50 protein-coding genes, 1 tRNA gene and 4 pseudogenes (2 of these 55 running past the window's edge) are annotated in these 56,742 nt (G+C 70.1%); 29 read left to right on the forward strand and 26 right to left on the reverse strand.

Going from position 1 to position 56,742, the window contains the following annotated elements:
- Positions 1 to 497, reverse strand: the 5' portion of a protein-coding gene (locus ID554_RS21385) for a transposase family protein (protein WP_223884173.1). The gene continues 85 nt to the left of window position 1, outside the view; the window shows 497 of its 582 coding nt (coding positions 1-497); its start codon is at positions 495 to 497; the stop codon falls past the left edge of the window.
- Between the two features lie 739 nt (positions 498 to 1,236).
- On the opposite strand from ID554_RS21385, the gene ltrA (ID554_RS21390) reads away from it, so the two are divergent.
- Complete coding sequence (gene ltrA, locus ID554_RS21390; protein ID WP_223884174.1) at positions 1,237 to 2,487, forward strand: group II intron reverse transcriptase/maturase; 1,251 nt, start codon at positions 1,237 to 1,239, stop codon at positions 2,485 to 2,487.
- 359 nt (positions 2,488 to 2,846) lie between these two features.
- On the opposite strand, the gene ID554_RS21395 is transcribed toward ltrA (ID554_RS21390), so the two are convergent.
- Positions 2,847 to 3,341, reverse strand: coding sequence for an SAM-dependent methyltransferase (locus tag ID554_RS21395; RefSeq protein ID WP_117231236.1), 495 nt, complete (start codon positions 3,339 to 3,341; stop codon positions 2,847 to 2,849).
- Positions 3,342 to 3,369: 28 nt separating this feature from the next.
- A complete protein-coding gene (locus tag ID554_RS21400) occupies positions 3,370 to 4,707 on the reverse strand; it encodes a tetratricopeptide repeat protein (protein ID WP_191088597.1) in 1,338 nt (445 codons plus the stop codon).
- A gap of 1,056 nt (positions 4,708 to 5,763) precedes the next feature.
- On the opposite strand from ID554_RS21400, the gene ID554_RS21405 reads away from it, so the two are divergent.
- Complete coding sequence (locus ID554_RS21405; protein WP_223884175.1) at positions 5,764 to 7,113, forward strand: UDP-N-acetylmuramate--L-alanine ligase; 1,350 nt, start codon at positions 5,764 to 5,766, stop codon at positions 7,111 to 7,113.
- A 3-nt stretch (positions 7,114 to 7,116) separates the two neighbouring features.
- On the opposite strand, the gene ID554_RS21410 is transcribed toward ID554_RS21405, so the two are convergent.
- Positions 7,117 to 7,593, reverse strand: a complete 477-nt coding sequence (locus ID554_RS21410) for a glutamate ligase domain-containing protein (protein ID WP_223884176.1) — start codon at positions 7,591 to 7,593, stop codon at positions 7,117 to 7,119.
- Positions 7,594 to 7,833: 240 nt separating this feature from the next.
- On the opposite strand from ID554_RS21410, the gene ID554_RS21415 reads away from it, so the two are divergent.
- The 4 genes from ID554_RS21415 to ID554_RS21430 all read left to right on the forward strand — a co-directional run bounded on the left by ID554_RS21415 (position 7,834) and on the right by ID554_RS21430 (position 9,543).
- Positions 7,834 to 8,577: a site-specific integrase gene (locus ID554_RS21415; protein ID WP_223884177.1), complete on the forward strand. Its 744-nt coding sequence runs from the start codon at positions 7,834 to 7,836 to the stop codon at positions 8,575 to 8,577.
- Positions 8,578 to 8,744: 167 nt separating this feature from the next.
- Positions 8,745 to 9,008 (forward strand): NUDIX hydrolase, encoded by a 264-nt coding sequence (locus ID554_RS21420; RefSeq protein ID WP_117231234.1) that lies wholly within the window; start codon positions 8,745 to 8,747, stop codon positions 9,006 to 9,008.
- On the forward strand, positions 9,008 to 9,304 hold the full coding sequence (locus tag ID554_RS21425) for a hypothetical protein (RefSeq protein ID WP_117231233.1): 297 nt from the start codon (positions 9,008 to 9,010) through the stop codon (positions 9,302 to 9,304). Before ID554_RS21420 ends, ID554_RS21425 begins: the two co-directional genes overlap by 1 nt.
- Positions 9,301 to 9,543 (forward strand): hypothetical protein, encoded by a 243-nt coding sequence (locus tag ID554_RS21430; RefSeq protein WP_117231232.1) that lies wholly within the window; start codon positions 9,301 to 9,303, stop codon positions 9,541 to 9,543. The genes ID554_RS21425 and ID554_RS21430 overlap by 4 nt, the downstream gene beginning before the upstream one ends.
- Positions 9,544 to 10,365: 822 nt before the next feature.
- Here ID554_RS21430 and ID554_RS21435 read toward each other — a convergent pair.
- The 3 genes and pseudogenes from ID554_RS21435 to ID554_RS21445 form a co-directional block, all read right to left on the reverse strand.
- The gene (locus tag ID554_RS21435; protein WP_117231231.1) at positions 10,366 to 11,553 is read right to left on the reverse strand and encodes a hypothetical protein; all 1,188 of its coding nucleotides are present in this window, start codon (positions 11,551 to 11,553) and stop codon (positions 10,366 to 10,368) included.
- A pseudogene (locus ID554_RS33170) lies at positions 11,550 to 11,960 on the reverse strand (DUF4365 domain-containing protein); the annotation flags it as partial. The gene ID554_RS21435 and the pseudogene ID554_RS33170, both read right to left, overlap by 4 nt.
- 51 nt (positions 11,961 to 12,011) lie before the next feature.
- Positions 12,012 to 12,836 carry a transposase family protein gene (locus ID554_RS21445; protein ID WP_191088867.1) on the reverse strand — a complete coding sequence of 275 codons (825 nt, stop codon included), beginning with the start codon at positions 12,834 to 12,836 and terminating at the stop codon, positions 12,012 to 12,014.
- A gap of 757 nt (positions 12,837 to 13,593) precedes the next feature.
- Here ID554_RS21445 and ltrA (ID554_RS21450) point away from each other — a divergent pair.
- The gene (gene ltrA, locus ID554_RS21450) at positions 13,594 to 14,844 is read left to right on the forward strand and encodes a group II intron reverse transcriptase/maturase (RefSeq protein ID WP_223884174.1); all 1,251 of its coding nucleotides are present in this window, start codon (positions 13,594 to 13,596) and stop codon (positions 14,842 to 14,844) included.
- A 112-nt stretch (positions 14,845 to 14,956) separates the two neighbouring features.
- On the opposite strand, the gene ID554_RS21455 is transcribed toward ltrA (ID554_RS21450), so the two are convergent.
- The 3 genes from ID554_RS21455 to ID554_RS21465 all read right to left on the reverse strand — a co-directional run bounded on the left by ID554_RS21455 (position 14,957) and on the right by ID554_RS21465 (position 16,999).
- Entirely contained in the window at positions 14,957 to 15,973 is a 1,017-nt protein-coding gene (locus tag ID554_RS21455; protein WP_113974893.1) for an IS3 family transposase, read from the reverse strand.
- Positions 15,974 to 15,978: 5 nt separating this feature from the next.
- Positions 15,979 to 16,410, reverse strand: coding sequence for a transposase (locus ID554_RS21460; protein ID WP_113974894.1), 432 nt, complete (start codon positions 16,408 to 16,410; stop codon positions 15,979 to 15,981).
- Positions 16,411 to 16,774: 364 nt separating this feature from the next.
- A complete protein-coding gene (locus ID554_RS21465; protein ID WP_117230943.1) occupies positions 16,775 to 16,999 on the reverse strand; it encodes a GntR family transcriptional regulator in 225 nt (74 codons plus the stop codon).
- 220 nt (positions 17,000 to 17,219) lie between these two features.
- On the opposite strand from ID554_RS21465, the gene ID554_RS21470 reads away from it, so the two are divergent.
- Together ID554_RS21470 and ID554_RS21475 are read left to right on the forward strand one after the other, a co-directional pair.
- Entirely contained in the window at positions 17,220 to 17,402 is a 183-nt protein-coding gene (locus ID554_RS21470; protein ID WP_117230956.1) for a hypothetical protein, read from the forward strand.
- A 160-nt stretch (positions 17,403 to 17,562) separates the two neighbouring features.
- Positions 17,563 to 17,916, forward strand: coding sequence for a hypothetical protein (locus ID554_RS21475; protein ID WP_082377268.1), 354 nt, complete (start codon positions 17,563 to 17,565; stop codon positions 17,914 to 17,916).
- A gap of 74 nt (positions 17,917 to 17,990) precedes the next feature.
- Here ID554_RS21475 and ID554_RS21480 read toward each other — a convergent pair.
- From ID554_RS21480 to ID554_RS21495, 4 genes are all read right to left on the reverse strand, one after another.
- A tRNA-Arg gene (locus ID554_RS21480) sits at positions 17,991 to 18,063 on the reverse strand.
- A gap of 215 nt (positions 18,064 to 18,278) precedes the next feature.
- Positions 18,279 to 19,298 carry an alpha/beta hydrolase gene (locus ID554_RS21485; protein WP_117230944.1) on the reverse strand — a complete coding sequence of 340 codons (1,020 nt, stop codon included), beginning with the start codon at positions 19,296 to 19,298 and terminating at the stop codon, positions 18,279 to 18,281.
- Between the two features lie 81 nt (positions 19,299 to 19,379).
- Positions 19,380 to 19,586, reverse strand: coding sequence for a hypothetical protein (locus ID554_RS21490; protein ID WP_147333598.1), 207 nt, complete (start codon positions 19,584 to 19,586; stop codon positions 19,380 to 19,382).
- A gap of 60 nt (positions 19,587 to 19,646) precedes the next feature.
- Complete coding sequence (locus ID554_RS21495) at positions 19,647 to 20,072, reverse strand: HPF/RaiA family ribosome-associated protein (RefSeq protein ID WP_117230946.1); 426 nt, start codon at positions 20,070 to 20,072, stop codon at positions 19,647 to 19,649.
- Between the two features lie 333 nt (positions 20,073 to 20,405).
- On the opposite strand from ID554_RS21495, the gene ssb reads away from it, so the two are divergent.
- The 3 genes and pseudogenes from ssb to ID554_RS21510 all read left to right on the forward strand — a co-directional run.
- Entirely contained in the window at positions 20,406 to 21,209 is an 804-nt protein-coding gene (gene ssb / locus ID554_RS21500; protein WP_117230947.1) for a single-stranded DNA-binding protein, read from the forward strand.
- A gap of 73 nt (positions 21,210 to 21,282) precedes the next feature.
- A pseudogene (locus tag ID554_RS21505) lies at positions 21,283 to 22,266 on the forward strand (cobalamin biosynthesis protein); the annotation flags it as partial.
- Between the two features lie 107 nt (positions 22,267 to 22,373).
- Positions 22,374 to 24,055 (forward strand): annotated as a pseudogene (locus tag ID554_RS21510) (cobyric acid synthase); the annotation flags it as partial.
- On the opposite strand, the gene ID554_RS21515 reads toward ID554_RS21510, so the two are convergent.
- Positions 23,951 to 24,352: a rhodanese-like domain-containing protein gene (locus ID554_RS21515; protein ID WP_117230949.1), complete on the reverse strand. Its 402-nt coding sequence runs from the start codon at positions 24,350 to 24,352 to the stop codon at positions 23,951 to 23,953. The pseudogene ID554_RS21510 and the gene ID554_RS21515 overlap by 105 nt on opposite strands.
- A 6-nt stretch (positions 24,353 to 24,358) precedes the next feature.
- On the opposite strand from ID554_RS21515, the pseudogene ID554_RS21520 reads away from it, so the two are divergent.
- The 4 genes and pseudogenes from ID554_RS21520 to ID554_RS21535 all read left to right on the forward strand — a co-directional run.
- Positions 24,359 to 25,124, forward strand: a pseudogene (locus ID554_RS21520) (uridine kinase family protein); the annotation flags it as partial.
- Positions 25,114 to 26,469, forward strand: coding sequence for a dipeptidase (locus ID554_RS21525; RefSeq protein WP_191088914.1), 1,356 nt, complete (start codon positions 25,114 to 25,116; stop codon positions 26,467 to 26,469). The pseudogene ID554_RS21520 and the gene ID554_RS21525, both read left to right, overlap by 11 nt.
- A 62-nt stretch (positions 26,470 to 26,531) precedes the next feature.
- Positions 26,532 to 26,738, forward strand: a complete 207-nt coding sequence (locus tag ID554_RS21530; protein WP_117230950.1) for a hypothetical protein — start codon at positions 26,532 to 26,534, stop codon at positions 26,736 to 26,738.
- 64 nt (positions 26,739 to 26,802) lie between these two features.
- Positions 26,803 to 27,963 (forward strand): ATP-dependent DNA ligase, encoded by a 1,161-nt coding sequence (locus ID554_RS21535; RefSeq protein ID WP_223884179.1) that lies wholly within the window; start codon positions 26,803 to 26,805, stop codon positions 27,961 to 27,963.
- 100 nt (positions 27,964 to 28,063) lie between these two features.
- Here the strand turns inward: ID554_RS21535 and ID554_RS21540 are convergent, their stop codons facing one another.
- Positions 28,064 to 28,885 carry an SURF1 family cytochrome oxidase biogenesis protein gene (locus tag ID554_RS21540; protein WP_223884180.1) on the reverse strand — a complete coding sequence of 274 codons (822 nt, stop codon included), beginning with the start codon at positions 28,883 to 28,885 and terminating at the stop codon, positions 28,064 to 28,066.
- A gap of 235 nt (positions 28,886 to 29,120) precedes the next feature.
- On the opposite strand from ID554_RS21540, the gene ID554_RS21545 reads away from it, so the two are divergent.
- Positions 29,121 to 30,575, forward strand: coding sequence for a cobyrinate a,c-diamide synthase (locus ID554_RS21545; protein ID WP_117230951.1), 1,455 nt, complete (start codon positions 29,121 to 29,123; stop codon positions 30,573 to 30,575).
- Positions 30,576 to 30,599: 24 nt separating this feature from the next.
- On the opposite strand, the gene ID554_RS21550 is transcribed toward ID554_RS21545, so the two are convergent.
- A complete protein-coding gene (locus tag ID554_RS21550; protein ID WP_117230952.1) occupies positions 30,600 to 32,732 on the reverse strand; it encodes a transglycosylase domain-containing protein in 2,133 nt (710 codons plus the stop codon).
- Between the two features lie 121 nt (positions 32,733 to 32,853).
- Between ID554_RS21550 and cobC the strand changes: the two genes are divergently transcribed.
- The 3 genes from cobC to cobA are packed head-to-tail and all read left to right on the forward strand — an operon-like array spanning position 32,854 to position 36,247.
- On the forward strand, positions 32,854 to 33,927 hold the full coding sequence (cobC, locus tag ID554_RS21555; protein WP_117230953.1) for an Rv2231c family pyridoxal phosphate-dependent protein CobC: 1,074 nt from the start codon (positions 32,854 to 32,856) through the stop codon (positions 33,925 to 33,927).
- The gene (gene cobT, locus ID554_RS21560) at positions 33,927 to 35,009 is read left to right on the forward strand and encodes a nicotinate-nucleotide--dimethylbenzimidazole phosphoribosyltransferase (RefSeq protein ID WP_117230960.1); all 1,083 of its coding nucleotides are present in this window, start codon (positions 33,927 to 33,929) and stop codon (positions 35,007 to 35,009) included. Before cobC ends, cobT begins: the two co-directional genes overlap by 1 nt.
- Positions 35,006 to 36,247, forward strand: a complete 1,242-nt coding sequence (cobA, locus tag ID554_RS21565; protein WP_117230954.1) for a uroporphyrinogen-III C-methyltransferase — start codon at positions 35,006 to 35,008, stop codon at positions 36,245 to 36,247. The genes cobT and cobA overlap by 4 nt, the downstream gene beginning before the upstream one ends.
- A 388-nt stretch (positions 36,248 to 36,635) precedes the next feature.
- Here cobA and ID554_RS21570 read toward each other — a convergent pair whose 3' ends face one another.
- Complete coding sequence (locus ID554_RS21570; RefSeq protein ID WP_117230955.1) at positions 36,636 to 37,205, reverse strand: hypothetical protein; 570 nt, start codon at positions 37,203 to 37,205, stop codon at positions 36,636 to 36,638.
- Between the two features lie 153 nt (positions 37,206 to 37,358).
- On the opposite strand from ID554_RS21570, the gene ID554_RS21575 reads away from it, so the two are divergent.
- On the forward strand, positions 37,359 to 38,516 hold the full coding sequence (locus tag ID554_RS21575) for an ISAs1 family transposase (protein WP_117230052.1): 1,158 nt from the start codon (positions 37,359 to 37,361) through the stop codon (positions 38,514 to 38,516).
- A gap of 812 nt (positions 38,517 to 39,328) precedes the next feature.
- Here ID554_RS21575 and otsB read toward each other — a convergent pair.
- Both otsB and ID554_RS21585 read right to left on the reverse strand, forming a co-directional pair.
- Complete coding sequence (gene otsB / locus ID554_RS21580) at positions 39,329 to 41,890, reverse strand: trehalose-phosphatase (protein WP_117230472.1); 2,562 nt, start codon at positions 41,888 to 41,890, stop codon at positions 39,329 to 39,331.
- 41 nt (positions 41,891 to 41,931) lie between these two features.
- A complete protein-coding gene (locus tag ID554_RS21585; protein ID WP_117230465.1) occupies positions 41,932 to 43,332 on the reverse strand; it encodes an alpha,alpha-trehalose-phosphate synthase (UDP-forming) in 1,401 nt (466 codons plus the stop codon).
- Between the two features lie 354 nt (positions 43,333 to 43,686).
- Here ID554_RS21585 and ettA point away from each other — a divergent pair, with 354 nt between their 5' ends.
- The 4 genes from ettA to ID554_RS21605 all read left to right on the forward strand — a co-directional run bounded on the left by ettA (position 43,687) and on the right by ID554_RS21605 (position 47,236).
- A complete protein-coding gene (gene ettA, locus ID554_RS21590; RefSeq protein ID WP_117230471.1) occupies positions 43,687 to 45,363 on the forward strand; it encodes an energy-dependent translational throttle protein EttA in 1,677 nt (558 codons plus the stop codon).
- 15 nt (positions 45,364 to 45,378) lie between these two features.
- A complete protein-coding gene (locus ID554_RS21595; protein WP_117230464.1) occupies positions 45,379 to 45,825 on the forward strand; it encodes an acyl-CoA thioesterase in 447 nt (148 codons plus the stop codon).
- Positions 45,822 to 46,520 (forward strand): serine/threonine-protein kinase, encoded by a 699-nt coding sequence (locus ID554_RS21600; RefSeq protein WP_117230463.1) that lies wholly within the window; start codon positions 45,822 to 45,824, stop codon positions 46,518 to 46,520. Before ID554_RS21595 ends, ID554_RS21600 begins: the two co-directional genes overlap by 4 nt.
- 131 nt (positions 46,521 to 46,651) lie before the next feature.
- The gene (locus ID554_RS21605) at positions 46,652 to 47,236 is read left to right on the forward strand and encodes a type III secretion system chaperone family protein (RefSeq protein WP_117230462.1); all 585 of its coding nucleotides are present in this window, start codon (positions 46,652 to 46,654) and stop codon (positions 47,234 to 47,236) included.
- A 60-nt stretch (positions 47,237 to 47,296) separates the two neighbouring features.
- On the opposite strand, the gene ID554_RS21610 is transcribed toward ID554_RS21605, so the two are convergent.
- The 3 genes from ID554_RS21610 to ID554_RS21620 all read right to left on the reverse strand — a co-directional run bounded on the left by ID554_RS21610 (position 47,297) and on the right by ID554_RS21620 (position 50,424).
- A complete protein-coding gene (locus ID554_RS21610; RefSeq protein ID WP_117230461.1) occupies positions 47,297 to 47,722 on the reverse strand; it encodes a globin in 426 nt (141 codons plus the stop codon).
- 62 nt (positions 47,723 to 47,784) lie between these two features.
- Entirely contained in the window at positions 47,785 to 49,140 is a 1,356-nt protein-coding gene (locus ID554_RS21615; protein ID WP_117230460.1) for an MFS transporter, read from the reverse strand.
- A 222-nt stretch (positions 49,141 to 49,362) separates the two neighbouring features.
- The gene (locus tag ID554_RS21620; protein WP_223884182.1) at positions 49,363 to 50,424 is read right to left on the reverse strand and encodes a mechanosensitive ion channel family protein; all 1,062 of its coding nucleotides are present in this window, start codon (positions 50,422 to 50,424) and stop codon (positions 49,363 to 49,365) included.
- A 245-nt stretch (positions 50,425 to 50,669) separates the two neighbouring features.
- On the opposite strand from ID554_RS21620, the gene ID554_RS21625 reads away from it, so the two are divergent.
- Positions 50,670 to 51,203, forward strand: a complete 534-nt coding sequence (locus ID554_RS21625; RefSeq protein ID WP_117230470.1) for an HNH endonuclease — start codon at positions 50,670 to 50,672, stop codon at positions 51,201 to 51,203.
- A 54-nt stretch (positions 51,204 to 51,257) separates the two neighbouring features.
- Here the strand turns inward: ID554_RS21625 and ID554_RS21630 are convergent, their stop codons facing one another.
- The 3 genes from ID554_RS21630 to ID554_RS21640 form a co-directional block, all read right to left on the reverse strand.
- Complete coding sequence (locus tag ID554_RS21630) at positions 51,258 to 52,091, reverse strand: class F sortase (RefSeq protein ID WP_117230458.1); 834 nt, start codon at positions 52,089 to 52,091, stop codon at positions 51,258 to 51,260.
- 12 nt (positions 52,092 to 52,103) lie between these two features.
- Positions 52,104 to 52,616: a hypothetical protein gene (locus tag ID554_RS21635; protein ID WP_117230457.1), complete on the reverse strand. Its 513-nt coding sequence runs from the start codon at positions 52,614 to 52,616 to the stop codon at positions 52,104 to 52,106.
- A gap of 72 nt (positions 52,617 to 52,688) precedes the next feature.
- On the reverse strand, positions 52,689 to 53,129 hold the full coding sequence (locus tag ID554_RS21640) for an Lrp/AsnC family transcriptional regulator (protein WP_117230456.1): 441 nt from the start codon (positions 53,127 to 53,129) through the stop codon (positions 52,689 to 52,691).
- A gap of 146 nt (positions 53,130 to 53,275) precedes the next feature.
- Here ID554_RS21640 and ID554_RS21645 point away from each other — a divergent pair, with 146 nt between their 5' ends.
- The 3 genes in view from ID554_RS21645 to ID554_RS21655 are tightly spaced (at most 10 nt apart) and all read left to right on the forward strand, a layout consistent with a single transcriptional unit that may run on beyond the window.
- Positions 53,276 to 54,175, forward strand: coding sequence for a tryptophan 2,3-dioxygenase (locus ID554_RS21645; RefSeq protein ID WP_117230455.1), 900 nt, complete (start codon positions 53,276 to 53,278; stop codon positions 54,173 to 54,175).
- Between the two features lie 10 nt (positions 54,176 to 54,185).
- Entirely contained in the window at positions 54,186 to 55,493 is a 1,308-nt protein-coding gene (kynU, locus tag ID554_RS21650) for a kynureninase (RefSeq protein WP_117230454.1), read from the forward strand.
- Positions 55,490 to 56,742, forward strand: partial view of an FAD-dependent oxidoreductase gene (locus ID554_RS21655; RefSeq protein ID WP_117230453.1) — the 5' portion only. The gene runs 85 nt beyond the window's last position; the window shows 1,253 of its 1,338 coding nt (coding positions 1-1,253); its start codon is at positions 55,490 to 55,492; its stop codon lies beyond the right edge, outside the window. Before kynU ends, ID554_RS21655 begins: the two co-directional genes overlap by 4 nt.

Genomic DNA, 56,742 nt, shown 5'->3' on the forward strand with positions numbered 1-56,742 from the left:
TCATGCAGATGCCCGGGCATCGCCGCCGATGTCCAGATCGGTAGCCCATCCGGGCGCATGACGGCTTGGATGTTCGCGCCGAAGTCGCGGTGCTTTCCCGAATACCAGGCGTCGATGGTCTCGCCCTTGACGGACAGGGTGGTCTCGGTGAGCCGGTCGCAGTCGAACAGTTTGCCGTCGAGGATCACGTGGGACCAGCCGTCGGCGGCGGCCCGACGCAGAGCGGTGTGCAGGTCGGTCGCCTGGGCGGCGAGTACGGCTACGCCCTCGTCGCGGTAGCGGTAGGCGGTGGCCCGGGAGATCCCGAATCCGGCGGCCAGCAGGGTCAGGTCCTCGGCTTTGCGGAACCAGATGAGCACGAGAAGTGCCTGGTGGAAGCAGGTCAGGGCGCGGGTGTCACGCCGGGTTCCGCGGGCTCGGCGTTCGGCGGCCAGCAGCCGGCCGAGGTACTGCACGAGTTCCCTGGGGACATCGATCATGGCACGATAGGCGATCACGCGGAGTCCTCATGGTGTAGGTGATCTTGTGGTGAGAACTACCTACCGAGGACTCCGCGTCCTCTTCCAGCACCGTCCGATCTCAACAGTTTCGCCCGTGTCGCACCAATCAACACATTCGCGTCGCTGAGATCAGCTCTTGTGAACACGAACGTGGAAAGCGAGGCAAAGATTGATGACGGTCTCGTGGACTGCGGTGCTGTATGGGAGATGGAGGTTGTTTGGCCCTCCGGAGCCGGCTTGCGGAAGCAGGCTTCAAACCACCACGAGGGGCGTTGGCTGAAGACCGTCGTCCTGAGCGTCGTTGGAGAAGGCGTGACTGTGATCGCGTCAGGTATGGACCGGGAAGATGAGCGATGAACGTCGAGTTCTCTGCCGTTGACGTGTCGAAACTCAGTCAGACGACATCAGAACCGAGGCCGGAGGTGAGTCTCGGGATGAGCCTGGGGGATATCCGCTTACTGCCCAGGTGGTGTCCGGCATATAGGCAGCATGAGCCCGGTCCAGGCTCTCATACGGAACGTGTGAAGGCGGACCCCGATACTGTCCGTCGGTTGACCGGCGGCGAGAGGGAGGACTCCAAGCGGAGGAGACCGCGAGGAGCAGAGTACCGATGCGGGGCCGCTGGCGGACTCGCCCGTAGTAGCTGTGAACCGCCTGCGTATCGCAGTGGGTCGGGGAGCGAAGGGGCGGGGTCGTTCAGGCTGGTTTGTGCGGTCAACCGTGAGGGAGGAACCGCGTGAGTCAGCCAGGGTTGACAGGCAAGTCGCACGATATCCCAAAGCGGCTGATCTGGGCCGCGTGGTTGAAGGTGAAAGGTAATGGCGGAGCGGCCGGGGCCGACGGAGTGACGATCGAACAGTTCGAAACGAGGTTGGCTGACAACCTCTACCGGCTGTGGAACCGTATGTCGTCGGGCAGCTATTTCCCCGGCCCGGTCCGGGCGGTGGAGATCCCGAAGAAGGGTGGGGTCAGGATTCTGGGCATTCCCAGCGTGGTTGACCGGGTGGCGCAGACCGCGGCGGTGCTGGTGCTGGAGCCGGAGGTGGAGAAAGTGTTCCACGACGACTCCTACGGCTACCGTCCCGGCCGGTCACCGGTGGACGCGGTGCGGGCGTGCCGGCAGCGGTGCTTCGAGAGGGACTGGGTCGTCGATCTGGACGTCAAGGCCTTCTTCGACTCGGTGCCGTGGGATTTGATGCTTAAGGCGGTGGCGCGGCATACGACCCAGTCGTGGGTCATGTTGTATGTGGAGCGCTGGCTCAAGGCGCCGATGCTGATGCCCGACGGAACTTTGGCTCATCGGGAAAAGGGAACCCCGCAGGGCGGGCCGATCTCTCCGTTGATCGCTAACGTCTTCCTGCACTACGGCTTCGATACCTGGATGGTCCGGGAGTTTCCCCGGATCGGGTTCGAGCGGTTCGCGGACGATGTGGTGGTCCATTGCGTGACCGAAAGTCAGGCACAGTATGTGCGCCGGGCGATCGGTCGTCGGTTTGCGGATATCGGGTTGCAGTTGCATCCTGATAAGACGCGCATTGTGTACTGCAAGGACGACCGCCGCCGGCTGAACTATGAGCTGGTGACGTTCGCGTTCTGCGGGTACGCGTTTCGTCCCCGTAAGGCCTGGGACAAGATACGGCAACGTCGGCGAACAGGGTTCCTGCCGGCGGTGGCCCCGGGGAAGCTGACCGATATGAGCCGCAAGGTAGCGTCCTGGCGGTTACATCGACACACGACCTGGAACCTGAACGATCTCGCGGAAGAAGTGAACCCAGCCCTACGTGGTTGGCTGAACTACTTCACCGCGTTCTATCCGAGCGCGGTCATCCCGATCGGCAAGCGCGTCGACCGTCATCTGATGCGCTGGGCAAGGTGGAAGTACAAGCGACTCAAACCCAGCCAAGCCCGTACGCGTGCATGGTTACAAGAGGTCCGAAAACGAAAACCCGGCCTGTTCGCGCACTGGACGCTGCGGTACACGACCTGACAACCGAACGGCACGAGCCGGATGAGTCGAGAGGTTCACGTCCGGATCTGTGGGGGACGGCGGGTGAGACTCCCGCCGTCTACCCGGCAGTAGCCCAATACATCGAGCAGAGATCAGCAAGTGTAGGATCCTCAGCTTCGGCCTCGACCTTGAACTCCGGTACGAGACCTCCCTGGCCGTTCGTTAACCCGCCCTGGGACTTACAAATGCTCGGCAGGTAGGTTGCGTTTCCATTTCAATTCGACGGCTGCGAGTCATGTCGACAGCCAGTCGAGTGCTGGCCCTAGCGATTAGCTTTCGGGTGAAGTGGCAGATCGAAGTGGTCTGCCCACCCGAATATGTCGTCCTTCAGATGTTCGCTATTTCTGATTCTCGATCGGCGGCGAAAAGTAGAGTCCCAACATCTGAGTTGTCCAGTCGGCTTGGCGAACTTCCCCTCGCGGGCCGAATTCCGAGAACCAAGGCTTGATGTCAAAGACGGGGGTGCCGCTTACCGCATCCAGATCCTCAACGTGAAGGTCAAGACCGTCAACTTTGATGAGGCGGCACCGGGATACGCCTAGCCAGTTGATGCGGCGCATGTTGCGGTGGCCGAAGATGCCTACCTCGGGCCACTCGGGGTTGTCTCTCGGGCGGCGAGCACCAAGATGCAGATCGGTAGGATCTGTGAGGTGGAAGCGGAAGACGATTTCTAGGTGAGAGAACTCATCAAGCCCTTTGGTGGCAGCCGGCGAGAAGCGTTCGCCATCGATTCGGACGATCGCTCGGCTGCCGCCCCAGTAGTCGTCGGTCGGCTCGGTTCGCCCGCCTACGACGTGCGCAATGGGTTCGACGGTGAATCTTTCGGCTGTCATCGCGGCCTCCGGTCTTCGGGGTTGCTGTTTAGGCGAACGTTGCCAGGTAGCTCTTCGCTCGCGTGTCGATGTCTCGGACTGCTCGGATGTTGCGGCGCGTGTAGGGGGCAAGGATGGCGCGCATGTCGACGGCAACTTGGCGTGTACGGCCCGAGCGGACGCCGTCCATCGCGTCCAGCGCGCGGGACCACGTCCCGCAGGCTTCCTCGATCTCGCCCTGTCGTGCCTGCACTGCTCCCATGTATCCGAGGGTGACTGCATGGGTGCGCGTGAAGGCCGAGGCTTTCCGGGTCCTCACGCTGCGGCGGAAGTGTCTCGCCGCGCCCGCCAAGTCGCCCGTATCGCGAAGTGCGCAGGCGGTCTCGTGAGCCAGGCTGGCTTCCGCGAAGAAGAAGACCCTCCCGGGTTCGTCGTCGCCTTGGCTGGCGGAGGAGAGGTCATCCTCAGCACGGAGTAGCGCGCGGGCGGAGCGTTGTTTCTCGCCGTTCACCGCGAGCGCGCGAGCGTAGACAACGCCGAGTAGTGCGCGCTCTCTTGGGGACGCGGACTCGTAGCGCTTACCGTCGACGGAAGCCGCCGCCAGGTCGAGAGCGTGCTTGTGGTGCCCGAGGTCGACGGCCTGGTGCGCCATGGCACGTAGGACGTGGCCTGCCATCGCCGGGTTATCGGCTTCGGCGGCCAGCTTCACTGCCACGTTGAAATAGTGCTGGCCGACGTTGTGTTCGCCGTTGTCGAATGCCATCCAACCCGCCAGGTAGGCCAGTTCGCTGGCAGCGGTGAACATGTCACGTCTGAGATTTTCGTCGGCGTACCGTCCGCGTAGGTAGGTCGCCACGTCGGAGGTGAGGTACTGGACGACTGCCGAGCGGGCGTGTCCGCCACCTCGCCGTTGGTCGACGCGTGAGAACAGCGAGACCATGTCGATCACTGCCTCGACGTCGCCCTTGCTGACGTGCCGGCCAGCTGCTGCGCCGCGTGTCTGGCCGCGCTCGGCCATGTGCGTCCACCAGCGATCGGACGGCAGCGCCAGCGCGGCGAGCGAGTAGGCGGCAGTGCTGAGAACGCGTCTGCGTTCAGCGTCCACGTCGACTCTCCCGAGTTCGGTTAGCGCTGACAGCGTATCGACCTGCCAACCGAGCATGTCCGCTGAGGACAGCGGTTGGCCGGGCAACCCGATCTCGTCAAGAGTGACAACCCGACCGAGCTTTCGAGACAGCGCTTCACAGAGCAGCACAGGTGCGCGGCCTGAGGGCTTGGAGCCAGCGATCCAGTGTGAGACGTGGGAGCGGCCCACTCCGACGAACTCGTTGGCGTTGCTCTCTTGGGCGACGCGGACCAGCGCTCGTGCAACCTCAGCATGGGACATGCCTGCTTCCGCGATGACGGCTGCGAGCTTGGCGTTGCCGGGTCCTGGTTGCGGCACAGCGCCCCCCGCCTTAGTCGATCTTTCACCACGTTCACCGCTTCGACGTGCGTCACAGCGTACCTACGGGCTGTGGTTTGCGATTCGCTATAGGTACGTAAGACAGCGGCCAACCTGGTGCACATTAGGCCATATCGCCTCCGTCTTGCATAACCGGAGACCGCAACGGGCTCCCCATTGCTACGAGCGGTGCGCGCCGTGGTGGTGGGCGATGGGCGGGGCACGCCGTGTGATCAGCGTGGATGGATCCACGCGGCGTGCCCCACCCCCTTGGAGGCAGATCACGTGACGACTTACCTCGGTGGTGGTCAGGTCGACATCGCGCAAGCCGAGCTGAACCGGCACGCGGTATCGAGTGCAGATGGGCGGTGCATCGGCTGCGGGTCGCTCGGGTCGTGCTCTGTCCGTGACAGCGCCGTGCGGGTGTTCCGCATCGCGCTGCGTCTACCGCGCCGGGTCCCGGGGCGACGCGTCCGGAGTTGATCGGCGCACGACGGGTGGGCGGACCGCACTACTTCGGCGCTGCGCCACGGACCGCTGCCGAGCCGGCCCCTTCTCATGGATGACGACGATGACCTGGTCCGTCCCAGGCACCGCCCGCACCGGTCGCGCCGCTTCCCTGGCGGTCGGCCATGTGCCTGCCCAACCTGCCGCACCGCGCGCAAGGGGCGCCGGCCTTCTCCTGCGCCAATGTGGCCTACCTACTCGGCTTCTGGCTTCGTTCTCCCGCCTTCCGAGGCCGAGCCAGCGAGCGGGCCGGCGCAGATCGATTGGACCCGCGCGGCCGAGGTGGTGACCCGAGGCCAGCTCGGCCGCGCGTAAGGAATCGCACGAGTGAAAGGAGCCAACTCCTCCAGCACGTCCGCTCATGGCACCAACTCGTCATCTGTTACACCGAAGGAGACACGGCACCATGACCGACACGATCACTGGTAACCCGACCATCGAGGCGTACACCGGCCCGCTGGACCTGTCCCGCCCGGCGTTGGCGGCTGCGCGATGTCCGGCCTGGCTCGACTGCTGGCCGAGCTGGGCCACCAGGTCAGCGGCAGCGACATCCACGACTCGGCCACCCTGGCGACTCTGCGCGCGGCCGGCGTCCGGGTGCAGGTGGGCCACGACGCGGCGCACATCGAGGGCGCGTCGTGCGTCGTCTACACGACCGTTGCGCAGAACGCGCCGGAGGTCGACGCGGCGCGTTCCGCCGGCATCCCGGTGGTGCACCGGGCGCAGGTTCTGGACAAGCTGGCCGCCGGGCGGCGGCTGGTGGCGGTGTCCGGGTCGCACGGCAAGTCCACGACGGCCGGCATGCTCGCGCACATCCTGCGCACCCTCGGGCAGGACCCGACGTACCTCATCGGGGCCGATCTGAACGGGCCAAGCTCGGGCGCCCACCTCGGCGCGTCCCGGCTGCTGGTCGTGGAGGCGGACGAGTCGGACCGGTCGTTCCACTTCCTGGCCCCGTCGATCGCGGTCATCACCAACGTGACCGACGACCACCCGGAGAACTTCACCGACCACGCCGACGTGCTGCGCGCCTACGTCGGGTTCGGGGCGCGGATCGCACCGCACGGGTTCCTGATCGTCAATGCCGATTGCGTGGGCGCGATCGTGGCCGCCGATGTCATCGCCGCCGAGCGGCCCGATCTGACGGTGCTGCGCTACGGCCGCGACCGGGCGGCGGACGTGCGGCTGCTGGACGTGCACGCCGAGGGGTGGAGCGTGTCGGGGTCGGTGCGGATGCCCAACGGCGTCGAGGTCGGGGTGACCCTGCCGCGACCGGCCACGCACCACCTGGACAACGCGGTGGCGGCCGTGGCGTGCGCGGTGGCGCTCGGGCTCGACCCCGCCGAAGTGGCCGGCGCGGCGTGCACGTTCGGCGGGGTGCGCCGCCGGTTCGAGCACATCGACACCCGCTCCGGGGTGACGCTGATCGACTCGTACGCCGACCACCCGAACGAGATCGCCGCCGACCTGGACGCCGCGCGGACCCTGGCGCGGGGTCGGGTGTTCGTGGTGTTCCAGCCCTCCGGACACGCCCGGGTCCTGGCCTTCGGGAACCGAATCGGTGGGGTCCTGGCGGAGAAGGCCGACTACGTGCTGCTGCTCGACGTGCACGGCACCGTGCCGGAGGGTCGACCGGTCGCGGACGGCACGGCCATCCTGGGGCGGTTGCGTGACGGTGACTACTGCCTGCCGCTCGGTCCCGACCACGCCGCCCGGATCCTCGGTCGGATGGCCGGCCGCGGTGATGTGGTGCTGACCATGGGAACCGGTGACGTCACCGGCTACGGCCCGGCGATCCTGGACGCCCTGAGCAGCCGGTCCGAGGTCGCGTTGTCCGCGTGACCTCTACGCCTGGGCGGTGACAGCGCCGGGTTCCTCGTTCAGCTTGTCCGCGAGCGCGAGGAGCCCGGCGCTGTCGGCTGCTTTGACCAACACCACGTCGCCCGGCCGCAAGCCGTCGCGTAGCAGCTCCCACGCCTCGGCTACGTTTGCCGCCCGGTCCACCGTCGTGCCGGTGCCGGCGGCGGCGTCCGCGTATTGCCCGGCGTCGGCTCCGCCGATGGCTACGAGCCACCCGGCCCCGAGTTCGGCCACCTGCTGCCCGATCTCGCGGTGTACCTGGGCGGCGTGCTCGCCCAGGTCGGCCATCTCCCCGAGCACCGCGACCGCCCGCCGGCCGTTTCCGGCCATCGCCTTCAAGGCGCGCAGCGCGGCCCGCATCGCGTCGGGCGCGGCGTTGTAGGCGTCGTTGATGACGGTCACCCCGTCGGCGCGGGTGCGGACCTGCATCCGTCCCGGCGACACTGCCTCGGCCTGTGACACCGCCTCGGCTACCGCCTCGATCGGGTGACCAACCCGAGGGCGACGGTGGCGGCGGCCAGCGCGTTGGACGCCTGGTGCAGCCCGTAGAGACGCAACCGCACCTCGGCGGCCTGGCCGTCGTGCGCCAGCCGGAACCCGGCGCGGCCCAGCCACGGTCACGTCTTCGGCGCGTACGTCCGCCGGGTTGTCGATGCCGTAGGTATCAAGAGTGGCTACCTGCGGGCCAACCCGGCGCGCGAGGTGACCAAGCCGAAGCTCCGCGCCAAGCGGGGGACGGTCGTTCTACAGCCGCCGGACGTGGAGCGCATCATCGCCGCGATGCCGGACGCGCGGGGGAGTCGGCCGGACCGCTGGCGGTTGCTGGTCGAACTTGCCGTGGAGAGCGGCTGCCGGGCGGGCGAGCTCGCGGGGCTGCGGGTGCGGTACCTGGACACGACCGGTCGCCGGCTGAAGGTGGAGGCCACCGCGCAGGAGGTCAACGGGGAGATGCGGATCGGTACGCCCAAGAGCAAGGCCGGGCTCCGCACCGTGGACGGACTGAACGCCGACCTGTGCCGCCGCCTCGCCGCCCACGTCGAAGGCATGAGGCCGGATGACTACGTGTTCGGTGACGGGGATACGCCGTACCGGCACAACGCATGGAATAACCGGGTATGGCGACCGACCGTGGACGGGCTCGGGCTCCTCGGCGTGCGGTTCCACGACCTGCGGCACTACCACGCCAGCGCGTACCTCCTGCTGACCGGGGACGCGGTCCGTACGGCCAAGCGGCTCGGGCACGCCGACCCGTCCGTCACGCTGAAGGTGTACGGGCACGTCCTCGACCACCAGGGCAGCGACGTGTCGGCCGCGTTCGCCGAGCTGAGGGCCACGGCTCGCCAGCAGGTAGCCGCAGCCACCCCGGCACCCCTTCAGCCCGCATCGTCGACTACAGCGGGCGGAGTCGTTGACCTGGCCGCGTACCGCAGGCGCAGGGCGGGCTAGCGCCCGAAGGGTTGGCATCGAGGCCGTCCGCCGCTGGTGGGCGGCCTTCTTGCTGCGCGGAAAAGATCGTTGGACGACCCTAGTTCATCCATCGCTTTCAATGCATGCCGCTACCTGCGGCCTCCACGCCCCGATGAGGGCACGTCCAACGAGACAGGAGATAGGCAATGCTCGGTGATGTCGTCCACTACACCTTCGACGCCACGCAGGCGCAGTACGTCCGGATGCGCGGGGCGTCGACCGGAGTGACCCAGTTCCCCGGCGTCCCCGACCCGGCTGCCGGCACGACCCTCCCGGCCGAAATCGTCCACGAGTACGGCGACGGGACCGTGGACCTGCGGGTGAGCCTGCGCGGTCCCGGCATCCACTTCGTCCAGAACGTGCCGCAGGGCACGGCCGGTCAGCAGGGCCGTTGGGCGGTGGCTGCCTAATGGACACCAACGAGATGATCCAGGAGTTCATCGCCGCCTTCCCGCAGATCGTCGGGGAGCACGTCCGGGCGCAGCTCGGGAAGCAGGTACAGCACACGCTGACCGCAGCGCAGGCGGAGCGGCTCAACCGCTGGCCCGGCCGCAGCTACTCGGCAGGCCAGGTCGTGACGGCCCAGATCTCCGGAATGAAGATCGGCGCCGACTCGGACAGAGCTGTTCGCGAGTACGTCGACCTGCGCCTGGCCGACGGCACTGAGCTCACCACCGTCCCGCGCCCGTGGACGGAGGAGCTGTGACACCCGCCGAACTGGAAGCCATCAGGACCAGCGACCCCGAGCGGTACGAGGCGCTGACCGGGCCGGAGCGTGACCGGCAGTTGGCGGCAGCCGCCGCGCGGCGGGGCGACCCGCTGTACAGCAGCGAGCACGATCCCTGCCGCCCCACGCCCTACGAGCGGCAAGCCAGGGCCGAATACGAAGCCGCACGGGCGATCGGTGAACCCGAACCGCCGGTTTATGGGTCGAGCGGCGGCTGAGGTCCGCTGGCGGAGGAGTTCGACTTCTCGGGTGAACCCGCAAGATCATCACTGCTATAGTCGTGGGAGCGATCCCAGTCCAGTCGGGTGAACGGGGAGTAAATTTGAAAAACTTTTCTTGATCGGCTCCAGTCTTGCAAAGTTACTCAGGGGTACGGGGCGACTCCATCGTGCGAGGCTGCGTCGGAGTCGCCTCCACAGTGGGCATTAGTGCTGGTCATGGCGCTGGCAAAAGAGTGCGGCCCGCGAAATGCATCCATGGGCATAGTTAGAACATGTGTCCAAAAGCTGGATGATCGATTCAGGGAAATCCTAAGATGTGGGCAGCGAGGGGGTCGGTCCACATTGCTCTACGTGACCTCAAGATCAGCGTCGTACGGTCGCCTAGACTCTGATCTCGGCACGTCAACGTGAGGTGCCTGCGCAAAAGACAGACCCCGAGCGCGGACGTTCCGTGACCGTAGGTCTGGACGTCGAGCCGGGGTCCGTTCTCATTGGCGTGAGGCGGCTACGGTAACAGGCTTCAGTCGTCCCGTGTGGGCGATTGGTCCTTCTCGGCGTTTGGCGCAAACGTTATGAGGAGGTGTTGCCGTGACGGCAGCAGTCGGAACGCGGGCGCGGACGGGTGAGCGTTGCCCGGAGAGCGGTGTCTGGAAGGTCGTGGGCACTCCGTCCACGACGGCCCCCATCGCGAAGGGCAACGTCATGCCGCCGTACAACGGTCAGGCCGTGACGTGGGAGCTCATCCGCCTCGCGTGATGAGCAGGTGACTCGGGGCCGCCCGCCGCTGGTGGGCGGCCCCGAGGGCTTGAACAGGGACGCCTAGAACAGAGGCTGATCGAGGTCGTCATCGCTGTCTTGCTCGGCAGGGTCGGGCTCCACCGCCGAGGGGACCTCAACGAGGTCGATCCCTCGTGGGTCGTACAGCCAGTACAGCCGCCCCTCCTTTTCCTGCCGGCCAGACAGGCGCATCGCAAGCCCCTCTCGGAAAGCCTGGATCGCTTGGTCGTACAGCTCTTCAGGTAGCCGGACCCGGAGCTTCTTGGCTTGCGAACCCTCGATGACGTTCAAGCGGATCACGCCCGCAGTGCCTGGCCTAGGCCGGTCGAGCAGGGTCACCGTCCCGAGTGCTGTGACGCCGACTGAAGGCTCAGTCCGGGCGAACCGGGTACTGGCGCTCTCAAGAGCAACGACATCCGATGGCTCGAACTGGACGTAGGTCGGACCGGGTGCATCTTCCCGCCAGTCCCGCCACTCCACGCCGACCTCGGCCCCGTCTGAGTTGGCGACAAGCCGAGCTAGGGCCTGCGTCAGCTCATATGAGACCCCGTACTGGACTGCTTCATCAAAGGCGGCACTGGATGATGTGCGGTTGAACTGGTCTGTTGCCTCCCGGGTGGCTTCCAAGCTCGATACCAACGTGCGCGTAACCTGACGGCCCGTCAGGGCCTCGCCGAAGCCCGGCAGCGGTACGTCTATACCAGCAATGTCGCCTACGGGAGTTAGCGCCGTAACGACATAGCTGCCTATCTCCGTCTGTCCCATGCGGACACTGTTCATGTACGCCTTGGCGGAGGTCCAATGCTTGTTTCCGAAATACTGGGTCTTCTCCCGTTGAGCCTTGGCAGCCGCTTCAAGCAATCGAGTAGACGAGGCGATCAATGATTGACCGGATGACCAGGGAATCGTTCCGTGTGGCGTAGGCATCTCCTTGCGGAATCGGACCAGATCGCCTATGCCCACGTCAAGCCTGGTGAGCATCCGCTCATAATCTAGACCGGAGATGTCCCCGACGGTCGCGACTGCGTCGGTCAGCAGATTCCGAAAGTCGGCATGCCCCACGTCCAACGGAACCACAACACTCTGACCGACGGTCGGTGGAGCTAGTCGCAGGTACAACCCTTCGCGCCCGCCACGGATCGTCCAGCCCTGGCGCTGTAGATACGCTACGGTCTGGCTCGGGCTGATCCACGAGCCATCCAGCGCCACGGCGTCCGTCGGGATGGTCATGCTCGACCACCGGCTCCGATGCGCCGCATGATGTCGCAGAGAGCGAACTCGTCAAAGACCTGAGATGTGGGAACCCTAACTACCGTCTCGTCCCTGCCGGTAATCGGGTGTCCTTCGAGGTTCCGCCAATAGCAACAGTGGCGGAGCATCATGTGGTTGGAACCTACCTCGATCCACTGTCCGATGTCGCGAGGCACCAGCATGGCTATCAAGATTGTTGAAGTGATGACGGGCGAGTGCGCCAGGCGAGCTAGCTGACTGTTCGGCAACGAGATCGGAATCGAATCCAGATCGCTTGCCGGCGCGACCTGATATGTGCTCTTCAGTTGGACCCGGAGATCCACCTCGAAGTCGTGAAGATGCTCGGTCGATTGATGGCTGATCTTCCAGTCAATCCCTCGATCCCGATTGGGCTTCGAGAGGGAGCAGCGGAACCTGTCAAGTCAACTGAAGTTATCTCAACAAGATTCGGATAGGTATTTGTATTCGAAGTGGGTCAGGTGTAATGCGGCGGCGACGATGTCGCCGATTCGGCGTGGGCTGATGTTCGTGTGGCGGAGCGTCTTCCAGCGTCCGATCAGGATGGCGAAGCCGCGTTCGCCTTGCCATCGCAGGCCGCGGAGCAGTCGGTTGTAGGCGCGGTTGTCGGGCGCGAGGCGGCTGCCGTCGGTGGGCTGCTTGATCGGGGTCTTGATGCCGTGGCCTGTGCTTTCGTAGCCGGAGTCGGCCAGGGCGGGCAGGTCGAGTTCGGCGGCGGACCAGTTCAGGGCGGCGGTGACGCCGAGTTCGCGGGCGCAGCTGGTGTCATGCAGATGCCCGGGCATCGCCGCCGATGTCCAGATCGGTAGCCCGTCCGGGCGCATGACGGCTTGGATGTTCGCGCCGAAGTCGCGGTGCTTTCCCGAATACCAGGCGTCGATGGTCTCGCCCTTGACGGACAGGGTGGTCTCGGTGAGCCGGTCGCAGTCGAACAGTTTGCCGTCGAGGATCACGTGGGACCAGCCGTCGGCGGCGGCCCGACGCAGAGCGGTGTGCAGGTCGGTCGCCTGGGCGGCGAGTACGGCTACGCCCTCGTCGCGGTAGCGGTAGGCGGTGGCCCGGGAGATCCCGAATCCGGCGGCCAGCAGGGTCAGGTCCTCGGCTTTGCGGAACCAGATGAGCACGAGAAGTGCCTGGTGGAAGCAGGTCAGGGCGCGGGTGTCACGCCGGGTTCCGCGGGCTCGGCGTTCGGCGGCCAGCAGCCGGCCGAGGTACTGCACGAGTTCCCTGGGGACATCGATCATGGCACGATAGGCGATCACGCGGAGTCCTCATGGTGTAGGTGATCTTGTGGTGAGAACTACCTACCGAGGACTCCGCGTCCTCTTCCAGCACCGTCCGATCTCAACAGTTTCGCCCGTGTCGCACCAATCAACACATTCGCGTCGCTGAGATCAGCTCTTGTGAACACGAACGTGGAAAGCGAGGCAAAGATTGATGACGGTCTCGTGGACTGCGGTGCTGTATGGGAGATGGAGGTTGTTTGGCCCTCCGGAGCCGGCTTGCGGAAGCAGGCTTCAAACCACCACGAGGGGCGTTGGCTGAAGACCGTCGTCCTGAGCGTCGTTGGAGAAGGCGTGACTGTGATCGCGTCAGGTATGGACCGGGAAGATGAGCGATGAACGTCGAGTTCTCTGCCGTTGACGTGTCGAAACTCAGTCAGACGACATCAGAACCGAGGCCGGAGGTGAGTCTCGGGATGAGCCTGGGGGATATCCGCTTACTGCCCAGGTGGTGTCCGGCATATAGGCAGCATGAGCCCGGTCCAGGCTCTCATACGGAACGTGTGAAGGCGGACCCCGATACTGTCCGTCGGTTGACCGGCGGCGAGAGGGAGGACTCCAAGCGGAGGAGACCGCGAGGAGCAGAGTACCGATGCGGGGCCGCTGGCGGACTCGCCCGTAGTAGCTGTGAACCGCCTGCGTATCGCAGTGGGTCGGGGAGCGAAGGGGCGGGGTCGTTCAGGCTGGTTTGTGCGGTCAACCGTGAGGGAGGAACCGCGTGAGTCAGCCAGGGTTGACAGGCAAGTCGCACGATATCCCAAAGCGGCTGATCTGGGCCGCGTGGTTGAAGGTGAAAGGTAATGGCGGAGCGGCCGGGGCCGACGGAGTGACGATCGAACAGTTCGAAACGAGGTTGGCTGACAACCTCTACCGGCTGTGGAACCGTATGTCGTCGGGCAGCTATTTCCCCGGCCCGGTCCGGGCGGTGGAGATCCCGAAGAAGGGTGGGGTCAGGATTCTGGGCATTCCCAGCGTGGTTGACCGGGTGGCGCAGACCGCGGCGGTGCTGGTGCTGGAGCCGGAGGTGGAGAAAGTGTTCCACGACGACTCCTACGGCTACCGTCCCGGCCGGTCACCGGTGGACGCGGTGCGGGCGTGCCGGCAGCGGTGCTTCGAGAGGGACTGGGTCGTCGATCTGGACGTCAAGGCCTTCTTCGACTCGGTGCCGTGGGATTTGATGCTTAAGGCGGTGGCGCGGCATACGACCCAGTCGTGGGTCATGTTGTATGTGGAGCGCTGGCTCAAGGCGCCGATGCTGATGCCCGACGGAACTTTGGCTCATCGGGAAAAGGGAACCCCGCAGGGCGGGCCGATCTCTCCGTTGATCGCTAACGTCTTCCTGCACTACGGCTTCGATACCTGGATGGTCCGGGAGTTTCCCCGGATCGGGTTCGAGCGGTTCGCGGACGATGTGGTGGTCCATTGCGTGACCGAAAGTCAGGCACAGTATGTGCGCCGGGCGATCGGTCGTCGGTTTGCGGATATCGGGTTGCAGTTGCATCCTGATAAGACGCGCATTGTGTACTGCAAGGACGACCGCCGCCGGCTGAACTATGAGCTGGTGACGTTCGCGTTCTGCGGGTACGCGTTTCGTCCCCGTAAGGCCTGGGACAAGATACGGCAACGTCGGCGAACAGGGTTCCTGCCGGCGGTGGCCCCGGGGAAGCTGACCGATATGAGCCGCAAGGTAGCGTCCTGGCGGTTACATCGACACACGACCTGGAACCTGAACGATCTCGCGGAAGAAGTGAACCCAGCCCTACGTGGTTGGCTGAACTACTTCACCGCGTTCTATCCGAGCGCGGTCATCCCGATCGGCAAGCGCGTCGACCGTCATCTGATGCGCTGGGCAAGGTGGAAGTACAAGCGACTCAAACCCAGCCAAGCCCGTACGCGTGCATGGTTACAAGAGGTCCGAAAACGAAAACCCGGCCTGTTCGCGCACTGGACGCTGCGGTACACGACCTGACAACCGAACGGCACGAGCCGGATGAGTCGAGAGGTTCACGTCCGGATCTGTGGGGGACGGCGGGTGAGACTCCCGCCGTCTACCCGGCACTGAGACAATTTCTTGATTTTGTTTAGCTTTGTGCTGGTGGAAGAGGGGCTCCGGCCGAGGTCACGGCCTGTTCCGGGTGGCTGTTGTCGGGTTTGTTGATCCATGCCCGGTCCGGTAGCCGGGGTGGTTGGGGACGGCGGCGTCCGAACCGTTCGGGATGTGCGGCCCAGGCGGCGTCGAGGGTGCGTTGCCGCTGTTCACGGATCTGTCCGGCGGTGCCGTGGTGGACCGATGCCGGGGTGTGCAGGCCGATCCCGGAGTGCCGGTGTTCGTGGTTGTAGTAGCTGTAGAACGCTTCGCAGTGCTGTCGGGCGTGCTGGATCGATCCGAACCGCTCTGGGAACGTGGGGTCGTACTTGAGTGTCTTGAAGCTGGCCTCGATGTACGGGTTGTCGTTGGAGGTCTTGGGCCGGCTGTGGCTGCGGCCGATTTTGAGATCGGTCAGCAGCTGGGTGACGGTCTTGCTGGTCATCGCGGCGCCGCGGTCGGCGTGCACGGTCAGCTGATCGGGGTTCACGCGTTCGCGGGCGGCGGCGTCGGCGATCAGCGCTTCGGCGAGTTGGCCGTCCTCGTGGGCGGCGACCATGTGCCCGACGACGTAGCGGGACCAGATGTCGATCACCGTGTAAAGGTGGAACCAGACGCCCTTGACCGGGCCGCGCAGCTTCGTGATGTCCCACGACCACACCTGATTCGCGGCGTCGGCGACCAGTTCGGGTTTGGTCCGGGCCGGATGGGTGGCCTGGCTGCGGCGTTCGCCGGTCTGCCCGGCGGCCCGCAGGATCCGGTACATCGTGGACTCCGAGCACCACCAGCGGCCCTCGTCGAGTTCGCGGGCCCACACCTGCGCCGGGGCCAGATCCACGTATGGCGGGCTGTTGAGCAGGTCCAGGACCTGCCGGCGTTCAGGCTCGGTCAGCGCGGACGGCGGCGGCTTACGCGGCGCCCGTGGCCGGGAGACCAGCGGCGGGGCACTACGGCGATACAGCGTCGCCCTCGACAGGCCGGTCAGCCGGCACGCGGGCGCGATGCCCCACAACGGCGTCAGCGCCGCCTGCGCCTCGGCGAGGACGAGTTCGGCATCGCCACGGCATCCGCGCTCTCGGAGAGCAGTTCCAAGAGCGCGTGAGCTTTTCCCATGATCGACAACGCGGTCTGGGTCTTGTTCAACTCGGCCTGCAGGCGGGCGTTCTCCCGCTGAAGACGGGAAAGTTCAGCGTTCTCGGCCTTCTTCGCCGCCCGCGCAGCCGATTGCCGCCGGTCCGTCAGGCCGGCCGCGGCTCCGGCATCCCGCGCCTTGCGCCAGTCGAGAAGGTGTGAACCGTACAGCCGTTCCCGGCGCAGAATCGCCCCGCGAGCCGCCGCATCCGGCGCCGACTCGTACTCGTCCAGAATCCTCGCCTTGAACTCCGCGGTGAATGTCCGCCGCTGGGGCCGGGCGTCCGGATCCAGACTCTCATGGGGCCTCGACGTCATGCTGATGTGCTCTCCTCAGGGCCGTCCAGGAAGAGTATCCCCTGGTAGACGGGCTGTCTCACATCAGCGTGACAGGGAGGGCAGCGGGCCGCCGCAGCTACGGCGTGTAGATATGCCTCTTGAAGGGTCTCCATGCACTGCTTCTGATCCAGGTCCCCACGCAGTGGAGTTGGGTCATCGACAGCGACAGACATGGTTCCCCCTGCAGTCCGGAGCGATCATTGTGACGCTCCGTCGCATGTAGATCTACCCACCGAAAGGTCGAGACTAAAACCCGACAGCAGTGGTGTCCATACTGGCTGACCGCGAACCGGAGGTATTGGGGCCGTCTGCCTGGTGGCGGGCGGCCCCGACCGCTGCCCGGCTACTCCTTGCCGGCCACGTAGACGCCTCTTCCCGGCTGCCCCACGACAAGGTCTCTGTCATGAAGGAGCGAGACGGCACGGTAGGCGGTGGCCACGCTGACGCCGAACTGGTCGGCAAGCTCGCTCGTGCTGGGCAGCTTCGTCCCAGGCGTGAGCTCACCGCTCTTGATCTTCGTGGTCAGTTCGTCGGCAATGCGTCGGTATTCAGCAGGTGCAGAGGGCATGGCTTCGTTCCCTTGGTTCGGCCCTGCCATCTGACCATGACCCAACCATCGTCAGCAAGTGATGCAAGACAATCACGCGCTGTGGCTTTACCTACGTCAGATAGTGACGTAGTTTGCTTCGTGGCTGCCCTTGGTTCGGCAAACGAAGGTCAGCCCCGTCAGGGCGGCGTGGATCCCGTCGCCCTGACGGTCCACCGTGGCCTGACCGCCGGGAGTGCTGATGAACCGGATCCGCTATGACGACTACCTGATAGCCACCGCGCTGACGCTGGCCCGCCGGCACCGACCGGTCTGGAGTTGGAAGCGCTGGCGCAGGGTGTGCCGCTGCGGCGGGGAACTGCCCTGCCGAGCCCGCCACCGCATCCCGATCAACCGAGGGCACTGGCCCGGCGGTGAGTCGTGATCGACGTACGCCAGGTGCCGTTCCTGATCAAGGTGGCTTGGTTCGTGATCGCTGACCACCGAGTAAAGCCCTGTCACCGCTGTTGCCCGGACGGCTGGTGCCCGCGCTACGCCGCAGCGCGTTGCCGGCTGCTGGCTTGGCGGCTGGCCGGTGATCCGCGATGAGCCCGCAGCTACCGAAGGCCGGCGACCTGGTGCACGTGACCCGCGCGGCCAGCGTGCAGTTCGTCAACCCGATCATGTGCCGAGTCATCCGGGTTCTCGACTGGATCACTTATGACGGGTGGTGCTGGCTCGACGTGTACCAACTGGACGCCAAGGGCGACGCGGTCGCCCGACGATCGATCTTCGTGCAGCCGGCCGGGCTACAGGTACAGCGCCCCGCCCCCACGCCCCGCAAGCCGACGCGGTCGGCTGCCATCCCGAACGTGCGCCAAGATCGCCGCCCCGCCGGGGTGCCGGCCACCCCGCAGCGCCGGGCGACGCAGGCTCGGCGTACGGCTGGCCACGGGTGACGCGGTGGGGCCGAGGTGGGTCCGGGACAGGTCGAAGATCAGCGGATAGGGGCGTTTCTCCTGGCAGATATAGGTGCGCCCGGCAGGATTCGAACCTGCGGCCTTGGGATTAGAAGTCCCCTGCTCTATCCGCTGAGCTACGGGCGCGCTGTGGTATCGCGCGAGAAGGGTACCGCCGCACCGGCCCGGCGCGACGGAACGGGTGCCCGGTCAGCGTCGCACGCGCCATGGACGCCGCGCACCTGCGAATCCACGGCATCGGCAGACCCGTGCGGACCGGTGGCCCAGGGGCCGGTGGCAGACCCAGGCGAGGCGGCGGGCCAGCGGGCCCGGACGCGGCAGCGGCCCAGGCGGCCCGTGGCTCAGGGGGCGGCGGGCGAGGAGGACTCGCTGTCGGCCGGGCGCCGTGGGGCCGGTGGCGCAGGGGGCGTCGGTCCGGCGTCGAGGAAGGCGTCTGCCCAGCGGCCTACCTCGGTGAGGACCTTGTCGCGGACGGCGGGGCCGGACAGCGTGAGGTCGTGCAGGCCGCCGTCGAAGCGGGCGAGCGTGACGTGCTGACCGAGGCGGGGCGCCCAGCGGACCATGTGTTCGACGTCGAGGACCGCGTCGGCGAGGGTCGCCGATTCGTGCCACTTGACGCCCCGGAACGAGCGGGTGGAGCAGGCCAGCAGCACCGGGACCGGGATGTCCAGTCCGGCGCGCAGGCGTCGTTGGCCGGTGCGGACGGCGTTCAGCCAGCCGGCCCGGACGGGGAATCCGGCGAGCGGTTTCCAGGCCAGGTCGTAGCTCCATTCGCCGCGATGGTCGGCGTGCAGGCTCTCGCCGTACACGGTGCCGAGGCCGAAGGGGAGGACGCGGTGGGGCGCCCGGCGGCCCAGGCGCGCGACGGCGGCTGCGAGGGGTCGACGCACGAACCAGGGGGCGTTGAGGTCGAAGAAGGGGCTGTTGAGGAAGATGCCGTCGACCAGCCCGGTGTCGCGGCGGGCGTGTGCCCAGAGCGAGACGATCAGCCCGCCGGTGGAGTGGCCCATGGCCAGCAGCGTGTCGTGTTCGTCCTCGGTGCGGATGATCTGGGCGGCGGCGTCCAGTTCCGGGAAGTAGTCGGCGAGGTCGCAGCAGAAGTTGGCGGTCTGGTGGGGGAGCAGGCTGCGGCCGTATTTACGCAGGTCGAGCGCGTAGAAGTCCCAGCCCCGGGCGGCGAAGTAGTCGGCCACGTGGGTCTGGAAGAAGTAGTCGACGAAGCCGTGCACGTAGAGCACCGCGCGCCCGGTGGGTCGCTCGGCCCGGCGGCGGACCAGGGTGGCGACCACCGGTCCCTCGTCGTCGCGGCCCAGGTCGATGGTGTGCCGCTCGTAGGGCGGGCCCAGCACGTCGGGTTCCACCGGACCGACGGTACGCCGGGAAGCTACCGCACGGTAGTAGCCCCCGCCCAGCGTGGGACGGGGGCCACTCGGTGCGGCAGGTCAGTCGCCGTGGGCGTCGCGGTCGGTCGGTTCGTGCGAGGTCGCGGCCCGCCCACGATCCGGACCGTACGGTGAGATCTGGTCCACCGGGACCGTCCGGTGCTCCTGCTTGGTCGCGGAGCCACCCCCCGGGACCGGTCCGTCGCTGTCCTGGACCAGCCGGGTCTCGCCGCTGCGGCGCATCTCCGGTTGCTGCACGTTGGGCATGCCGTTCACCTCTCTCTGTTCAGCGCCGCCGGCCGGACGGGTGTCCGGCCGGCGACACGGTCACCTCTCGTCGGTCTTCGTCCCGGCGGCGGCCAGTTCCTCGGCCAATTCGTCGATCGAGGCCGGCTCGCCGGGCGGGGTGGTGACCCGCAGGTGCTTGTTGTTGCGCGGCTCCTGGCGGGTCTTGGAGTCGTTGAGCTTGCGGCGCAGGTCGTCACGGGCGTCGTTGAGCGCTGCGCGCAGGTCCTCCTCGGCGGAGGTCGTGACGATCTTCTGCCGACCGGCGATCCAGCACTCCAGCGTGACCCGCTGGCCCTTGGCCTCCCGGTCCTTGACCGAGAGTTCGAGTTCGGTGGAGTCGGCGTGGAAACCGGCCAGTCGGGCGTCGAGCGTGGCGAACTGGGTCACGATCCAGTCCCGGTCGGCCTGCGAGAAGCCGGCGCCCATTCGCAGACACTTTTCCACGGTGGCCGGGTTCTCGCTCATCGCTGCACCTGACCAGGGACGCGGGTGGAACAAGCGATGGTCATCATCATGATCGCTGACCTTTCGTTCGACGTCGCAGGTGCGGTTGGCGATCTCCTACCCAGGCGGACCGGTCCGGAACCTGGCGGTTTCCTGTGCACCCCGATCGTCCGCCGCCGGGCGTGGGCCGGGCAGGGCCGGTCGGCCTAGCACACCGGGACCTTGATCAGGCGTTCGTCCACAGGCCGCCAGGTTGTCCACAGGTACGGCCGGCGGGGCTGCCCAAGCGGGCGCCGGGCCGGAGGCTGGGCGGCGAGTCGGCACCAGCCGACCCGGATCTCCGCTGGAGGAAAGATGTTTGACACCTACGTAACCGTCGTAGGGAACGTGCTCACTGCCCCCGAGTGGCGTCGTACCACGCAGAGCAACACGCTGGTGGCCAACTTCAAGGTCGCCTCCACCGCCCGCCGCCTCGACCGGGACAGCGGGCGCTGGGTGGACGGGAACAGCCTGCGCGTCCGCGTCAACTGCTGGCGGAGGCTCGCCGAGGGGGTGGCCTCCTCGGTGATGGTCGGTGACCCGGTGGTGGTGTGCGGACGCCTCTACACCCGGGACTGGACCGACGACTCCGGCAACCACCGCACGCTCTACGAGTTGGAGGCCGTGGCGGTGGGGCACGATCTGTCCCGGGGGCGCGGGCGCTTCCTGCGTAACAAGCCGAGCCTGGCGACCAGCACCGTTTCCGACGCCGAGGCCGAGCAGCGGGTGCAGGGCGAGCCGACCGAGGCCGTGTCGGACGACGATGCGCCCGCTCTGCCCGAGGACGGGCCGCTCGACGACTTCGAGCTGTCCGAGTACGTCCCGGCGGGCACCGGCTACCCGCAGCGCCTCAGCGAGACCGACCCCTTCGACGACCTGCCCGGCCCGGGCGACCTCCCCGGTGCGGGTGGTACTCGCGGCGCGGGCGGCTTCTCCGGTACCGGCGATCTTTCGGGCACGGGTGACCTCGCCGGCACTCCGGGCTTGTCCGGGTCGGCCGAGGTGGGCGGCGACGTCGAGGAACCCGACCCGACGGACCAGTTGGCGGAGCCCGCCACCGGCGTGACGGTGAGCGGGCGTGGCCGGCGCGGTCGGGGGCGCGCGCCGCAGCCCGCCTGACCCTGGGCGGCTCGGTCGAGCGGCGGCTCGGTTGGCCGGGCTCGGCTAGGCTGGCCGGCCGGAGGTGGTGCGGGTGCGGCATGCGGGTGCGGTAGCGGACGCGGCGGGACTCGTCGCCGGGTACGCGCTGGATGCGTACTTCGGTGACCCGCGTCGTGGCCATCCTGTCGCCGGCTTCGGCAGGGCCGCCGCCGCCCTGGAACGTCGCCTCTATCGGCCGGACCGGTTGGCCGGCGGCACCTACACCGCGCTCTGTGTCGGCGGGCCGGTGCTGGCGGGGGCCGCCGTCGCGTACGCGACCCGGCGGCAGCCACTGGCCCGTGCGGCAGTGGTCGCCGCCGGCACGTTCGCGGTGCTCGGCGGGCACAGCCTGCGGCACGAGGCGAAGACCATGGGACGTGCGCTACGTGGCGGCGACCTGCCGGCCGCCCGGCAGCGGCTCGGGCACCTGTGCGGCCGGGACCCGTCGATCCTCGACGAGTCGGAGTTGGCCCGGGCCACGGTCGAGTCGGTGGCCGAGAACACCGCGGACGCCGTGGTGGCCCCGCTGTTCTGGGGTGCGGTGGCTGGGCTGCCTGGCCTGCTCGGCTACCGGGCGGTGAACACCCTCGACGCCATGGTCGGCCACCGCAACGCGCGCTACGCCCGGTTCGGCACCCCGGCCGCCCGGCTGGACGACCTGCTGAACCTGGTGCCGGCCCGGCTGACCGGCCTGCTGACCGTCGCGCTGGCACCGGCCGGCAAGGGCGACCGGGAGCGGGCCTGGCGGGTGTGGCGTCGGGACCGCGACGACCACCCGAGCCCCAACGCCGGGCAGTGCGAGGCGGCGATGGCCGGTGCGTTGGGCGTCCGGCTGGGCGGGCGCAACGTCTACTTCGGCCGGTCCGAGGTGCGGCCGTTCCTCGGCGACGGTCCTCGTCCCGAGGCACGGCACCTGCCCCGGGCCGCCCGGATCTCCGGCGCGGTCGGCCTGGCCGCGCTCGGTCTCGCGGCGGCGTACCCGCTGACCGCCGGTCTCCTGGTCGGTGCGGTGGCCCGACGCCTCACCCGGGCCGGTGGCGCCGGGCTGCACGCCGCATCGGCCAGGGTGCGGCAGGCCGGTGCCGCCCGGATCAGAGCCGCTGTCCGGGGCCGGACGGGTGTGGCCGGTCTGACGGGCGTGCGGTGAGCGGTGGCCTGCTGGTCGCCGGGACCACCTCCGACGCCGGCAAGAGCGTGCTCACCGCCGGCATCTGCCGCTGGCTGCACCGCGAGGGCGTACGGGTGGCGCCGTTCAAGGCGCAGAACATGTCGAACAACTCCGCCGTGGTCGTCGGGCCGGACGGCCGGGGCGGCGAGATCGGTCGGGCGCAGGCGATGCAGGCGGCGGCCTGCGGGCTCGCCCCGGACCTGCGGTTCAATCCGGTGCTGCTCAAGCCGGGCAGCGACCTGAGCAGTCAGGTGGTGCTGCTGGGCGAGGCGGTCGACACGATGACCGCCGGTTCGTTCCGGACCCTGCGTCCCCGGTTGGCCGAGACCGCGTACGCGGCGCTGGCCGAGTTGCGGTCGGCGTACGACGTGGTGATCTGCGAGGGGGCGGGCAGCCCGGCGGAGATCAACCTGCGCGACGGCGACTACGTCAACATGGGGCTGGCCCGGCACGCCGGGTTCCCGACGATCGTGGTCGGCGACATCGACCGGGGTGGCGTGTTCGCCGCCATGTTCGGCACCCTGGCCCTGCTCGAACCCGCCGACCAGGCCCTGATCGCGGGTTTCGTGGTCAACAAGTTCCGTGGCGACCTCGGTCTGCTGGCCCCGGGGCTGGACACGTTGCGTCAGCTCACCGGCCGCCCGACCTACGGCGTACTGCCCTGGGCGCTGGACCTGTGGCTGGACGCCGAGGACTCGCTCGCCTACGGCCGGGTGCTCGGCCGCCCGGCCGCCCCGCACGGCACCGAGTGGCTCGACGTGGCCGTGGTGCGGCTGCCCCGGATCAGCAACGCCACCGATGTGGAAGCGCTCGCCACCGAGCCCGGGGTGCGGGTGCGGCTGACCGTCGAGCCGGCCGAGCTGGCCGCCGCCGACCTGGTCGTGCTGCCCGGCTCCAAGTCCACCGTGGCCGACCTGGCCTGGCTGCGCGAGACCGGCCTCGCCGACGCGGTCACCGCGCACGTCGCGGCCGGTCGGCCGCTGCTCGGCATCTGCGGCGGCTTCCAGATGCTGGCCCGGGCCATCCACGACCCGGTGGAGAGCCGCCGGGGCAGCGTCGACGGCCTCGGACTGCTGCCCATCGAGATCACCTTCGACGCGCGCAAGACCGTCCGCCAGCCGGCCGGCACCGCCGCCGCCGCCGGGGAGCTTCCGGTCCGAGGCTACGAGATCCACCACGGGTACGTCTCAGCCGCCGACCCGGAGGCGACCCCGCTGCTGCGGGACGCCGTCGGCACCGGTGAGGGCGTGATGCGGGGAGTCGTGCACGGTACGCACTGGCACGGCACGTTCGAATCCGACGAGTTCCGCCGCTGGTTCCTCGACCGGGCCGCCTGCCTGGCCGGTCGAACCGGCTTTCGGGTCGCCCCGGACACGTCCTTCGCCGCCGCCCGCGAGCGCACCCTGGACCTGCTCGGCGACCTGGTGGAGGAACACCTCGACACCGCCGCCCTGCGTCGGCTCGTCGAGTCCGGGCCCGCCGCCGACCTGCCCTTCGTCCCGCCCGGCGTCCCCGGCTAGCCACTGGCTGCGGCGGCGAACGGCTCGGTGGATCAGTAGCGGACGTCGGCGGGGTGGTCGGAGAAGGCGAGTCCGGCCGACCGCCACGCCTCCACCCCGCCGATCATGTCGGTCGCCTTGTGCAGCCCGAGCGCGCGCAGGCTGGCCGCCGCGAGGCTGGAGCTGTAGCCCTGGCGGCACACCACGACGATCTCCATGTCGTAGCTGGTGGCCTCGGGGATGCGCCAGTCACTGGCCGGGTCGAGCCGCCATTCCAGAACGGTCCGGTCGATCACGATGACACCGGGCAGGTCGCCCTGTTCCCGCCGCTGCCCGTCGGTGCGGGTGTCGATCACGAGCGCACCCCGGGCGGCGGCCTGCACGGTCTCCTGTGGGGTCAGCCGGATCATGCCCGAGCGGGCCTGCTCCAGCAACGCCTCGATGCCGGGACTCATCACGGAATGGGACACGGCACGATCATGCCGTGCGGCTTGCCGACGCGCGGTCCGAAGCGGTGCGGGACAACCCGATCGGTAACGTCGGTGTCCGTGGTGGCGGTCTTCGAGTCGTACGCCGGACTGGCGGGGCGGGTGCTGGCGGCGCCTGCCCGGTTGGGGCGTACCCGCCTGGTGGCCGTGGACGGGCCGAGCGGGGCGGGCAAGACGCTGTTCGCCGCGCGCCTGGCCGACGCCCTGGGTGCCGGGCCGGGGGCGGTCCGGCCGCCGGTGGTGCACACCGACGACCTGCTCGACGGGTGGGGCGACCAGCTCACCTTCTGGACGCGGTGGGAGCGGGACGTGTTGCGGCCGGTGCGGTCCGGCCGGGCCGGGTCGTACCGGCGCTACGACTGGGTACGCCGGTGTTTCCGGCCCACGCCGGTGTCGGTGCCGGTGACGCCGGTGCTGATCGTCGAGGGGGTCAGCACGTCCCGGGCCGCCGCCGGTCCGGACCTGACGCTGGCCGTCTTCGTCACCGCCCCGCAGCCGTTGCGGCTGGCCCGGGCGGTGGCGCGCGACGGCCCGGCGATCCTGCCGGAGCTGCGCCGGTGGCACGACACCGAGTCGGCGCACTTCGCCGCCGACGACACCGAGGCGCGGGCCGACGTGGTGGTCGACGGTGATCCCGGGCTGCCGCACGACGACCGCCACTACTACCTGGCTCGGCCGAGGTCGGTAGGTAAGGGCGGAATACCATGCCGGTCATGACCACACCGATCATGTTCGAGTCCGAGTTGCGGGAGGCCGTGGCGCGCGAGCTGCCCGGCGTCCGGGCCGACCTGGAACGCCTCGTCCGTATCCCGGGCATCGCCTTCGAGGGATTCGACCACTCGCACGTGGAACGCTCCGCCGAGGCGGTGGCCGAGCTGCTGCGCGGCTGTGGTCTCGACGTCGAGATCGTGCGCGCGGACGGCCAGCCCGCGGTGATCGGCCGCAGGGTCGCTCCGCCCGGCGCGCCCACCGTCATGCTCTACGCCCACCACGACGTGCAGCCGGTCGGCGACGTGACGCTGTGGGAGTCCGACCCGTTCGAGCCGGTCGAGCGGGACGGCCGGCTCTACGGCCGGGGCGCCGCCGACGACAAGGCGGGCATCATGGCGCACGTCGCCGCGTTGCGGGCCTTCGGCGACCGCCTTCCCGTCGGCGTCGTGCTGTTCGTCGAGGGGGAGGAGGAGTACGGCTCCGACTCGCTGGAGCAGCTGCTCGCCGAGCACCGCGACACGATCGCCTCGGACGTCATCGTGATCGCCGACTCGACCAACTGGGACATCGGCGTACCGGCGCTGACCACCTCGCTGCGCGGCATCGTCAACTGCTTCGTCGAGGTACGCACCCTCGACCACGCCGTACACAGCGGGATGTTCGGCGGTGCCGTGCCGGACGCGCTCACCACGCTGGTCCGGTTGCTGGCCACCCTGCACGACGACGCCGGGAACGTGGTGGTGGACGGGCTGGTCGGCCGGGACGCGGCCCGCGTCGACTACCCCGAGGACCGGTTCCGGGCCGAGGCGGGGCTCGTCGAGGGCGTGCACCTGATCGGGTCCGGCCGGATCACCGACCGACTCTGGACCCGGCCCGCGCTGGCCGTGCTCGGCATCGACGCCCCGGCCACCGCCGTGGCGCCGAACGCGCTGGTCCCGGCCGCCAAGGCGAAGCTGAGCGTCCGGCTGGCGGCGGGCGACGAGCCGAAGCAGGCGTACCAGGCGCTGCGCGACCACCTGGAGCGGCACGTGCCGTGGGGCGCCCAGGTCGACGTCACCTTCGAGCACGACGGCGCGCCGTGCGTCATCGACGCCTCCGGCCCGGTCTTCGACGCGGCCCGGTCGGCCTTCCGCGCCGCCTGGGACGGCGCCGACCCTGTCGACATCGGCGTCGGCGGGTCGATCCCGTTCATCGCCACCTTCCAGGAGATGTTCCCGCAGGCTGCGATCCTGGTGACCGGGGTGGAGGATCCGCACTCGCGGGCGCACGGGCCGAACGAGAGCCTGCACCTGGGTGAGTTCGCCCGGGTCTGCCTCGCCGAGGCGTTGTTGCTGGCCAAGGTGGCCGAGGTGGGTACGGCCCCAACTCGGTGACTTCGCGCGAATGGTGGCCGTTTCCGGCGTGTCGGACGCGTCGCTGTTGTAGCCTCTCGAACATGCGTACGAACGAGGTGATGGCCCGTCTGGAGGCCGCCGTCAGCGCTCTGGGGGACGTCGACGTCTCCGCGTGGCCCGAGGCCACGCTCAAGGAACAGCTCGCCGAGCTGTCCGCCGCTCTGGTCGCCGTGGACGCGTCGTTGTCCCGCATCGCCGAGGAGGTCCGCGCGCGCGGCCTGCGGGTCGAGGAGCCGGTCCCGGCCTGACCCGGCCGGAGCAGCTCAGTCGCAGGCGACGCCCGCTGTCGGGGGTGGCTGGCAGGATGAGGTGGTGCGTTTCCTCGACCTGGCTGCCACCTCCGCGGCCGTCGGTGCCGTCAGTGGCCGACGGGCCAAGGTCGAGCTGCTCGCCGACGCCCTGCGCCGGCTCGATCCGGAGGAGGTGGCGGCGGGGGCCGGCTGGCTCGCGGGCGAGCTGCGCCAGCGACAGACCGGGGTCGGCTGGGCCGCGTTGCGCGATCTGCCGCCACCGGCGGCCGAGCCGACGCTGACCGTGGCCGGGGTCGACGCGGCGATCGACGGGATCGCGGCGGTGCGCGGCGCGGGATCGCAGGCCCGCCGTCGTGATCTGGTCGCCGCGCTCTACACCGCCGCCACCGCCGAGGAACAGCGCGTGTTGACCGGCCTGTTTCTCGGCGAGCTGCGTCAGGGCGCGCAGGCCGGGCTGCTGGCCGACGCCATCGCCCGGGCCGCCGAGGTGCCGGTCGGCGCGGTACGCCGGGCCCTGCTGCTCGCCGGTGACCTGCGGGCGGTCGCGGTGGCCGCGCTCGACGGCGGTGCCCCGGCGCTGGCCGAGTTCGGGTTACGGGTCGGGCGACCGCTGGCCCCGATGCTGGCGCAGAGCGCCGCCACGGTCGACGAGGCGCTCACCGCCACCGGCACCCCCGCCGTGGTCGACGTGAAGCTGGACGGCATCCGCATCCAGGCGCACCGCAGCGGCGACGACATCGCCGTGTTCACCCGCAGCCTCGACGAGATCACCGGCCGGGTGCCCGAGGTGGTCGCCGCCGTCCGCGCCCTGCCCGCCCGGGAACTGGTGCTCGACGGGGAGGCGATCGGGCTGGACGCCACCGGCCGCCCGTTGCCGTTCCAGCAGACGTCGAGCGCCGCCGCCCGCCGGGCAACCGGGGCACCGGTCGCCCCGGCGGTACGCGCCGCCGCCGCGCGGACCGGCGAGACCGTGCTCACGCCGTACTTCTTCGATCTGCTGCACCTCGACGGCGCGGATCTGATCGACCTGCCCGGCCGCGAACGGTGGGCCACGCTCGCCGCCACGGTCGACGCGTCGGTGCTGGTCGGGCGGATCGAGGTGGACGGGCCGGAGCAGGCCGGCGCGGCGTTCGCCGCCGCGCTCGACGCCGGTCAGGAGGGCGTCGTGGTGAAGTCGCGGGGTGGCGCTCCGGTTCGCCCGGGTGGTCCGCTACCGCGATGACAAGACCGCCGCCGAGGCCGACACCATCGACGCGGTACGCGCCGTCCACGCCGGTCGTCCGGGCGGCTGACCGCTGCCGGCCGCGCGGGCGGCTGACCGCTCAGGCGGAGGTGCTCGGGGCGGGGTCGGCGGCCCGGTCGCGGGGACGGTCCTCGTCGGTCACGCCGGCCAGCCGACGGGCCTCCCGGCGGGCGATCCAGCCGTAGCCGAACAGCGTCATCGCCGCGAAGATCCACCACTGCACGACGTACCCGAGGTTCTGCCAGTTGTTGGCGTGCCCCACCGGCACCGCCCGGAAGGCCGGGTCGGCGGCCGGGTTCTGCTCGTCGAGCAGCACGTACGCCCCGTGCACCGGGTACGGCATCTGCTCGGCGAGCTGCGGCACGGCGACGCGGCGGGTCTCCAGCCGGCCCTCCCGCCGGGCCACGTTGCCGGCACCGCTCTCGCTGGCGTGCACCCGGCCCTCGACGGTCACCTCGCCGGGCGGCGCCGCCGGCACCTCGGGCTGGGCCATCGCCCCGCCCGGCGCCGGTGGGATCCAGCCCCGGTTGACCAGGACGGCGGTGCCGTCGGCCAGCACCAGCGGGGTGAGCACCTCGAAGCCGACCCTGCTCTCCACCGTCCGGCCCCGGACGAGGACCACGTTGTCGGCGTCGTACCGGCCGGTCGCGATCACCCGGATGAAGGTGCGGTCGTCGGCCGGTGCCGGGCCGGCGCTGCCGGGGCCACCGGTCGGCGCGGGCACCGCCTCGCGCAGCGGCACCGGGTCCATCCGCAGCCCGGCGTCGATGCGTTCGTTGACCGCCGTCCGGCCGTGATAGCGGTCCAGTTGCCAGTTGCCGAGCATCACCATGACCGTGGCGAGGACCAGGGCCAGCGCGAGGATGCCCAGCCAGCGTGGCGTCAGCAGGAACCGGTACACGCCACGAGGCTACCCGTATGACCGTCACCACTGCGTCGCCCCGCCCGTCGACGTGACGGCCGGGAAGGGCCGATCGACGACGGAGCGTGTCGGTGTCGGGGCGGTCCGCTCCGGTCGGGCGGATCGAAGCGGATCGGGGCGGCGGGCGGCGCCTACGGGCGACCGACGTGGGCTATCGTCACGCGCACGGGGCGCGCCGACGGTCGGCACGCTCGCCGCCCGCGAGGAGTCGATGATGACCGTCGTGCCGCGTCTGGTGCTCAGTGCCCCCTCGTCGGGGCACGGCAAGAACGCGCTGGCGATCGGCATCCTCGCCGCGCTCGCCGACCGTGGCCTCGACGTGGCCGGGTTCAAGATCGGCCCGGATCCGGTCGACGCCGCCTACCTCGGGCTCGCCGCCGGCCGACCCGGGCGCTCCCTGGACCCTCGGCTGATGGGCACCGGCCGGCTCGCGCCGCTGCTGCTGCACGGTGCGGCCGACACCGGGCTCGCCGTGGTGCAGGGCAGCATGGGCCTGTACGACAGCCTCACCGGGCGCTGCGAGACCGAGTCCACCGCAGCGGTCGCCACCGCCCTGCGCAGCCCGGTCGTGCTGGTGGTCGACGTCGCCGCGATGGGCCAGTCGGTGGCCGCTCTGGTGCACGGCTTCCGGGCGTACGACGAGCAGCTCTGGATCGGCGGCGTGATCCTCAACCGGGTCGCCTCCGCCCGGCACGAGACGCTGCTGCGCGAGGCGCTCGACGACATCGGCGTACCCGTCTACGGCGCGCTGCGCCGCCAGGACCTGCCCGCCGTACTGCCGAGCCGCCGACACGGGGTGATGCCGGTGCTGGAGAACGGCGGCGAGGCCGCCCGGGCGGTCCGCCGACTCGGTGAGGCGGTGGCCGCCACCGTCGACCTGGAACGGCTGCTCGGGCTGGCCCGGTCCGCCCCCGAACTCGCGGTGCCGCCGTGGTCGCCGCACCCGGAGGCGGCCGCCCCGCCGGTGCCGGCCGGTGCCGGACGGCCGTTGGTCGCGGTGGCCGGTGGACCGGGCGGCAGCTTCAGCCACGCCGAGGCCGTCGAGCTGCTGCGCGCCGCCGGCGCCGACGTGGTGACGCTCGACCCGTTCGTCGACGAGGTGCTGCCGGTCGGCACCCGGGCGCTGGTGGTCGGCGGCGCGCTGCCCGAGTCGTACGCTGAGCAGCTCTCGGCCAACCGGCGGCTCTGCATCGCGGTGGCCGAACTGGCCCGTATCGGCCGGCCGGTGGTCACCGAGGGCGCCGGGCTGCTCTGGCTGGCCCGGGAACTCGACGGGTTGCCGATGTGCGGGGTGCTCGACGCGATCGGCAGCATCCGGGACGGCCTGGTCGTGGGCTACCGCGAGGCAACCGCCCAGAGCGACAGTGTGGTGGCGACCCGGGGCGAGGTGGTGACCGGGCACAAGGACCACCGTGCGGTGCTCAACCCCCGGGGTGGGCCGCGTCCGGCGTGGAGCTGGCCGGGCGGCGCGGCGGAGGGCTTCGTCTGGCGCGGTGTGCACGCCTCCCAGCTCGTCCCGCACTGGGCCGCGTACCCGCGGATCGCCGCGCGCCTGGTGGCCGCCGCGGCGGCCGAACCGGCCGCGATCCCGGCCGGTCCCGACCTGGGCGTACCGGTCGCGCCCGCCGGCGTGGTGGCGGCCGAACCGGCCGCCGGAGCGCCGGCCTGAGCCGCGCTCCGGCCGCACCGGGAGTCAGCCGACTATGCGGTCCGACGGTGGTACGAAGTCCCGCGTGGGTGTGCTCTTGAGCGCGTCGCGGAGGGTGTTCGAGACCGCCGCGATCGGGATCTGCGACTGGCCGTCGCCGACCGCGTTGAACGGGTTGTCCGGGTCGGAGATGAAGCTGGCCGCCGCCAGTTCCGGGGTGTAGCCGACGAACCAGGCCGATCGGGTGCTGTCCGTGGTACCCGTCTTGCCGGCCACCGGACGGCCCACCGTGCCGCGCACGCTGTCCGCGGTCGACCAGCCACCACAGCTGCCCTTGGCCGGGGTGTCGCCGGTGGGGCAGCGGGCGGCGTCGGTCGCGGCCCGCGCGGCGTCGGCGCTGACCACCTGGCGGCAGCGCGGCTTGGCGATCTCGCGTTCGATGCCGCCCGGGGTGGTGAACGTCGCGGGCGTGCCGTCCCGGTTGTAGATGGCGTTCACCGGGATCGCCTCGCAGTAGCGCCCGTCGGCGGCGATCGCGGCGTACGCGTTGGCCATCTCCAGCGGGGTGGCGTCGGAGACACCGAGCGTGAACGCGCCCCACTTGTTCGCCTTCGCCGGTGAGGCGTGGTCCCGGTCCACGTCGGTACGCCAGCGCAGCCCCAACTGCTCGGCGAGCCGGACGGCCCGCTCCGCACCGACCTGCTCCTCCAGCCAGACGAAGTAGGTGTTCACCGACTTGCCGAAGCCGGACCACATGGTCTGCGTACCGCTCATCGCGCCGCTGGCGTTCGACGGCTGCCAGCCGTCGTAGATCTCGGAGCGGTAGCTGTGCGGCGCGTTGAAGGTGGTGTTCAGCGTCATGCCGGCGTCCAGCGCGGCCAGCATGGGGAACATCTTGAACGTCGAGCCGGCCTGGTAGCCCGGCAGGTCGCCGCCGCCCATCAGCGGCGCCACCGTGTTCGGGTAGTTGGCCCGCACGTTCGGGCCCGCCTCGGGATTGGAGCTGAGCGGGTTCTCGTTCACCTCCAGCGAGTAGGTGCGGTTCACCGCCATCGCCTTCACCCGGCCGGTGCCGGGCTCGGAGACCACGATGCCGTTGGCGAACGGGCTGCCGGTGTTGCCCTCGGTGCCGACGTTCTTCTCCGCCGCCGCCTGGACCTTCGGATCCATGCTGAGCACGATGCGGTAGCCGCCCCGCCGCAGCTTGTCCAACCGTTCGAGGCGGTTCTTCCCGAACGCGGGTTGGGCGCTCCACCAGTTCTTCAGGTAGTCGCAGAGGAAGCCCCAGCTGTTCCACTTCTCGGGTACGGCGGCGCAGTCGTGGGGCGGATAGGTCAGCCGTAGCTGGATCGGTTCGCCCCTGGCCGCCTCGGCGGCCTTCGGCGACAGGTAGCCCAACCGCGCCATGTTGTCGAGCACGTAGTTGCGCCGCGCGGTGGCGTCCTTCTGGTCGGAGCTGGCCGGGTCGTACTGCGACGGGGACTTCACCAGGCCGGCGAGGGTGGCAGCCTCGACCGGGGTGAGTTCCTTCGGCGTCTTGGAGAAGAAGATCTCGCTGGCGGCGTAGATGCCGTACGCCCGATGACCGAAGTACGCCGAGTTGAGGTAACGCTCCAGGATCTCCTCCTTGCTCAGCTCCTTCTCCAGGTCGACCGCCATCCGCATCTCCCTGACCTTGCGGATCGGGGTCTGCGCGGTGGCCTCCTGCACCTCCTTGGGCGTGGTCGCGCTGTCCCGCAGTGCCATCCGGACGTACTGCATGGTCAACGTGGAGGCACCCTGGGAGACGCCGCTGGAGCGGGCGTTGGCCACGAAGGCGCGGGCGACGCCCTTCGGGTCGACGCCGTGGTGCTGGTAGAAGCGGTTGTCCTCGGCGGCGACGATCGCCTGCTGCATGTGCGGCGAGACGTCGGCCAGCTTGGTGTACTGCCGGTACTCCTCGAAGAACATGGTCAGCACGGTCTTGCCGTCGGGCGCGTACAGGTAGGAGGTCTCGGCGGGCAGGGCGGTGGCCAGCAGGCGGGTCTTGCTCTCCACGGCGTGCGCGGTGGCCTTGGCACCGAGCCCGGTCACGGCGACCACGGGGTACGCGGCGGCGGCGACGATGACGCCGGCGATCAGCCCGGCGCGGAGGAGAGGAAGGAGTCGACCTGCGGCGGCAAGGGGTCGATTACTCACACCGATAAGTTATGACATTTCCGATTCGTACATGGGAAATACTCATGAAGTGATCAGTGGTGATGCGGAGCACGCCAAGGGCTGCTGTCGCCCGCGCCGCCTTCCCGGCAGGATCGCGGTCATGCTCACCGGAGCGCCCCATCCGACACCCGAACCCGACCTCGCTCACCACGGTGACGCGGAGGTCGGCGACGGCCTGGTCGACCTCGCCGTCAACGTCCGGCGCGCTCCGATGCCGGCCTGGCTGGCCGACCCCGTCAGAGCGTCCCTGGACGACCTCGCCGGATACCCGGACCCGCGTCCGGCCCGCGCCGCCGTCGCCGCGCGGCACCGCCGCCCGGCGGACGAGGTACTGCTCACCGCCGGTGCCGCCGAGGGCTTCGTGCTGCTCGCCCAGGCGCTGCGCGGCGTACGCCGACCGGTGGTGGTGCACCCGCAGTTCACCGAACCGGAGGCCGCGCTGCGGGCCGCCGGGCACACCGTGGAGCGGGTCCTGCTCGACGCGGCCGACGACTTCCGGCTGCACACGGACCGGATCCCGGCCGACGCCGACCTCGTCATGATCGGCAACCCGACCAACCCCACCTCGGTCCTGCACCCCGCCGCCGACCTGGCCGCTCTGGCCCGCCCCGGCCGGGTACTGGTGATCGACGAGGCGTTCGCCGACACCTCCGCCGCGCCCGGCGTACCCGGCGAACCCGAGTCGCTGGCCGCCCGCCGTGACCTGCCCGGGCTGCTGGTCGTGCGCAGCCTCACCAAGACCTGGGGACTGGCCGGACTCCGGATCGGCTACCTGCTCGGCGAGGCGGCACTGTTGGAGCGTTTGGCCGCCGTACAGCCGCTCTGGGCGGTCGCCACCCCCGCCCTGGCCGCCGCGTCCGCCTGCGCCACCCCCGTCGCGGTCCAGGCCGAACGCGCCATCGCCGCACAACTCGCCGACGAACGCGCGTACCTGGTCCATCGGATGTCGGCCCTGCCGGGCGTACGCGTCGCCGGCCGCCCGGCCAGCGCCTTCGTCCTGGTGCACCGGCCCGGGGCCGACCGGCTCCGCGTCGACCTGCGGGAACGCGGCTGGGCGGTACGCCGGGGCGACACCTTCCCCGGACTCGGGCCAGACTGGCTGCGGATCGCCGTACGGGACCGGGCGACCACCGACGCGTTCATCGAGGTGCTGGCGGAGATCCTGGAGGCATGATGCTGGAGACCACCATCGCGGCGATCGGCCCGCTCGACGAGCCGGCGATGACCGCGGCCCGCCAGTTGCAGGCCCGGATGACCAAGCCGGCCGGCTCGCTCGGCACCCTGGAGGACCTGTCCGTACGCCTCGCCGGCCTGGCCGGCACCTGCCCGCCGCCGCTGCCGTCCCCGGCCGCGGTGGCGATCTTCGCCGGGGACCACGGTGTGCACGCCCAGCGGGTCAGCCCCTGGCCGCAGGAGGTCACCGGACAGATGGTCGGCAACTTCCTGGCCGGCGGCGCCGTGGTCAACGCGTTCGCCCGGCAGGCCGACGCCTCGGTCACCGTGGTCGACGTCGGCGTGGCCGCCCCGCTGCCCGCCCCCGAGCCGACCGACGCGGACGGCAACAACGGGCTGCCCCGACTGGTCACCGCTCCCGTACGCCGAGGCACCCGGGACCTCACCGTCACCGCCGCGCTGACCCGCGAGGAGGTCGCGACGGCGATCGAGGTCGGCATCCGAACCGCCGGGGAACTGATCGACGCGGGCGCGAGAATCCTGCTCACCGGTGACATGGGCATCGGCAACACCACGCCGGCAGCCGCGCTGATCGCCGCCTTCACCGGGGTCGACGCCGCCGAGGCGACCGGCCGGGGCACCGGCGTCGACGACCCGACGTACCAGCACAAGATCGAGGTGGTGCGCGCCGCGCTGCGCCGGCACGCCCCCGACCCCGACGACCCGCTGGGAGTGCTCGCGTCAGTCGGCGGGCTGGAGCACGCCGCGCTGACCGGGTTCGTGCTCGGCGCCGCCGCGCGGCGCGTACCGGTGCTGCTGGACGGCGTGATCGCGGTCTCCGCCGCGCTCGCCGCAGCGGCCCTCGCCCCCGACGCGGTGGGTGCGATGATCGCCGGTCACCGCTCCGCCGAGCCGGGCGCCGCCGTCGCGCTGCGCCGACTCGGCCTCGACCCGCTGATCGACCTCGGCCTGCGGTTGGGCGAGGGCACCGGCGCCCTGCTGGCCCTGCCCGTGGTCACCGGCGCGGCCCGGGTCCTGCACGAGGTCGCCACCTTCGACGCCGCCGGGGTGGCCGAGAAGTGACCGTTAACCCCTATCCGCTCGGACTACGGTTGGCCGGCCTCCCGGTGGTCGTGGTGGGCGGGGGAGCGGTGGCTACCCGCCGCGTACCCGCCCTGCTCGACGCGGGCGCGGACGTGCTGCTGGTGACGCCCGAGATCAGTCCGGCACTGCGCGCCCACGCCGACGCCGGACGGCTGCGCTGGGCAGCGCGCCGTTTCGTCCCCGAGGACCTCGACGGCGCCTGGCTGGTGCAGGTCGCCATCGACGACCCGATCGCCGCAGCCTCGGTCAGCGTCGCCGCCGCCGAGCGCCGGATCTTCTGCGTACGCGCCGACGACCGGGAGGCGGCGACCGCCTGGACCCCGGCGGTGACCCGGCACGGCCCGGTCACCGTGGGCGTCCTCGGCGGCGGCGACCCCCACCGCGCGATGACCGTCCGAGACGCCATCCGCACCCTGCTTCAGGCAAGGAAGGGCACCTTATTAACGCCTCCGGTAGAGGAAGGGCCCCTTGTTAACACCGGAACTGCTCGGGGCGGCGAGGTCGCCCTGGTCGGCGCCGGGCCGGGCGACGCCGAACTGATCACCCTGAAGGGATGGCGGCTGCTCACCGAGGCCGACGTCGTGGTCGCCGATCGGCTGGTGCCCGGGCTACTGCTGGACGAACTGCGCTCCGGCGTGGAACTGGTGGACGCGTCCAAGATCCCGTACGGCCCGTCCCGCACTCAGGAGGAGATCAACCGGATCCTGGTCGACCGTGCGCTGGCCGGGTCCGTCGTGGTCCGGCTCAAAGGCGGCGACCCGTACGTCTTCGGCCGGGGCGGCGAGGAACTGCTGGCGTGCGCCGAGGCCGGCGTACCGGTGACCGTGGTGCCCGGCGTGACCAGCTCCATCGCCGCCCCCGCAGCGGCCGGCGTCCCGGTCACCCACCGGGGCGTGGCCCACGAGTTCACCGTGGTGTCCGGCCACGTCGCCCCCGACTCGCCGGACTCACTGGTGCGTTGGGAGGCCCTGGCCGGTCTCCGGGGCACACTGGTGATCCTGATGGGGCTGAAGAACCTGCCGGCGATCACCGCCACCCTGCTGGCACACGGCCGACCGGCCGACACCCCGGCGGCCGTGGTCCAGGAAGCCACCACCGGCGCGCAGCGGATCGTACGCAGCACGCTCGGCGAGGTCGCCGCCGCCGTGGCCGACGCGGGGTTACGCCCACCCGCCGTGGTCGTCCTCGGTGACGTCGTGACCGTCCTCGACCTGTGAATGCGGCTGGCCGGCACCCGAGTGGGTGCCGGCCAGCAGGTCGGCGTGCAGGTCGCCTCTCGGCGAGTGGCGCGACGCGGCTCCAGCCGAACGGTATTCCGCGACGGCAATTTAGGTGAGGCCCGGGGACACTGGATCACACCGACGCTCAATACAACCACCCTCCGCCCCGCGTTGTTCCCCGTCCGCGAGGGTTCGATGTTTCGGTGTAAGGAGGGGTCCCCTGCTATCGCCTGGTGTAGAGGAAGGGACCCTTCCTAACATCCCACCGCGCAGCATGCCGCTCGCGGTGCGTGCGGTGCGTGGAGACGCCGCTGGCCGGCACCCCGGGTACGGGTGCCGGCCGACGGCGTTCTTGCTCCCCCAATGGTGCGAGGAAAGTCTCGGGTCAGCTGTTCCAGTGCTCGGCGACCAGGTCAGCGGCCTGCTGCTCCCACTGCGCATAGTGGTCCGGGAACGCCGACACCTGCACCGCCTGCGCCGCCACCGTCAACGGCATCTCCTCCCAACCGTCGACCTGCTTCAAACCCTTCAAAAACGCCAGCGTCGAGTACTCCGGGTCGGTGATCTGCTCCACCGTGCCCCACCCACTCGACGGACGCTGCTGGAACAGACCCTGCGAGTCGTGATCGTTACGGTCACCCAGATGACCCAGATTCTCCAACTTCGACTCCTGCAACGCGGTACCGATCGCGACCACCGCGGCACGCTCACCCATGCCGACCTTCTTCGTCGCCACGACGATCGCCTTCACGTTGCCGGTCTGCTCGTCCGAGAGGTCGATGCGGGACTGGGCGCCCTGCACACCATGCGGCATCAACTTCCCGGTGTCCGGCTTGTCCGCCTGAACGGCGGCGACCGGGGACGTGGTGACGGAAATCGCCTCGGCCTGCGTCATCGGACCGGCGAACACACCACCAGCAAACGCCAGACCAGCAACACCCCAGGGCGTTCGCAAGGTAGTGAGATGACCGGATTGCCGATTGTGGGGTAGTCACGCCGGTTCCGGCGGGTACGTGAGAGAGCGCGGCCTTCTGGTGATCATTCAGGTGTCTAGACTGGATGATCGAGGAAGACCGCGCTCGTGGAAGCATCATTGTTGATCGGCGGGTTGTCCGCACGCCTGGGTGGCGTGTCGCCGTTGTCGGAGCGGGACACGCCGGGGTTGCTGCAGGTCCTTGCCGAGGTGCCGGACCCGCGTGATGCCCGGGGTCGGATCTATGCGCTGCCGGGGCTGCTCGCGATGGCGATCGCGGCGGTGCTCTCGGGATCCAGCCGGGTCGTGGAGATCGTCGAGTGGGCTGCGGATCTGCCGGACGCGGTGTGGGACCGTCTCGGCGCGGCCCGCGACGCCTTGACCGGGGCCCGGCGGGTGCCTGATGACGGCACGCTGGGCCGGGTGCTGGCCGGCATCGACGCCGACGCGTTGGATGCCGCGGTGTGTCGCTGGCTGCTCGGCCGGGCCGGTGTGACCGGGCGGGGTCGGCGGGTGATCGCCGTTGACGGCAAGACGCTGCGTGGCAGCGGCCCGGCCGGGTCTCAGGCGCACCTGCTGGCCGCGTTGGACCAGGCCGAGCAGATCGTCCTGGCGCAGATCGACGTTAATGGGAAGACGAATGAGATCAGCCGGTTCCAGCCGTTGCTCGACGGTCTGGACCTGGCCGGGGCGGTCATCACGGCGGACGCGCTGCACACCCAGCGCGAGCATGCCCGCTGGCTGGTCGAGGACAAACACGCCGGATACGTCTTCGTCGTCAAGCGCAATCAGCCACGGCTCTACCGACAGGTCAAGGCCCTGCCCTGGGGGAAGATCCCCGCCCTGGACGCCACCCGTGAGCGCGGGCACGGCCGCTACGACATCCGGGAGTTGCAGGCGGTCACCTGTCTGGGGCCGCTCGCGCTGGACTTCCCACACGCGGCCCAGGCCCTGCGTATCCGGCGCCGCCGACACAACCCGGCCACCGGACGTTGGTCCACCGTCACCGTGTACGCGATCACCAGCCTGACCGCAGCCGCGGCCGGTCCCGCTGACCTGGCCGACTGGCTACGCGGACACTGGGCCATCGAGGTCCTTCACCATATTCGCGACACCACCTACCGCGAGGACGCCAGCCGGCTACGCACAGGCAACGCGCCTCGCGCCCTGGCCACCCTTCGCAACACCGCGATCAGCCTCCTCCGCCTCAACGGCGCCACCTCGATCGCAGCAACCCTGCGCCGAAACAGCCGAGATCCATACCGATCCCTACAAATACTCGGACTCACCTAGAACGGACATACCTCGACCTTGCGAACGCCCTGAGCAACACCCAGAACACTCTTACGCAACAGCTTCGAGTTCATCACAAGCTCCATTCGGGGGTAGACGCCACCCAGGGGAGACAAGGGCGACGCGAACGCCGTCAGGCGCTAGAGGACAAAGAGGGGGAATCCGACGCACCGCTCTCTCATGGGGGTCGAGACCGGCTCACGGCGTCGGGTCGATGCACAACCACCTGCCGGCTCGGGTCATTCCCGGGGGCACATCCGCAAGCCCTCACGGCGTCGGGACCAGGTATAACCACCGACCGGGCCGAGTCATTCCGACACCCGCCCGGCCACCCGCCGGGGCGGGGACCCTGCTCGGCCAGCCACCCCGATACAACACCCCCAACCCACCCCGGATTCCGCCCGCCCGCATCCGAGACCGGACATCCAGCACGCCACGGACGAAACCCCCTCCCGCTTCCCGGCTCGACCCGCCCGGCATCCCCTGTTGATCAAGAAGTTTTGGCCCTGACGACGCCGAGATCCCGACCAAAGGTCTTGATCACCGGGCGCTGCCGACCCAAAGTCCTTGATCACCGACGAATCCGGCCGAAACTTCTTGATCGGCGGCGAATCCGGCCGAAAAAGCTTGATCAACCGGGGGATGTCGGGGGCGGCCGGGTGACGAGGAGGGGGTGCGGGTCGGTTCGGGAGCCGTCCCGAGTCTGGCGGGCGGTGGGGAGTGGCGGGCGGCGGGGAGTGGCGGGCGGCGGCGGGAGATGGGGAGCGGCCGGAGACCAACTGTCTCCGGCCGCTCTGCCTGTCGTACGGGGGCTACTGCTTGAGCATGTTGTCCAGGAGTAGTGCGCACCGGATCACGCCGAGGTGGCTGTACGCCTGAGGGTGGTTGCCCAGGCCGCGCTCGGCGAGCGGGTCGTACTGCTCGGGGAGCAGACCGGTGGGGCCCGCCGTGTCGATCATCTGGAGGAACAGCTCCTCGGCGTCGGTACGCCGACCGGTGCGCAGGTATGCCTCGATCAGCCAGGACGTGCAGATGTGGAAGCCGCCCTCCCGCCCGGGCAGGCCGTCGTCCCAGTGGTAGCGGTAGACGACCGGGCCGCTGCGCAGATCCGCCTCGATCTTGAGCACGGTGGAGAGGAAGCGTGGGTCGTCGCCGGGCAGCAGCCCGGACAGGCCGATCCACAGCGACGAGGCGTCCATGTCCTCGTCGCCGTACGCGACGCTGTACGCCTCGGCGTGCTCGTGCCAGCCGTGTTCGAGCACGTTGGCGCCGATCCGGTCGCGCAGTTCCACCCACTCGGCGCGGTCCTCGCCGCCGTGCTGGCGCGTGACGTGCAACGCCCGGTCCACGGTCATCCAGCACATCACCTTCGAGAAGATGTGGTGCCGAGGAGGCAGGCGGGCCTCCCAGATGCCGTGGTCGGGCTCGTGCCAGCGGCGGCGGACCGCCTCGACCATGTTCTCCAACACCCGCCATTCCTCGGGGCGGACCGAGCCCCGGGCGTCGGCGGTGGCGGCGATCAGGTCGGCGATCGGGCCGAACACGTCGAGCTGGAGCTGGTGGTTGGCGAGGTTGCCGACGCGTACCGGCCGGGAGCCGGCATAGCCGGGAAGCGTGTCGATGACGGCTTCCGCACCCAGTTCGTACCCGTCGACGGTGTAGAGCGGGTGCAGCCGCTCGGGGTGCCCGCCGGTGCGCTCGACGCATCCGTCCACCCAGCGCAGGAACGCCTCGGCCTCGCTGATGGAGCCGAGGTCGACCAGGGCGCGGGCGGTCATCGCGGCGTCGCGCAGCCAGCAGTAGCGGTAGTCCCAGTTGCGGACGCCGCCCAGCTCCTCGGGGAGCGAGGTGGTCGCGGCGGCGAGGATGGAGCCGGTCGCCTCGTGGCAGAGCCCGCGCAGCGTCAACGCGCTGCGGGCGACCAGGTCCCGCGCGGTGGTCGGCAGGCGCAGCGAGGCGACCCAGTCCTTCCAGGGCCGTTCCGCGGCGGCCTGCCGTTCGTGGATCGGCAGCCGGTGGTGTTCGAGGCTGTGCGTACCGAACCGCAGCTCCAGCACGACCTGCCCGCCGAGCGCCGAGAGGTCGACCACCGCTTTGGCGGTCTCGTACCCGCCGTCGTTGCCGACCTCCCATTGCACGCCGGGTGAGTAGAGGGCGAGGGGTTCGTTGGACCCGAGCACCAGCAGGCCGTCGCCGACCGGCTGGAGCTGGACGGCGACCTGCGCGAACTCGGGCCGGGGGGCGAACTCGACGCGGACCCGGCCGGTGCCGGCGAGTACCCGGATCAGCGTCGAGTCACCGGAGATGATCGCCGGGCCGTCCGGGGTGGCCTTGGGGTCGGGCTTGTCGAGCCAGTCGGTGACGGTCAGCCCGGACCAGCGGGTCTCCACGGTCATGGTGCCGGACCGGTACCGCTGGCCCAGCGGGATGCCGCCGCGTTCGGGGGCGACGCTGAAGTGACCGGCCGGGCTGCCGCCGACCAGGTCGGCGAAGATCGCCGCCGAGTCGGGCTTGGGGTTGCACAGCCAGGAGACCTTGGCATCCGGCGTGAGGAGGGCGACGGTACGCCCGTTCGCCAGCATCGAGTGCCGCTCGATCGGCACCGCCCGCTCGCCGAACAGCCAGTGCCGCCGGGTCTCCAGGAGCAGTCCGAGCGCGCGGGCGGCCTCGATCGGCTCGCCCACCCGGTAGCCGGCCTTGGTCTCGCCGGGCCCGATCTTGATGCCGAGGTCGGGGCCGTGCAGGTTGCCGAAGGCGTTCTCGTCGGTGATGTCGTCGCCGATGAAGAGCACCGCGCTGGCGGAGAGTTGGGTGCGGAGCTGGTCGACCGCGGTGCCCTTGTGGGTGGCCACCACGGACAGCTCGAACACCTCCTTGCCCTGGGTGACCGTCACGTCCGGCCAGGTGGCGGGGCCGTTGCGGACCGCCTCGATGGCCGCGCCGGCGATCTCGGGAGCCACCCCTCGGGTGTGCACCGCGACGCTCGCCGGTTTGCGTTCCAGGCGTACGCCCGGGTGGGCCACGGCGATCTCGCGCAGCGCGTCGCGCAGTCGGGTGCGTACCGCGATCAGCTCGGGGGAGAGCCGTTCGACGAACCCGATGTCGAACTCGGAGCCGTGGCTGCCGACCAGGTGGACCTCGCTGGGCAGCCGGGAGAGCGCCGCCAGGTCGCGCAGCGCGCGGCCGGAGACCACCGCCACGGTGGTCTGCGGCAGTGCGGCCAGGGCGCGCACCGCCGCCACCGACTCCGGCAGTGGTACGGCTTTGCTCGGGTCCTCCACGATGGGGGCGAGGGTGCCGTCGTAGTCGCAGGCGACCAGGAGCTGGGGAACCCGGGCGATCCGGCCGATGGCGGACCGGAGCTCCGGGTCCATGGTGCCCGCCGCCGGGGTGATGATCTCGTTTGAGCCGGCGTTCACGCCGCCTCCATGTCAGGCACACCAAGTTCGGTGAGGAAGGACTTCGCCCAGTGCCCCACATCGTGGGTGCGCAGATGGCGTTGCATGGTCCGCATACGGCGACGAGCCTCCGGCTTCTCCACATGCACGGCCCGGAGCAGAGCGTCCTTGACTGCGTCCGGGTCGTGCGGGTTGCACAGGAACGCCTGACGCAGCTCGGTGGCTGCGCCGGCGAACTCACTGAGTACGAGTGCGCCCCCGTGGTCCGCCCTCGACGCGACGTACTCCTTGGCCACGAGGTTCATACCGTCTCGCAGTGGAGTCACCATCATCACGTCAGCGGCGGCGTACATCGCAGCCAGTTCGGTTCGACTGTACGACTGATGCAGATAATGCACCGCAGGCACACCGACCCGACCAAATTCGCCATTAATCCGACCAACCTCGCGCTCGACCTTGACGCGAAGTGCCTGGTAGTGCTCGACCCGTTCGCGGCTCGGCGTGGCGACCTGCACCATAACGGCGTCCGGAACTGTCAACTTTCCGTCAGCGAGTAGCTCGCGGAATGCCTTGAGTCGCAGCTCGATGCCCTTGGTGTAGTCGAGCCGGTCCACGCCGAGGATGATCGTCTTGGGGTTGCCCAGCTCCTCGCGGATCTCCTTGGCCCGGGCCTGGATCGCCGAGTCCGAGGCCAGCCGCTCCATCTCCTTGGTGTCGATCGAGATGGGGAACGCGCCGGCCTTGACCTGCCGGCCGTCCACCTGGATCATCTGGCCTTCGTAGCGCAGGCCGAGCAGGTGGCGGGCCAGCCGGACGAAGTTCTGCGCGGCCAGCCGCTGCTGGAACCCGACCAGGTCGGCGCCGAGCAGGCCGCGCAGGATCTCGGTGCGGAACGGCATCTGCATGAACAGCTCGATCGGCGGGAACGGGATGTGCAGGAAGAACCCGATCCGCAGGTCGGGCCGGAGTTCCCGGAGCATGGCCGGCACCAACTGGAGCTGGTAGTCCTGCACCCACACGGTCGCGCCCTCGGCGGCGACCTCCGCCGCAGCCTCCGCGAAACGGGCGTTGACCAGGCGGTACGCCTCGCGCCAACGGCGCTTGTAGGCCGGCGTCTCGACGGCGTCGTGGTAGAGCGGCCAGATGGTGGCGTTCGACTGGCCCTCGTAGTAGCGCTCCAGCTCCTCGGCGCTCAGCGGCACCGGGTGCAGACGGATGCCCTCCAGGTCGAACGGTTCGGGGGCCGCGCCGGTGCCGCCGGCCCAGCCGACCCAGGTGCCCTTGTGCTCGGCGAGGACGGGATGCAGCGCGGTGACCAGCCCGCCCGGGCTGCGTCGCCACTGCCTGCCCTCAGGTGTGCTCACCTCGTCGACGGGCAGTCGGTTGGCCACTACGACAAAGGAGCTACGGACGGTCACGATCGGCCACCTCCGGGTGCTGACGGGTCCACCGCGATGAGCGTACTGAGCGTAGCTGCGGCGTCTGTTCCCCCGTGCCGGAGTCACCTACCCTTCCCAGACTCCGTCAACCGTGAACGTGATCATGGTGACAGGGCCCTCGCCTGCCCCGACCTCCCGCCTCACCCGGTCGGCGGGGTTCGGGCGCGGTCGGTGGGCAGGCGGGGCGATGTGGGCGCGGGGCGGCGTACCTGTCAGGATTGACGACGGCGTGCGCACGGCCGGCTCCCGGCCGGTGGCGGCGGGCGGCGACACGGCCCGCGCCCCGCACCACAGACATTCGGCGATCGCAACCGACGGAGGGTGGCCCGTACCGTGGCCCAGTACATCTACGTCCTGGAAAAGGCGCGCAAGGCGCACGGCGACAAGGTCGTGCTCGACAACGTGACGCTGAGCTTCCTGCCGGGGGCCAAGATCGGTGTGGTCGGCCCGAACGGCGCCGGTAAGTCCAGCCTTCTCAAGATCATGGCAGGGCTGGACCGGCCGAGCAACGGCGAGGCCCGGCTGATGCCCGGCCACACCGTCGGGCTGCTGGCCCAGGAGCCGCCGCTCAACGACGCGAAGACCGTCCTCGGCAACATCGAGGAGGCGGTCGCGGACACCAAGGCCAGGCTGGAGCGGTTCAACAAGATCGCCGAGCAGATGGCCACGGACTACTCCGACGAGCTGATGGAGGAGATGGGCCGGCTCCAGGAGGAGCTGGACCACGCCGACGCCTGGGACATCGACTCCAAGCTCGAACTGGCCATGGACGCGCTGCGCTGCCCGCCGCCGGACGCCGACGTCACCACGCTCTCCGGTGGTGAGCGCCGCCGGGTCGCGCTCTGCAAGCTGCTGCTGGAGGCGCCCGACCTGCTGCTGCTCGACGAGCCCACCAACCACCTGGACGCGGAGAGCGTGCAGTGGCTGGAGCAGCACCTGGCCAAGTACGCCGGCACCGTGCTGGCCATCACCCACGACCGGTACTTCCTGGACAACGTGGCCGGCTGGATCCTGGAGCTGGACCGGGGCCGGGCCGTCGGCTACGAGGGCAACTACTCCACCTACCTGGAGAAGAAGGCCGCCCGGCTCTCCGTCGAGGGACGCCGCGACGCCAAGATGAGGAAGCGCCTCTCCGAGGAGTTGGAGTGGGTCCGCTCCAACGCCAAGGCGCGGCAGACCAAGTCCAAGGCCCGTCTCGACCGGTACGACGAGATGGCCGCCGAGGCGGAGAAGACCCGCAAGCTGGACTTCGAGGAGATCCAGATCCCGCCGGGCCCGCGCCTGGGCAACACCGTCATCGAGGCGCACAGCCTGACCAAGGGCTTCGGCGACCGGGTGCTGATCGACAACCTGTCGTTCTCGCTGCCGCGCAACGGCATCGTCGGCATCATCGGCCCGAACGGCGTCGGCAAGACCACGCTGTTCAAGACCATCGTCGGGCTGGAGCAGCCGACCGACGGCTCGGTCAAGGTCGGCGAGACCGTCTCGCTGTCGTACGTCGACCAGAACCGGCAGGGGCTGGCCGGTGACAAGTCCGTCTGGGAGGTCGTCTCCGACGGGCTGGACCACCTCATGGTGGGCAAGGTCGAGATGCCGTCCCGGGCGTACATCGCCGCGTTCGGTTTCAAGGGGCCGGACCAGCAGAAGCCGACCAAGGTGCTCTCCGGCGGCGAGCGCAACCGGCTCAACCTGGCCCTCACGCTCAAGATCGGCGGGAACGTGATCCTGCTCGACGAGCCGACCAACGACCTGGATGTGGAGACGCTGTCCAGCCTGGAGAACGCGCTGCTGGAGTTCCCCGGCTGCGCCGTGGTGATCTCCCACGACCGGATGTTCCTGGACCGGGTCGCCACGCACATCCTGGCCTGGGAGGGCGACGACGAGAACCCGGCCAGGTGGTTCTGGTTCGAGGGTAACTTCGAGGCGTACGAGAAGAACAAGATCGACCGGCTCGGTGCCGAGGCGGCTCGACCGCACCGGGTGACCTACCGCAAGCTGACCCGCGACTGAGCGGGGCGGATCGTCGTGGCTGACCGGTTCGTCTACCACTGCACCCTGCGCTGGTCCGACCAGGACGCGTACGGGCACGTCAACAACGCCCGCTTCCTCACGCTCTACGAGGAGGCCCGGGTCGCGTTGATGTTCGCCGGTGCCCAGGCACAGGGGATCGACTCGTTCACCAACGGCGTGGTGATCCGCCGGCACGAGATCGACTACCTGCGCCCGGTCGACTTCGCCCTGCACCGGGCCACCGCCGAGGGCGCGCCCACCGTCCGGATCGACCTCTGGGTGGAGCAGATCCGAGCCGCCTCCTTCACTATCGGCTACGAGATGTACGACGGTGAGCTGCTGGTCAGCCGGGCGCGTTCGGTGCTGGTGCCGTTCGACCTGACCCAGCAGGCGGCCCGGCGGCTGACCGAGCAGGAACGGGCCTTCCTGCTCGGTTACGCCCTGGACAGCGGGACACCGTGACCGGCGGCCCGGGCGGCGACACCGGTCACGGGATCGCCGACATCGCCGATGCGGGGGCGTTCCTGTCCCGGCTGGTCCGGTTGGAGAGCACCGCCCTGGTCCGGTTGCGGCCCGCCGGCCCGCCGGGGCGTACCGCCCTCTGGGCCCGGCTGCCGTGGGGCGTCCTGGCGGCGCGTACGGTGGCCGGTCCGGGGGCCGGAGACGCCACGGTGTCCGCCGGGAGCCTGCTGGCCGAACTGGCGGCCGGTGGGACCGCATTGCCCGCGCGATGCGACGCGCAGTGGCGTTGGGCGTTGCCGCCGGCCGGGAGCCGGTGGGTGGAGACGCTGCCGGGCGGGGAGTTGCGCCGGCTCGCGTCGGCGGCGGCGGGCACCCTGCGCGAGGCCGCCGCACACGGGGTGGCTGGTCGGGCGGTCGGGCAGCGGGCCCTGCGGGACGCTCTGCTGGACCACGTGGCGGTGGTGGTGACCCCGGACGACGAGCCTGCCCGTCCGGTGGAGGTGACCCAGCGATTGGTGCAGGGTCTGGTTCGGATGGGTTTCCTGGGCCCTGCCGGGAACTCGCCGGAATCGGGCGCGGTCCAGGTCCGTGCGGCTGGCCGATGGGTCGGACTGGTGGGACCGTATGGAGCCGTCTGGTCGCAGAAGGCCACGGATCTTGTCGTACGGCCCGCTGTGGCTCATGCGAACGGATGACCACCGGTCATCCTTCTGGCCAGGGGCTGCCGTTGGGGGGGTGCTTCGTTCCGGCTGTCCGGGTACCGTCCATCCTCGGATCCAACCCACCGTAGGCGACTGGATCCGCTGGGGAGTGAGGTGCGCGAGCGATGCCGTGGTGGTCATGGCGCCCCGGTCCCGCCAGTGGCGGTGACCCGGAAACTCGAAGCAGGATCACGGTGGAAGGTGCGGTCCGGGTCGGACCGCCTCCGCCCCGCCAACCGGGGGACGACCGCCCGGGCGGGGAGCATCCGTTGATCGCCGACATGCCGGCGACCGTCGAACCGGTCACCCTGGGCCGGGTCTGCGACGCGCTCGACCTACTCGACGTGCGCTATCTCGCCGACGGCGACGGCAACCTGTTGGCCATGTGGGAGCGGCACGCCGTGCTGGTCACCCTGGAGGGCCCGGAGGACGAGATCCTCGTGCTACGGGCCAGACCACACGCGACCGTGCCGCCGGACTGGGCGGACCGGGCCTACCGGGTGGTCAACGAGTGGAACCACACCCGGCGCTTCTGCAAGGCGTACGTCGGCGACGCCACCGAGCGTGGCCAGTTGCCGATCTACGCCGAGTTGCAGGTGCCGCTCGCCGCAGGGGCCCACGACGCCCTCCTGGTCGAGTTGCTCGACTGCGGAGCGGCGGTGGCCACCAGCTTCGTCGACTGGCTGCACGACGAGGGCGCGCTGCTCTGACTCCGACGCGTGCGGCCCGCCAACTTCAATGGCGGGCGCACCTCGGGCGGGGTGCACGCCTCACGCGGGCGCGGCCGGGTCCTCCATCGCGTTGACCATGAAGAAGGCCGCCCGCTCCAGGTAGTTCCAGAGCTCGGTCTCGATCGCCGGCGGCAGGTCGAGACTCTCGACCGCCCGGCGCATGTGCCGCAACCAGGCGTCGCGTTCGGCTGCGCCGATCCGGAACGGCGCGTGCCGCATCCGCAGCCGGGGATGACCCCGCTGGGTCGAATAGGTGTTCGGGCCACCCCAGTACTGCATCAGGAACAGCCTCATCCGGTCGGCGGCCGGGCCCAGGTCCTCCGGGTACATCGGCCGCAGCAGCGGGTCTGTGGCGATTCCGGCGTAGAACTCGTCGACCAGCTTGCGGAACGTGGGCTCACCGCCGACTGCCTCGAAGAGCGTGACCGTCTCGCCGTTGGGCTCGGACTCACCTGCGGGATTCACTGTTCCATCCTGCCAGGCATCATCGACCGTCGGCCCGACCGGGACGGCCCACCGGCGGTGGTTCAGCTCACCGCGTGCTGCGGAGCGCCCGGACCCACCTGCTCGGAGCCGGGTGCCTCGGAGGTGGGAGCGGCATTCGGAGCAGGACCGGCGCCAGCCCGCCGGGCCGCCTCGACGGAGGCGGCCACGGTCCGGTGGTCGGGCCAACGGAGAGCCACGATCGACATCAGCAGCACCCCCGCGATGCTCCACACCCCGACCACCACCGGGATCGGGAAACGCTCGGCGAGCAGCCCGGTCACCAGCACCGCGGCGCCCTGGATCACCTGGACGCCGGTGGCCATCACACCGAAGGCCCGGGCCCGGAAACCGTCCGGCAGGGCCTGCACGAAGAGTCCGTTGGCCACCGGCAGCATGCCGGCGACCGCGAACCCGGAGATGGCGGCGAGCAGGGCCACCATCAGCGGCGACGGGTCGAGCAGCGACGGCACCAGGGCCAGCGGCGCGAAGACGGCCAGCGGTCGCAACAGGGCCAGTCGGCGGGCCGGTGCGACGAGCCGCCCGATCAGCAGGCCGCCGAGGATGAAGCCGAGCGGGTGGGAGGCCATGATCACGGCCTGCGCCAGGCCGGGGTTCATGTCGCCCGCGCTCTCGTTCGCCCAGGCGGCGGCGAGCCCCTCGGGCACGATCGAGAAGAGCATGGCGCTGAAGACCAGGACGGCGATCGCCCGCAGCACCGGCGTCCGGAAGACCATCCGGAAGCCGTCGGCGGTTTCGCGCAGCAGGTGGCTGCGGTGGTCGGGGGTCATCGCCGGCGCCCGGTCGCGGACGCCGAGCCGGACGAGCAGCGCGGAGAGCGCGAAGGCCGCCGCGTTCATCAGCAGCGCGGCGGTCGGGCTCACCGTCGCCACGACGGCGCCGAGCAGGTAGCCGACCACCTGGGCGGCCTGCCCCACACTGGCGTTGATCGAGAGCCCGACGACGAGCCGGTCGCCGGGCAGGATCAGCGGCATCAGCGCGGACCGGGCGGCCTGACTCGGAGGGTTGGCCAGAGTGGTGGCGAACAGCAGCGCCAGGATCACCGGCACCGGTATCCCCGGGATGGCGATGAGCAGCATCAGCGACATGCGGATGAGGTCGCAGACGACCATGACCTGCCGGTAGCGGTGCCGCTCGGCGACGGTGGCCAGCAGGGGCCCACCGATCAGCCAGGGCAGGTAGCTGACCGCGAAGGCGGCGGCGGAGAGCGCGACGGACTGGGTCGTCCGGTAGACCAGGAGGGTGACCGCCGCCTTGGCGACGTAGTCGCCTATCCATGTCAGCGTGTTGGCCGCGAAGACGGCGCGATACTCACTCTGGGCGAAAACTTCACGGAAGGTGGCCGGCCCTTCCGGAGAAGGTCGCTCGTCGGACACCATCGCCTCCATCGTCCCGGTGGCGGGCCACTCGTGATGGCCAGCCCGGAACCATCGTCAGATCTGCGGATCAGCGAGGACGTGACCGCGCTTGGTAGCGCGTGAACCGGATTCTGCCCGATCGTCTGACAACTGGCTAGGGTGAACGGGTGGACGGTCGCATCTCCGACTGAACGAACGGACGATACCCGAGGGGCCACTCGGCCGCGACCCCCGTCGCCCGGCTCAGGTGGCGCCCCCCTGGCCGGTCTCGCTCTCGGAACGATTAGGTAGCCCCGGGTAGAGCCGGCCGGCCGCGATCCGTGCCGTGATGCCGGAGTTCTCCAGCGCCTCGGCGAGCCGGCGGCGCAACTCCCGGCCGACGGCGAACTGCCCCTCGGCGGTGGTCTTCACCACGGTGCGGATCACCGTGCCCTCCACCGTCACCTGCTCGATGCCGAGCACCTCCGGCGGCTCCACGATCGACTGCTCCAGCTCCGGATCGACCGCGACGGAGGCGGCGGCGGTCCGCAGCACCGCCATCGCCTCCTCGGTGCCGGCGAAGCCGATCGGCAGGTCCACCACCACCAACGCCCAGCCCTGGCTCTTGTTGCCGACCCGGACGATCTCGCCGTTACGGATGTACCAGAGCACACCCCGGCCGTCACGCACGGTGGTGACGCGCAGCCCGACCGCTTCGACGACACCGGTCGCCTCGCCCAGGTCGACGTTGTCGCCGACCCCGTACTGGTCCTCCAGGAGCATGAAGAGCCCGGCGAGCAGGTCCTTCACCAGGCTCTGCGCGCCGAAGCCGAGGGCCACACCGGCGATGCCCGCGCTGGCCAGCAGCGGTGCCAGCTCGAAGCTGAACTCCTTGAGCAACATCAGCACCGCGATGCCGTAGATGAACGCCGTGCTGATGCTGCGCAGCACCGAGCCGATCGCCTCGGCACGCTGCCGGCGGCGTTCCGGCACGAACTCGCCGGGTTCGGCGGTGGCGGTCGGGATGCGCTCGCGCAGCGGGCGGAGCATGGTGGGCACCCCGGCATCGCTGGTGGTGCGGACCAACCGGCGGATCGTGCGGTGCACCAGCCATCGGGCGGACATCGCGAGCAGCAGGATCAGGATGATCCGCAGCGGCTTGATCAGGATCCAGTAGCTGCCCTCGGCGAACCAGACCGAGTCGGAGAGCTTCCAGACCCACTGGCACACGACCTCGTCCAGACACTCCGGGCTGGGCGTCTCGTCCGTTTCCGGCGGTCCCGGGGTGGGCGTGGGGACAACGGTGTGAAGGTTGCTGATGGTCACCCTGTGTTCGTACCGCAACCGCCCGGCGAGTACACCGCCGCCCCACCGGAACGGTGACGCCGGATCCGACCGGCCGGGAAGCCGCCCCTGCTACCCAGGATTAGTGCGTGCATTCGCGGTTCCGATCAGGGACTATTGGCGCAACGGACGTCGGTGATCCGGCCGGCGTCGACATGGTGTAGGGCTGTGTCCGGCACCGGTCGGCGGTGGCGAGTTGGCTGCCGCTTGACCGGGAGGGTGACCCGATGCCTGACATACGACCCACGGTGGGCTCCGGCGCGCTGGTTCTCAACGCCACCTACGAGCCGCTGTGTGTCGTGTCGGTACGCCGTGCCGCGATCCTCGTGCTCTCCGCCAAGGCGGTCTGTGTCGCCGACGGCGAGGGCATCCTGCACAGCGCCCGCAATGCGCTCCCGGTGCCCTCGGTCGTCCGGCTCACCCGGTTCGTCCGGGTGCCGTACCGCACCCACGTCGGCCTTTCCCGCCGGGCGATCTTCGCCCGGGACGGCTGGCGCTGTGCCTACTGTCGGGGGCCGGCCGAGACCATCGACCACGTCTTCCCGCGCAGCCGGGGCGGTCGGCACGCCTGGGAGAACGTGGTCGCCGCGTGCGCCCGCTGCAACCACAGCAAGGGCGACAAGACCCCGGCCGAGATGGGCTGGCGGCTGCACTCCCCGCCGGCCGCCCCGAGAGGGATCGCCTGGCGGGTGCTCGGGCACCGCGCACCCGACCCGCGCTGGGCCGACTGGCTCGACCTGCGCGAGCCCGAAGCCGCCTGAGCCACGGGCCCGAGGCTGCCCGGCCGCGACGCCCGCTGACCGACCGCCGGCCGGTCAGCGGGCCTGCACCAGCGAGGCGAACACGATCACGTTGTCCGCGTAGCCGGTGTCGCCGCCGACCCAGCGCCCACCGCACGTGATCAGCCGCAACTGGGGCCGGCTGAAGTCGCCGAAGACGTCGTCCGCAGGCAACTGCTCCTTGTCGTACCGGCCGACGCGCTCGACCTCGAACACCGCGACCGAGCCGTCCGAGCGGGCCACCTCGACCCGGTCACCGGCCCGCAGTTCCCGCAGGTCCTGGAAGACGGCCGGGCCGGTGCTGGTGTCGACGTGCCCGACGATGACGGCCGGGCCGTACTGGCCGGGAGTGGGGCCCTGGTCGTACCACCCGGCCTCCTGGGCCCGCTCGGCCGGCGGGGCGGCGACGCTGCCGTCCGCCGCGATGCCGACGTTGTGCACCGGCGCCGCCAGGTCGATCTTGCCGATCTGGATGCTGACCGGCTCGCTCGCCGACAACAGCGGATACTCCTTCGGCGGGCGGGCCAGCCCGGCGATGAACCGGTCCGGCAGCAGGTTCACCCCGGTCAGTCGCTCGACGCCGAGCATCGTGACGATCAGCAGCATCAGCGAGCCGATCACCAGGACCGGCACACCGGGACTGTGACGGCCGTACCGCCACCTTCGGCCGACCTGCCGGCGCCCGGGTGGCAGCGGCGGAGCCGCCGGGTCGGGCGTGCTGACGCTGGCCGAACCCATCTGCGCGGCGACCCGGCCCAGCCGGCCCAGCGCCGTACCCACCACCCGGCGCCAGGCGCGAGGCACCCGACGGGCGGTGGTCCGGCGTGGGCCCGGACCGGGTTCCGGCGCGGGTACGCGAGGGCCGCTCATCGTGACAGCGGGTCAGGAACCGGCCCGACGTCGGCTGCTGACAAGCCCGAACACCACCGCTGCGGCCACCGTCGCGGCACCGCCGAGCAGCAGTATCGAGCCGGTGCCGCCACCTGCGGTGCCGCCGCCACCGGTCGCCGGGCCCTTGGTGGGCTGCTGCATGTTCAGCACGGTCAGCGTGGTGCTGGCCGTCTGGCCGTTGTCGCAGCGCAGGTTGACCGGGTAGTCCCCGGCGGCCTTGTCGCTCGGCACGGTGGCGTCCCCGGTGAGGAAGCCGTTGTCCGGCCGGAGGAAGACCTGTCGGAACGCGTCCGAGGTCACCTCGGCCTGCCGGTTGTTGGCGTTGTCGCAACTGGCCTTGATGTGCACCCGGGAACCGGCCTGCACGCTGTTCGGCGTCACCTCGACGAAGGTGTTCCCAGTGGCCCGGGCGGGCGCCGCGCCGACCAGGACGAAAGCCCCGATCAAGGCGAACGCGCCGAGCAGTCGGACGATGGTCGACGGGTACGGTCGCAGACCCCGCATGATCCTCCCTCCCGGCACCGGTGCACCGGTCCTGCTGGGGCGACCCGCGGCGCTTTCCCCGTGCCGGGGCGGCTAACCCGACATCGGGGTGACCGGCTGCCAGCCCAGCGGCGTGGAGAGGACCATCGTGCTCGACGGCTGCCCGTACGGGGCGAGTCGGTCGATGACCGCCTCGAAATCCCCGATCGAGGAGGCCGCGACCTTCAGCACGCTGCACGCGTCTCCGGTGATCCGGTGGATCTCCAGGATCTCCGGCCAGTCGGCGACCTCGGGGTCGTGCAGGATGCAGCGGGCGCCGTAACAGGACATCCGGATCAGCGCCACCACCGTGCGGCCGGCCCGGGCCAGGTCGACGTGAGCGTGGTAGCCGGTGACGACGCCGGTCTCCTCCAGCCGCCGGACCCGCTCGGCGACCGCCGGGGGAGACAGGTGCACCCGCCGGGACAGCTCGCTGAACGACAGTCGCGCGTCGGCCTGCAGCTCACGGAGCAGGGCCCAGTCCATCTCGTCCACGTGGTGACCTTACGTCCGGCAAGTGAACTGCTGCCAGCGCCTTTCGTTCAGCAGGTCTACCTGCGTAAGCGCCGTTGAAGAGGCATTCCGTCGGGCGATCCCACCGCGAGATCATGTCTGGACCGACGCCAGGAAGGAGCGGACGCATGGAGCAGACGGAGCTGCGCCCGGGTACCCGGGCGGCGGTACGTCCGGTGACCGGCCGGCAGCGCGCGGCCCGCGCCGCGCGCAACGGTGGTGAGCCGACGCTGGAATTCGCCGAGCGGGTGCCGTACGACGCGTACGTGCAGGCCAGCACACTGCACCGGTTGCAGGAGCCGCTGAGCGACGACCCGGGCGAGATGTCGTTCCTGATGGTCAGCCAGATCATGGAGCTGTACTTCGGTCTGACCTGTCACGAGCTGCGCGACGCCGCCCGGCTGCTGCGCACCGACCGGGTGTGGGAGGCGCTCGCCCCGCTGCGTCGGGCCGCGCTGCACCTGGAAGGGCTCAACGCGGCCTGGCGCGGGCTGCGCTGGATGACTCCGGCCGACTTCAACCGCTTCCGCAACCTGCTCGGTGAGGGCTCGGGTTTCCAGTCGGCCATGTACCGCCACCTGGAGTTCCTGCTCGGGCTGCGCGACCAGACGCTGATCCGGCCGTTCCGCCGGCAGACCGAGGTGCACGCCGAGCTGACCGCCACCCTCGGCACGCCGAGCGTGTGGGACGAGGTGGTCGCCCTGCTCGCCCGGCACGGTCACGAGCTGCCCGCCGACCTGCTGGAGCGGGACGTGGCGACCGAGCACGAGCCGCACCCCGCCGTCGAGGCGGCCTGGGTGCGGATCTACGCCGACTCCGGCCCGGACAACCACCTGCGGCTGCTCGGTGAGGCGCTGACCGAGGTCGCCGAGCAGTTCGGCGACTGGCGGCACCACCACGTCAAGGCGGTGCAGCGCACCATGGGCGCCAAGGTCGGCAGCGGCGGTTCCGCCGGGTTGGCCTGGCTGCAACGCAGCATGGCGCGGGTGGTCTTCCCCGAGCTGTGGTCCGCCCGTACCGCGATGTGAGGCGACGACGATGAGAACGAGGAAGTCCGAGACCGAGCTGCCGCGCTTCGGTGAGGCCGAAGCTCTCCGGCTGGACGCCGCCGACCCCGGACACCGGCACCTGTTCCACGTACCGCCGGCCGACGGTGGTCGCCACCCCGAGTCGGCCTACCTGGCCGGCAACTCGCTCGGCCTGCAACCCCGGGCCACCCGGGACGAGTTGCTGGCCGACCTGGACGCCTGGGGGCGGCTCGGTGTCGAAGGGCATCTGGAGGCGGAACGGCCCTGGCTGCCGTACCACGAGCTGCTGACGGCGCCGGCCGCGCGACTGGTCGGCGCCCTGCCCACCGAGACCGTGGTGATGAACTCGCTCACGGTCAACCTGCACCTGCTGATGGTCAGCTTCTACCGGCCGACCGGCACGCGGACCCGGATCGTCATCGAGGACAGCGCCTTCCCGTCGGACAGCTACGCGGTACGCAGCCAGGCCCGGTTCCACGGCCTCGACCCGGACACCACGGTCGTCCGGCTGACGCCGCGCCCCGGCGAGGACACCCTGCGGACCGAGGACGTCACCGCGTTCCTGGCCGCCGAGGGGGACACCGTCGCGCTGGTGATGCTCGGCGGGGTCAACTACCTCACCGGCGAGCTGATGGACATCCCGGCGATCACCGCCGCCGGCCGGGCCGCCGGAGCGGTCGTCGGCTGGGACCTGGCGCACGCCGCCGGCAACGTGCCGCTGTCGCTGCACGAGTGGGACGTCGACTTCGCGGCCTGGTGCTCGTACAAGTACCTCAACTCGGGGCCGGGCGCGCTCGGCGGGGTGTTCGTGCACGAGCGGCACCACGGCGAGCCGGACCTGCCCCGCTTCGAGGGCTGGTGGAGCACGGCGGCGGCGACCCGCTTCGAGATGACCCCGGTCAGCCGGCCACCGTCCACTGTGGAGGCGTGGCAGATCTCCAACCCGCCGATCTTCTCGATGGGGCCGGTCCGCACCTCGCTGGAGCTGTTCGACTCGGTCGGGATGCCCGCGCTGCGCGACCGCAGCCTGCGGCTCACCGGCTACCTGGAGCGGCTGCTGGACGAGGTGACCGCCGACCGGCCGTTGACCGTGATCACCCCGCGCGACCCGGGTCGCCGTGGCTGCCAACTCTCGGTCAGACTCGGCGAGGGCAGCGCCAGGGAGCTGACCAAGCGGCTCCGGTACGAGCATGGCGTGATCGCCGACGCTCGGGAGCCGGACGTCGTCCGGTTCGCCCCGGTGCCGCTCTACTCGACGTATCACGACTGCTGGCGGGTCGCCGACGCGCTGGCCGCGACCGTTGGGAGAGCTGGATGAACCGGGAACGCGACGAGATCGCCGTGGTCGGCGCCGGACTGGCCGGCTGCCTGCTGGCCTGTTACCTGGCCCGCCGGGGCTATCCGGTGGCGCTGTACGAGCGGCGGCCGGATCCGCGTACCGGGACGGTCGAACGGGGGCGGTCGATCAACCTGGCGCTCTCCGAGCGCGGCCTGGACGCGCTGCGCCGGATCGGGCTCGACGAGCAGGTGATGGCCGACGCGCTGCCGATGCGGGGCCGGATGGTGCACCCGGTGCTCGGCGAGCCCGGGTTCCAGTCGTACAGCGTCTCCGGCGACCGGGCGATCAACTCGATCAGCCGGGGCGCGCTGAACAACGCGCTGCTGGAGGCCGCCGCGAAGCTGCCCGGCGTACGGATCGCCTTCGACCACCGGCTGGTCGGCCTGGACCCGGACACCGCGCGGATGACCTTCGAGACCCCGCAGGGCGCGGTCACCGCGGACGCGCGCGTGGTGCTCGGCGCCGACGGCGCCGGTTCGGCGGTACGCGGACAACTGCTCGAACACGGTCTGCTCACCGAGAGCGTCGACTTCCTCGACTACGGCTACAAGGAACTGACCATCCCGCCGGCCGGTGGTGACTTCGCCCTCGACGAGGGTGCGCTGCACATCTGGCCGCGCGGCACCTCGATGATGATCGCCCTGCCCAACCCGGACCGCTCCTTCACCTGCACGCTGTTCTGGCCCACCCACGGCACCGCGAGCTTCGCCTCGCTGGGCAGCAAGGCGGCGATCGAACGGCACTTCGCCCAGCACTACCCGGACCTGCCGCCGCTCGCCCCCGACCTGGTCGACGACTACCAGCACAACCCGGTCGGCGTGCTCGGCACCGTGCGGTGCGACCCGTGGCAGGTGAACGGACGCATCGGCCTGCTCGGCGACGCGGCGCACGCCATCGTGCCGTTCTACGGCCAGGGCGCGAACTGCGCCTTCGAGGACGTGGTGGAGCTGGACCGCTGCCTGTCCGAGTGCGCCGACGACTGGTCCGCCGCGCTGCCGTTGTTCCAGCGACGGCGGCAGGACAACGCCGAGGCGATCGCCCGGATGGCACTGGCCAACTTCGTGGAGATGCGCGACAAGGTCGCCTCGCCGGTGTTCCGGACTCGCAAGAAGATCGAGCACGCCCTGGAGCGGGCGCTGCCCGGACGGTACGTCAGCCAGTACGAGATGGTCTCCTTCTCCACCGTCCCGTACGCGCAGGTCCGCCGCCGGGTACGCCGGCAGTGCCA

The sequence above is a fragment of the Micromonospora craniellae genome, assembly GCF_014764405.1.
Lineage (GTDB): Bacteria > Actinomycetota > Actinomycetes > Mycobacteriales > Micromonosporaceae > Micromonospora > Micromonospora craniellae.

What these genes read in the sequence shown, in the direction of transcription:
- ID554_RS21420 (WP_117231234.1), top strand. Translation starts at nt 8,745, where the DNA reads ATGCTCGGTGATGTCGTCCACTACACCTTCGACGCCACGCAGGCGCAG.
- ID554_RS21460 (WP_113974894.1), bottom strand. Translation starts at nt 16,410, where the DNA reads ATGACGTCGAGGCCCCATGAGAGTCTGGATCCGGACGCCCGGCCCCAG.
- cobC (WP_117230953.1), top strand. Translation starts at nt 32,854, where the DNA reads ATGCTCACCGGAGCGCCCCATCCGACACCCGAACCCGACCTCGCTCAC.
- ID554_RS21425 (WP_117231233.1), top strand. Translation starts at nt 9,008, where the DNA reads ATGGACACCAACGAGATGATCCAGGAGTTCATCGCCGCCTTCCCGCAG.
- ID554_RS21470 (WP_117230956.1), top strand. Translation starts at nt 17,220, where the DNA reads ATGAACCGGATCCGCTATGACGACTACCTGATAGCCACCGCGCTGACG.
- ID554_RS21475 (WP_082377268.1), top strand. Translation starts at nt 17,563, where the DNA reads ATGAGCCCGCAGCTACCGAAGGCCGGCGACCTGGTGCACGTGACCCGC.
- ID554_RS21605 (WP_117230462.1), top strand. Translation starts at nt 46,652, where the DNA reads ATGCCGTGGTGGTCATGGCGCCCCGGTCCCGCCAGTGGCGGTGACCCG.
- ID554_RS21630 (WP_117230458.1), bottom strand. Translation starts at nt 52,091, where the DNA reads ATGAGCGGCCCTCGCGTACCCGCGCCGGAACCCGGTCCGGGCCCACGC.
- ID554_RS21625 (WP_117230470.1), top strand. Translation starts at nt 50,670, where the DNA reads ATGCCTGACATACGACCCACGGTGGGCTCCGGCGCGCTGGTTCTCAAC.
- kynU (WP_117230454.1), top strand. Translation starts at nt 54,186, where the DNA reads ATGAGAACGAGGAAGTCCGAGACCGAGCTGCCGCGCTTCGGTGAGGCC.
- ID554_RS21400 (WP_191088597.1), bottom strand. Translation starts at nt 4,707, where the DNA reads ATGTCCCATGCTGAGGTTGCACGAGCGCTGGTCCGCGTCGCCCAAGAG.
- ID554_RS21465 (WP_117230943.1), bottom strand. Translation starts at nt 16,999, where the DNA reads ATGCCCTCTGCACCTGCTGAATACCGACGCATTGCCGACGAACTGACC.
- ID554_RS21545 (WP_117230951.1), top strand. Translation starts at nt 29,121, where the DNA reads ATGACCGTCGTGCCGCGTCTGGTGCTCAGTGCCCCCTCGTCGGGGCAC.
- ID554_RS21395 (WP_117231236.1), bottom strand. Translation starts at nt 3,341, where the DNA reads ATGACAGCCGAAAGATTCACCGTCGAACCCATTGCGCACGTCGTAGGC.
- ID554_RS21405 (WP_223884175.1), top strand. Translation starts at nt 5,764, where the DNA reads ATGTCCGGCCTGGCTCGACTGCTGGCCGAGCTGGGCCACCAGGTCAGC.
- ID554_RS21495 (WP_117230946.1), bottom strand. Translation starts at nt 20,072, where the DNA reads ATGAGCGAGAACCCGGCCACCGTGGAAAAGTGTCTGCGAATGGGCGCC.
- ID554_RS21435 (WP_117231231.1), bottom strand. Translation starts at nt 11,553, where the DNA reads ATGACCATCCCGACGGACGCCGTGGCGCTGGATGGCTCGTGGATCAGC.
- ID554_RS21615 (WP_117230460.1), bottom strand. Translation starts at nt 49,140, where the DNA reads ATGGTGTCCGACGAGCGACCTTCTCCGGAAGGGCCGGCCACCTTCCGT.
- ssb (WP_117230947.1), top strand. Translation starts at nt 20,406, where the DNA reads ATGTTTGACACCTACGTAACCGTCGTAGGGAACGTGCTCACTGCCCCC.
- ID554_RS21530 (WP_117230950.1), top strand. Translation starts at nt 26,532, where the DNA reads ATGCGTACGAACGAGGTGATGGCCCGTCTGGAGGCCGCCGTCAGCGCT.
- cobT (WP_117230960.1), top strand. Translation starts at nt 33,927, where the DNA reads ATGCTGGAGACCACCATCGCGGCGATCGGCCCGCTCGACGAGCCGGCG.
- ID554_RS21645 (WP_117230455.1), top strand. Translation starts at nt 53,276, where the DNA reads ATGGAGCAGACGGAGCTGCGCCCGGGTACCCGGGCGGCGGTACGTCCG.
- ID554_RS21515 (WP_117230949.1), bottom strand. Translation starts at nt 24,352, where the DNA reads ATGAGTCCCGGCATCGAGGCGTTGCTGGAGCAGGCCCGCTCGGGCATG.
- ID554_RS21635 (WP_117230457.1), bottom strand. Translation starts at nt 52,616, where the DNA reads ATGCGGGGTCTGCGACCGTACCCGTCGACCATCGTCCGACTGCTCGGC.
- ID554_RS21445 (WP_191088867.1), bottom strand. Translation starts at nt 12,836, where the DNA reads ATGATCGATGTCCCCAGGGAACTCGTGCAGTACCTCGGCCGGCTGCTG.
- ID554_RS21490 (WP_147333598.1), bottom strand. Translation starts at nt 19,586, where the DNA reads ATGCCCAACGTGCAGCAACCGGAGATGCGCCGCAGCGGCGAGACCCGG.
- ID554_RS21525 (WP_191088914.1), top strand. Translation starts at nt 25,114, where the DNA reads ATGTTCGAGTCCGAGTTGCGGGAGGCCGTGGCGCGCGAGCTGCCCGGC.
- otsB (WP_117230472.1), bottom strand. Translation starts at nt 41,890, where the DNA reads ATGGACCCGGAGCTCCGGTCCGCCATCGGCCGGATCGCCCGGGTTCCC.